Consider the following 57,238-nt stretch of genomic DNA (forward strand, 5'->3'; position numbering starts at 1 on the left):
CTACGGGGTGAAGGATCTCGAGGACGACCGTCGGTTCGGGTTCGGGATTGTCACCTCCTCCGACGTGTTCCGACAGGGTGTCGACGAGGTGATTGCCAAGCTGAGGGACCGGATCGGCAACCGCCCGCTGTACATCTCCATCGACATCGACGTGCTGGACCCGGCGCACGCCCCCGGGACGGGGACACCCGAGGCGGGTGGCATCACCAGCCGTGAGCTGCTGGAAATCCTCCGCGGGATGCGCGGCATGAACCTGATCGGGGCCGACGTCGTCGAGGTCGCCCCCGCATACGACCATGCGGAGATCACCGGCGTCGCGGCATCGCACGTCGCCTACGACCTGGTGTCCCTGATGGCGGACCAGGCCACTACCAACACCACGGCGGAGGAACGCTAAATGGTCACCAGTGACAGTGTTGCAACAGCACCGCCGGCACCCCTGACAGGTGAGCGCAACGGTGGGGACCTCGTCGTCGAGACCCTCAGCGCCCTCGGAGCGACCACCGTTTTCGGCATTCCCGGCCAGCACGCGTTGGGTTTGTTTGACGCGCTGTCCCGGTCGGAGCTGCGTTTCGTCTCCTCGCGGGTGGAGAACAACTCGGCATTCGCCGCCGACGGGTTCTCCCGCGCCACCGGGCAAGTGGGAGTGCTGTTCCTGTCGACCGGGCCGGGCGCGCTGACCGCGCTTGCAGGCCTGCAGGAGGCCTACGCCACCGGCGTACCAATGGTGGTCATCGCCAGCCAGATCCCGCTGGAGGGTCTGGGCGCCCGGCGGAAGGGCATGCTGCACCAGCTCGACGACCAGAAGGCCTCGGCGGCGAACGTCACCAAGAGCCAGCGGCTGATCCAGCACGCCTCGGGCATCCCCTCAGCCATTCAGGACGCCTGGACCGAAGCCGTTTCCTCACCGCAGGGGCCGGTCTGGATCGAGGTGCCGCAAAATGTGCTGCTCGACCCGGTGATGGTGCCGCAGGTCGAGGACGCGCTCGCGGAGCCCTTCGACAACCCGCCCCGGGTGGAGCTGGTCCGCGAGGCAGTGAAGTGGCTGACGGAATCCAAGCGTCCGGCCATCGTGGCTGGCGGCGGAACCCGTCGTGGCAACGCCGAACCGTGGCTGCTGTCCATCGCCGAGAAGCTCGGCGCCCCCGTGCTGTGCTCGCCCGGCGGGAACGGCGCGTTCCCGTGGGAGCATGAGCTGTCACTGCAGGCGTGGGTGGAGGACCGCTACGTTACCGAGGTTCTTGAGGATGCCGATGTGGTGCTGGTGGTCGGATCCTCGCTCGGTGAGGTGACCAGCAACTACTTCACGCTCGAACCGCGGGGGCGCATCATCCAGATCGACGCCGAACCCCGGGTACTCGAATCCAACCGGCCAGCCCTGGGCATCCGTGCCGATGCCGGCCAGGCGCTCGCTGCCCTCGATGAGGCGCTGCCCGCGCTGGACCGTGACCGCACCGCCGGGTACGACGCCGTCACGCTGGTCGCCGAAACCCTCGCCAAGGTGCAGGGACGGCTGGATGCGCAGGACCTCGCACTGGAACGCAAGTTCATGGCGGACATCCGCGCCGCCGCGCCGGCCGGACTGCAGACCTACTGGGATATGACCATCGCCGCCTACTGGGCGTGGAGTTGCTGGGACGCCAAGGATGGGCAGTTCCATTCGGCTCAGGGCGCTGGCGGGCTGGGGTACGGTTTCCCCGGCGCGATCGGTGGCGCCGTCGGGCTCGGGGAACGTGTCCTGGCGGTCTCCGGTGACGGATCGTCGATGTATTCGATTGCCGAACTGGCCACCGCCAAGCAGCACAACCTGCCGGTCACGTGGCTGATTGTCGACGACGGCGGTTACGGCATTCTGCGCGAGTACATGGAGGGCGCGTTCGGGAAGGCCACCGCCACCGAGCTGACCCGGCCGGACTTCGTGAAGCTCGCCGAAGCCTTCGGTGTGCCGGCGGTCAAGGTGGCCCCGGGCGACGTGCGGCAGGCGCTGGAGGACAGTTTCGCCGCGGAGGGGCCCAACGTCGTCGTGGTCGAAACCCTGCTCCGCCTGTTCGCCCCCACCCACCTGTAGTCCGGTAACGGGGGAACCCGGGGAGGTGTCACTGCATGGTGAAGGTGCGGGCAATAGTGTCGTGGACGGCCGGCACCGCGTTGCACCGGCCCAGGAGGGTATTCCGGGCCGCCAGCACCGGCCGCGGCAGGGGGCGCCCGAGCGCCATGTTCAGGTGAGCCTGGCGTGCAGCCGTCACAGCAGCCCGACGGCGTCGCTGGTCAAACGCCGACAGGTCGCGGCCGACGTCGCGACCGTCAACCAGTGACGCCGTGATGATCGGGACCAGCTCGGTGGCATCGAGCCACCCGAGGTTCATCCCCTGCCCGCCGATCGGGCTCACCTGGTGGGCCGCGTCCCCAATCAGCACGGTCCGCCCGGACACGAGCCGCTGGGCCAGCCGCCGGTGCACGTCGAACGCGCTCAGCATCGAGATGCTGTCCACGTCCACCCGCACGCCGGTGCGGGCAAGAATCAGCCCCGCCAGAACGTCGGGGGTCGGCGAGGCGACCAGCGAGGACGTCCGCACCACCCAGCGCCGCACCCCGTCCGGTAGCGGGAAGGACTCGACAATCCCGCCCGGCTCCAGATACAGCACCGCCGTCGACCGGTCCGCCGACGAGTCAGCAAAGTCGCCCATCAGGTAGGTGTCGGGGTACCGCTGCAGCGACGCGGGGATCCCGGCGCTGGACCGCACGGTGCTCTTGCCGCCGTCGGCCCCAATGACGAGCCGCGCCTGCAGCACCTCACCGGTTGACGTGGTCACCAGCATTGACGCCCCAATGTCATGGACCGCGGTGACCGTCACGCCCCGGCAGAACACACCGGGTGCGACGGCGGCAAAGCGGGTTTCCAGCACCTGCTCGGTCCGGATCTGCGGTACCGCAAGCACAAACGGGTAGTCGCATTCCAGGCCCGCGAAGGACAGGCGGGTCACGTCGCTGCCAGCGCTGCGGGCAACCCCCGCACCGATCCTGACGCCGCGGCTGATCAGCTCATCGGCCACCCCGGCCTGGGCGAGTGACGCCAGGGCCGGCGGGTGGATGCCAATGGCTCGCGAGTGGCCGCTCCGGGTGGTCCGCTGCTCCAGGACCAGCACCTCCAGCCCGGCCTGGCGGAGCAGGATTGCCGCGAAGAGGCCCACCGGACCGCCGCCCACGACGATGACGTCATGCATGGGGCGCCCGGTGAACCAGCAGGTTGTGGGAGGGGAACCTCGCTGTGACCTCCCAGCCGGGCGGGGCGACGGACGCCAATTCGGCGGCGGTATAGCTGCGGCGGATCGAGGTCAGCCCGTCTTGCCGGATCAGGGAGCGGCGGAGCGGAAGAGTGCCGAGGGAAAACAAGAGGTAGCCCAACCGGCTACGTTCAATGTCGTTGTGCAGGGTGATCCCGCTACTCAGCTGCTCCGAGTCGGCCAGCAACGACTGCAGTTGTTCCGGCGCCAGATGGTGCAGCAGGTGGTTGGACGTCACGACGTCGAACTTCAGCCCCTCGGCCACCAGATCGGTGCTGAACGCGCGCCGGAACTTCAGCCCCAGCACGGGCGGCTGCGAGGTCGCGAACGCGTGCGCCCGGTCGTCGGGGTCGATGCCCAGTATCGAGAGTTGCAGGCCATCCCGGGCCGCCCAGCGGGCGAACGCCCGCGGCATGTCCCCGCCACCAGACCCGATATCGAGCAGGGTGCTGGGCCGCGACGGTGACAGTCGGGGGCGGATCTGTGCCGACCAGGTGCGTCGCCAGCCAGCGACCGTCGCGTTGATCAACCCGAACTGTGAGTAGGTCCGGTCCAGCAGGACCGGGTCGCAATCCGGCTTGTCCATCTCCTCCACCGCATCAGCGTCGCGGTGCGCGAGGAAACCGTTCTCGCGGAGAGCGGGGAACTGCACTCAGGGACCCACCTTGGTGAACAGTGCGGTTTCCACCGTCAGGCCGGGGCCGAACGCCATTGAGCAGATCCGCTCGTCGGCGCCGTCAAAGGGCTGCTCCAGAATGTGCTTCAACACGAACATCACGGTGGCGCTGCTCATGTTGCCGTAATCGCGGAGGGTTTCCCGCGCCGGCACCAACTGGTCCTCCTTCAGGTCCAGTTTGGCCTCCACCTTGTCCAGGATGCTCCGCCCGCCCGGGTGGATCGCCCAGTGCTCAATGTCCTTGTACTGCTTGTCGGCGAGGGTTTCGTCGCGGGCCAGCAACGGCTCCAGCGCCCCCACAATATGCTCATCGATGATGTGGGGCACGTAGGTGCCGAGCACCATCTCGAACCCTTCGTCCCCGATGTTCCACGCCATTGACTCCTCGCCGACGGGTGTCAGGACCGTCTCGAAGAAATCCAGGCTCAGGGCGGGCGCGGTGGCCTCGTATTCCCGTGCACTGATCACTGCCGCTGCCGCGCCGTCGGCGAACAGCGACGACCCAACAATGGTGTCAGGGTTGTTGGAAGACCTGACGTGCAGGGAGCACAGTTCGGCTGCGACCACCAGGACGACTGCGTCCGGCTCGGCCTCACAAAAGGACTTGGCGGCCCGCAGGGCGGGGAAGGCGGCGTAGCAGCCCATGAAGCCGAGGTGGTAGCGCTGCACGGCCGGGCTCAGCCCGAGCGCGCGAACCACCTTGTAATCCGGTCCGGGGTTGAAAAAGCCGGTGCAGGAGACGGTGATGACGTGCGTGACATCAGCCGGTTCAATGCCCTCGGCGGCTGTCAGGGCCTTGTCGGCTGCCTCGACGAACAGCTTGGTGCCCTCTTCCGCGTACACCTCATTGCGCACCTTGGTGCTGGGGGACAGGATGCGCCGTTCAGCGGAATCGAAGAAGACCGGGTTCTCGGACGGGGCGTCCAGGGTCATTTCCTTCACCGCGGTGTACCGGGTGTTGATTCCCGAGGAGTCGAAGGCCGCGCCGACCAGACGCGTCCCGAGCCGGTTCAGTCCCGGCTGCGCAGCGAAGACGTCCCTCACATCCGACTGCACCATAACGGTCTCAGGAACTGCGGTTTCTAGGGACCTCATGATTACTGTCATAGTTCATTCTTAGGGACGGGTGCCGGTAAATACAATGAGCGCCCGCCGTGGCTCGACCGGACGAGCCCGAAATCCCTACTGGTTGCCCGGGGCCGGATACTGGGCGTTGTCATTCTCCAGGAGCGCCTGGAGGTTCGTCAGAATGGGAGCCCAGCTTTTGCCCACGGCTGCCAGCTCCGCCGCCTCCGCAAGCCGGTCCTGCACGAGGCGGAACCGCACCCCGCCGCCGGCCACCTGTTCAACGTCAATCGTGATGCGGGACGCAGCATCGTCCTGAGGGTCGGTGTGCCCATCCTCGCCGGCTGGTACTTCGCGGAGCGTGTATGACAACCGCTTCGGCTCGTCTACCTCCAGCACCACCCCGTGGTGGGTGATTGTCTCCGAACTGCTCTCATAGAAGCGGATGGGGGAGCCCGGCACCCAGGTGGACTCCACCCGGCGTCCGGACCAGTAACGACGCGTCACGGCACCCTCGGTCAGAGCTTCCCACAGCCGGAGCGGGGAGGTGGAAATCTCGGTGTCGTGCACGAACGCTGGCTCAGTCATGGGTTCAGCGTAGCCCAGCGCCTGTACCGTTTAGGGCGCAAAGACTGACCAACACTCTCGCCTAGGAATGACATGCACCACACCAATCCCTTCGACCACCCGATCAGGGATGCCGGGGTGCCAATTCTGCTGTCCCTGTGTCTTCTGCTCACCGGCTGCGCGGTCGGTGGTGCGTCCGGTGGTGCGGCCGGAAATGCAGCGACGCCAACGACGACGACGGCTCCAGCTGCGGGCGAGTCGATCGCCGTCGACCCCAGCATGGCGCCAAGCGTCGAGCCAACCGCCGTCGTCGAACCCGAACCGCTCGAACTGCCCCGCGGCGGCACCGACCTGTTCCCTGACTACCGGCTGGTCGGGTTCAGCGGCCATCCGACGTCCGAGGGGATGGGCCGGCTGGGGATCGGTGATATTGACGAGCGGGTCGAGGAGATGGAACTTCTTGGTGAGCAGTACGCCGACGGACGCAGCATCCTGCCGGTGCTGGAACTGATCACCGTCGTCGTGCAGGCTTCTCCCGGGGCGGACGGGCTCTACCGCGCCCCAGCCTCGGACGAGTTCATCGAGTCCTACCTGGCGGCGGCCCGGCGGCACGACGCGCTGCTGCTGCTCAATGTCCAGCCGGGACGCTCCACCATGACTGCAGAAGTTGAACGACTCAAAAAGTGGCTCCTGGAACCCGATGTGGGACTTGCGCTGGACCCGGAATGGGATATCTCCGGGGAACAGCTTCCGGGTCAGTCCTATGGGCAGACGTCAGGGGAGGAAATTGATCGGATCGCCGGGTACCTCGATGACCTGGTGGCCGAGCACCAGTTGCCCCAGAAGGCGCTGGTGTTCCACCAGGTTGCCCCGTCGGTGGTGACCAACGAGGGTGCGGTGGGTGAATACGACGGCGTCGAGGTGATCAAGAGTGTCGACGGGATCGGTGCGCCCGGCGCGAAAATTGAGACCTACAACCAGTTGATGCTGGAACTCCCGCCGACAGTGAATCCCGGCTTCAAACTCTTCTTCGAAGAAGACACCGTTCACGGCCCGCTGATGCTGCCACCGGAGGTCCTCGGATTGCAGCCCAAACCGGATTACGTGCTGTACGAGTAGGGGCTTGGCGGGAGATGTTGCGTGGCTCACCAAACCGCACCGCCACCGGATACGAAGAACAGATAAGCGCAGGCCGGAGTCTCGGCCGCGTCCGGTGGCACTAAAACCCGAGAGCATGAGGACCCATGGCAAGCAGAACCGCAACGATCCTGGGCAGCTCAGTGCTCGCCGTCGGCCTGATCTCCGGGTGCGGCGGCATGGAAGAGAACCCGTTGAACGTCAATGGTGCGCCGCCGGAACAGGCGGTCGCGGACGCTTCCGAGACCGAAGTCATTGCGGCATCGCTCGGCGAGGATCCGCTCCAACTCGGCGTCAACGGTGCCAAGCTCTGCTCGGTCCAGCCTGCACTCGGCTACCAGGAATACACGGTCCTGATCCACAACGAGACGCTCGAATCGTTCACGATCGACGACGTCAGCCTCGGTTCGCCCTCCGGCGTCACCCTGAACTCCGCGGAAGTCACGCCAGCCAATCGGGGCGGTCACGGGACCCATGGCATGGAGGACGGGACGGTCATGGGCGGCGGCGATGAGCACACCGAGGCGCACGGCTCAGGCGACATGGCCGACATGGGGGATATGCCCCAGAATGTGTTCTTCACTGAACCCGTCCCCGCTGTCGGCTACGAGATCTCCACCCTGGAGTATCTCAACGTGGTGGTCTCGGTTTCCCTCGACGACGACGCCGACAGGGGGACCTCCGAGTACGTCGAGATTGACTACTCCACGGCAGACGGATCGTTTACCGGCAAGCATCCGCTGGTCATCACCATGGACCAGGATTCCTGCGCCTAGCCGATAGCTGGGAAGAGTTCGCGGCGCAGATGCCGCGAGTCCTCGGAGGGTAGCACCACTGTTTCAGGGCGGGAACTCCGCGCCGGTTGGAACGCAGCCCCCACCGTAGGCGACAATGGCTCACGTGCCACATCTGACTTCTGACGCCACCATCTTTGACCTCCTCGCCGACGAACTCGGAGTCCGTGCCTGGCAGGTGAAGGCCGCGGTGGACCTCCTCGACGCCGGTTCGACTGTCCCTTTCGTGGCCCGATACCGCAAGGAGGCCACCGGTTCACTCGACGACACCCAACTCCGGACCCTCGACGAGCGGCTGAGGTACCTGCGCGAACTGCAGGACCGCCGTCGGGCCATCCTCGACTCGATCGAGGCGCAGGGGAAGCTCACCGATCAGTTGCGTGCCGCTATTGCGGGCGCCGATACCAAATCCCGCCTCGAGGACATCTACCTGCCCTTCAAGACCAAACGACGGACCAAGGCACAGATTGCCCGGGAGGCGGGGCTGGAACCGCTTGCTGACGCGCTGGTGAGGAACCCGTCCCTGGACCCCGCGGCCGAGGCGGCCAGGTACGTCACCGGCGATGTTCCCGATGCTGAGGAAGCGCTGGCCGGCGCCCGGTCGATCCTGGTGGAACGCGCCGGCCAGGACGCTGACCTGCTGACCTCGGCCAGGGAGAGACTCTGGAAACAAGGCCTCATGCGGTCGAAGGTCCGGGCCGGTAAGGAAGCCGAGGGCCAGAAATTTGCCGACTATTTCCAGTTCGCCCAGGCCCCGTCCACCATGCCCTCGCATCGCGTCCTCGCCCTGTTCCGCGGCGAGAAAGAGGGCGTGCTGGAGTTGGCCATCGCCGAGGGAGACCCGGCAGACGCTGAAGAGTTCGCCAAGGCGCGCACCCGGTACGAAAACTCGGTGGCGGCGGTGCTGGGAATTGCCCCTGCCGGCCGCCCGGCAGATGCCTGGCTCGCCCAGACGGTCCAGCAATCGTGGCGCCGGATTCTGGCCAAACTATCGCTGGACCTCCGAGTGCGCCTGTTCGCTGCCGCTGAGACCGAGGCGGTGCGGGTCTTCGCCGCCAATCTCAGGGACGTCCTCCTCGCGGCGCCAGCCGGCGGTAGGACCACGCTGGGGCTTGACCCGGGGCTCCGCACCGGCGTCAAGGTGGCGGTGGTCGACGGCACCGGCAAGGCTGTTGCCACCGATACCGTGTACCCGCACGCTCCCCTGAAGAAGTGGGATGCTGCGCTCGCGTCACTCGCGAAACTGGTCACTGACCACGACGTCGAACTCATCGCGATCGGCAACGGAACCGCTTCACGGGAAACTGACAAGCTCTCCACCGAGTTGATCAAGCGAATGCCCGAGCGGAAGCTGCAGAAACTGGTGGTGTCCGAGGCCGGTGCGTCGGTGTACTCGGCGTCGGCCTTGGCCTCGGCCGAGCTGCCGGACCTTGATGTGTCCCTGCGGGGTGCGGTGTCAATTGCGCGCCGCCTGCAGGACCCCCTCGCCGAACTGGTGAAAATCGACCCCAAATCCATTGGTGTGGGCCAGTACCAGCACGACGTGACAGCAGCCAACCTGGAGCGGTCCCTGAACGCGGTCATCGAAGACTGCGTCAACGCGGTGGGAGTGGACGTGAACACTGCCTCACCGTCGCTCCTCAGCCGAGTGGCTGGCGTTGGACCGCTGCTCAGCGAAAACATTGTGGCCCACCGCGACGCCAACGGCCGCTTCACCCGGCGCGCGGATCTCCTGAAGGTGCCACGGCTCGGGGCCAAGGCCTACGAGCAATGCGCAGGCTTCCTGCGGGTCTCGGGCGGCTCGGAGCCCCTCGACGCCTCAAGCGTCCACCCGGAAGCCTACGGTGTGGCGCGGAAGATTCTCAGCCAGGGCGGCACCGCGCTGCGGGAACTGGACCTGACGGCTTTCGTGGACGACACCTTCGGGCTTCCCACTATCAAGGACATCGTTGCGGAGCTGGAGAAACCCGGACGGGATCCGCGGCCCGAATTTGTGACTGCCTCCTTCTCCGAGGGAGTCGAGAAGATATCCGACCTCAAACCCGGCATGACCCTCGACGGAGTGGTGACCAATGTTGCAGCCTTCGGTGCATTCGTCGACGTCGGAGTGCATCAGGACGGGTTGGTCCACATCTCGGCCATGGCGAACCGTTTCATCAGCGACCCGCACGAGGTGGTGAAGTCGGGGCAGGTCGTCAAGGTTAAGGTGCTGGAGGCCGACCCGGAGCGCAAACGGATTGCCTTGACACTGCGCCTTGACGACGAGCCGGGCGGGGGACCCCAAAGCAGCCGACCGGAAAAACCTCGGCCGGATAGGGGAGCGGTCAAGCCGCGTGCGGCAAAGCCACCCGCAGCGCGTACCCCTGCGCCGCCCGCCAACTCCGCGATGGCCGATGCGCTGAAGAAGGCGGGCCTGGCCTAGCGCCCCGGACCCTCAACGCACAACGACGACCCCCAACGCACAACGACGACCCTCAACGTACAACGACGACGGCGGCCGGCCAGGAAAACCCGGGCGGCCGCCGTCGTCGTTGTGCAGTTGTTTACAGCGTGAGGCTATGAGGCCGGGAGCTGCAGCACATCACCGGTGAAGATGAGGTCAGCGTGAATGATGGTGTCGGCGTTGGCTTCGTACAGTGCCTGCCAGCCACCAACAACGCCCAGCTTGGCGGCGATGGTGCTGAGGGTGTCGCCTGACTCGATGGTGTAGGTGTCGCCGCTGAGTGCGGGAGCTGCAACGGGAGCCGCCGCCACAGGAGCCTGAGCAACTGGTGCCTGAGTTACGGGTGCCTGAGTTACGGGAGCCTGGACTACGGGAGCCTGAGCAACCGGTGCTGGGGCAACCTGAGGCTGGATCTGCTCAGCCTGCGCCTGGACTGGTGCCTGTGCAACAGGTGCCTGCTGCATTGGCTGTGCCGATGGGTTCGCTCCACCGCTCAAGCCGAGCTTGGCCGAGCACGCTGGCCACGCACCCCAGCCCTGACCCTGCAGAACGTTCTCTGCTACGGCAATCTGCTGCTCGCGGCTGGCGTCCTGAGGGGCGCCCTGTCCGCCGAATCCTGCCCAGGTGGAGGGGGTGAACTGGAGGCCGCCGGAGAAGCCGTTTCCGGTGTTGATGCCCCAGTCTCCGCCACTCTCGCACTGTGCGAGGGCGTCCCAGGTGCTGCCGGGGGCTGCGTTCGCCACTCCAGCTGATGCTCCCAGGCCGAGGCCGGCAAGAGCGATGACTGCTACGCCGCGGCGCGCGTTAGTGCTGAATTTTTGGTTCTTCATGGGTCTGATGCTCCGAAAGGCCACCAACGCTAGTTCCGTCCCCGGACATTTTTGCGCCGCTGCTCGCCTCGACTGTTTTAGTGGTCAGGTCTTTGGTGGCTGCCGGACGAGCAACGTCGGGTGGATTGGCAGCACCGGGCATATCAAGCTGCTGTTCGAAGAACTGGGCAGCCGGTTGTTTCCCTGAACGGGTTATCGTCTACGGTAGAACAGATTCCAATCGTTGCCAAATCGAGACATGGCGATGCTTGACGAGAGGGTGGGAAAAGGGATGGTTTTGGGTGGTCAAACACTGACCTGTTTGGTGCCGATGCGGTGGTCCGATATGGACGCCTACGGGCACATCAACAATGTACAGGTACTACGGCTTCTGGAGGAAGCGAGAATCCACGCTTTCGGGGCTCCCGGCGGGACGGGAGCCGAGGGTGACCAGCCTCCGGTTGCACTGTTTTCCTCGGTCAATCCGGGCATCCAGGCGCTCGTGGTCGAGCACCGGGTCAGGTTTGTGGACACCCTCGATTACCGCAACGTTCCGGCGCGGATCGATGTCTGGGTGAGTGCCCTCAAACCGGCCAGTTTCACCCTCTCCTACCTGGTCCTGGACCCCCTCACCGGGGTGGCCTGTGTAAAGGCGGAAACGATCCTCGCCTTTGTCGACACGAACTCAGGGAGCGTCCTACGGCTCAGCGAGGAGCAGAAGGACGCCCTGACGCCGTACAGAGGCGCTTCGCTGTTCCCCTGACTCCCCTGACAAACCCGGCCGCTGGCACCTGACACGCAAGGCTGCGGGCACCAGAAGTGGCGCCCGCAGCCCAGATGCGTCTTACGAAGCCACGTACCCGTGAGGATCGAGCACGTACTTGGTGGCGGCACCGGCGTCGAACTCCTGATAGCCGCGAGGTGCGTCAGTCAGACCGATCGCCTTGGCGTTCACCGCCTTGGCAATCTGCACCTTGTCATGCAGGATCGCCATCATGAGGCCCCGGTTGTACTTCATCACCGGACACTGGCCGGTGGTGAAGGACAGGGACTTGGCCCAGCCAGTTCCGAGGCTGATGGACAGGGACCCGACCTTCGCGGCGTCGTCCACGGCTCCCGGGTCACCCGTCACATACAGGCCAGGGATGCCCAGTGCGCCGCCAGCAGCGGTGAGGCTCATCAGCGAGTTGAGCACCGTGGCAGGCGCCTCGTGGGATGCATCAGACCCGTGGCCGCGCGCCTCGAAGCCCACCGCATCCACACCACAGTCCACCTCGGGCACACCGATCAGTTGCTCGATTTGATCCTTCGGATCGCCCTTGGATACGTCCACGGTCTCGCAGCCGAAACTGCGAGCCTGCGCCAGGCGTTCCTCGTTGAGGTCGCCGACGATCACCACAGCGGCTCCGAGCAGCTGCGCCGATACAGCTGCTGCAAGGCCAACAGGGCCCGCACCAGCAACATAGACCGTGGAGCCAACGCCCACCCCCGCGGAGACCGCGCCGTGGAATCCCGTGGGGAAAATGTCCGAGAGCATGGTCAGGTCCAGGATTTTCTCCAAGGCCTGATCCCGGTCCGGGAATTTGAGTAGATTCCAGTCGGCGTAGGGCACCAGGACGTACTCCGCCTGGCCTCCCACCCAGCCGCCCATGTCCACGTACCCGTAGGCACTTCCCGGGCGGTCGGGGTTCACATTCAGGCAGATACCCGTCTTGCGTTCCTTGCAGTTTCGGCAGCGTCCGCAGGCAATGTTGAAGGGCACCGAACAGATGTCGCCCACCTTGATGAATTCGACGTCGCGGCCTACCTCAACGACTTCGCCGGTGATCTCATGGCCCAGCACCAGATCGGAGGGGGCAGTAGTACGGCCCCGGACCATGTGCTGGTCGGAGCCGCAAATATTCGTAGTGACAGTCTTGAGGATGACACCGTGGTGCACCTGACGGCCCACATTGGCCGGGTTCACTCCTGGTCCATCTTTTAGCTCGAAGGTGGGATAGTCAATATCGATGACCTCCACTTTCCCGGGTCCTTTGTAAGCAACGGCTTTGTTTCCAGGCATGAGCTTCCCTTCCGTTTCCGAACAGCCCTGTCGTCGGTGACCGGGCTCATAGTGAACGTATCGTGATCTGGGTTGCACCAAGGTTGCAAGTAGGTTGCAATCGCCTTAAACCAGATTGCCTTGCACCAACAGGGTCGGTGCAAGGCAACATTTATGATCTGGGCCGTAGGCCGCTGATTAGGTATTGGTTGATTGGCCACCTCCACGGGTCCGGGCGATATGCACAATAGCTACGGCGCCCGCGACCAACGCGAGAACCAGGTGCATCCAGTTACCCGCCGCATTGAAGGACAGGAAGTTGGCCGTCGAGTTGAGATCGATGACCACCCCGTAGATCCACATGATCAAAAACAGGGCACCGCTGCCCAGCAGGAAATTGCGGGCACCGAAGCTGTCCCTGCTCATGATGATCCCGGCTGCTCCGACAACCAGATAGACGAGGTTGAGCAGGATGGACACCTGGAAGACGCCGAAGAGCAGCGCCTCCGAGCCGCTAGCCAAGGCCAGCGAACCATACTGTGTCGTCAGTCCTGGCACAAAGGCCAGAACGCCCAAAAGCAGAAAGACTACTCCCATTCCCATTGAGCCAGCGCGAACAAGCTCATGGGTCACGTGAAAGTCACGTGCATGGTGTGATGCTGTAGTCATTTCCCCTCCCTTGGATCGAGAAAAGAACCTGATGAAATTGGAACCTATTCGCCGGGCTTTTACAGGGCCGCTGGCAGTGGTGTGACTACCGTGCCAGCACTTCTATTTTACCGCTGGTAGAGGAAGCCGGATAGGACGAAAGACCTGAAAATACCGCGAAAATATCCTCCCGGACCGTACCCATTGGACCTAAGGATGCTTAGTATGTAGGTACCGTTCAGACATTCCTTACAAGGAGGTAAGAAAGTGTCAGGCTACTTCAAAATAGTGGATGCGCACGACGGCGGGTACCGGATCAAACTCATGGCAGGAGACGGCGCGCTGGTGGCTGTTTCCACCTACTACCAGACGAAACCCGAAGCGGTCGCAGGCATCGAAGAAATGCGTGAAATTGCCGGCACCGGCCCGGTCGCCGATCAGAGCCACAGTTACCACCCCAGCGCGAATGCGGCGGGAAAACAGGCCATCAGCGGGCAGCGCCGCTGACCAGGTTAGGTGGTTGAACGTCCTCAGTCGGCGGTGTTGAGTCTCCGCGTCAGGTAGGGCGCGGTTCGGCTGACAGTGCTGTCAGCGACCGACGACGGCGTCCCTTCGGCCACGATCCGGCCGCCGTCGTCGCCGCCGGAAGGACCCAGGTCCAGCACCCAGTCCGCCGCGGCGATCACCGACATGTCGTGTTCGACGACGACGACGGTGTTGCCGGCGTCGACCAGGTTGTTCAGCTGCGCGAGCAGCAGTTGCACGTCCGACGGGTGTAACCCGGTGGTGGGCTCATCCAGGAGATACAGGGTGTGGCCGCGGCGGGCGCGTTGCAGCTCGGTGGCGAGCTTGATACGTTGCGCCTCACCGCCGGAGAGCTCGGTGGCTGGCTGGCCGAGCCGCAGATAGCCCAACCCCACCTGGCGGAGCGTGGTGAGGCTGCGTGCAGCGGCCGGAACGTCGGCGAGGAATTCCGCGGCGGCGTCGACGGTAAGTCCGAGGACATCGGCGATGGTCCGGCCCTGATAGGTGATCTCAAGGGTCTCCGGATTGTAGCGCGCTCCGTCGCAGGTGGGGCACGGCCCGTAACTGCCTGGCAGGAACAAAAGCTCGACCGAGACGAATCCCTCGCCGAGACACGTCTCGCAACGGCCGCCGGTCACATTGAAGGAGAATCGGCCGGCTCCGTACCCGCGGGCTTTGGCTTCGTCGGTGGCGGCGTACAGCTTGCGCACGGTGTCAAACAGGCCCGTGTAGGTGGCGAGGTTGGACCGGGGGGTCCTGCCGATCGGGCGCTGATCCACCCGGACCAGCCGGTCGATCAGGTCGAGGCCTTCCACATGGCCCACGGTCATGTGGTCCCCGGGTGCGCAGTCGCGGCCGCTGCCGTCGTCGTCGGAATCCTCCGCCGGGGCGCCCGCCCGCAGGTAATCGTTGACGACGTCGGCAAGCACCTGGGAGACCAGCGTGGACTTGCCGGAGCCGGAGACACCGGTAACGGCGGTCAGCACGTTGAGGGGTATGGCCGCGTCAAGGCCGCGGAGGTTGTGCCGGGTGATGTCGCTGAGCGTGAGCCAGCGGCTGGGTTCCCGCAGTGATGCAGGGGCGGCGGGTGGCGCTTGTTCCGGGAAGAGGAACGGGCGGGTGACTGAGGCTTCGACGTCGGCCAGTCCCGCCACAGCACCGCTGTAGAGGACTGCGCCGCCAGCTTCGCCGGCTTTGGGTCCCACATCGACCACCCAGTCCGCGCTGCGGACCACGTCCATGTCGTGTTCCACCACGAACACCGAGTTACCCGAGGACTTGAGCTGCTGCAGCACCTCCAGCAGCGGTTCCGCGTCGGCGGGATGCAGACCGGCCGAGGGCTCGTCGAGGACGTAGATCACACCGAACAGGCCGGAACGGAGCTGGGTTGCGATCCGCAACCGCTGCATCTCACCGGGGGACAGGGTGGGGGTGGGTCGGCGGAGACTGAGGTAGCCCAGCCCCAGGTCCAGCAGCACGCTGACGCGCTGGTGCAGGTCCTTGGTCAGGGTGACGGCAACCTCCGTGGTTTCACCGGAGCTCAGGGCGCGTGAGCTGGATCCCGCGTGCTGCAGGGTGGCGGTGGGTTCAACGATCGCCGCGAGCTCGGCCAGGGGGACAGCGGTGAGCTCGGCGATCGAGTACCCGGCGAAGGTCACGGCGAGCGCGGCCTGTTGCAGGCCGCTGCCCTCGCACAGCGGGCAGGGGCCGCTGTGCATGAATTGGAGGACACGTTCCCTCATCGACTGGCTGGAGGAGTCGGCGAGCGTGTGGAGCACATAGCTCTTCGCGCTCCAGAAGCGGCCCTTATAGGGCTTGGCGACCCGGTCCCGCTGGGGGGTGACCTGGACAACCGGCTGCTCTTCGGTGAAAAGGATCCAGTCACGAGATTCCTTCGGGAGCTGGTGCCACGGGGTGTCGATGTCGTGACCAAGTTCGCCCAGGACGTCGCGAAGGTTTTTGCCCTGCCAGGCTCCCGGCCAGGCGGCGATGGCGCCGTCGCGAATGGTCAGGGACGTGTCCGGAACCAGGGATTCCTCGCTGACGGTGTGGGCGATGCCCAGTCCGTGGCACTGTGGGCAGGCGCCGGCGGCGGTGTTGGGGGAGAAGGAATCGGAGTCCAGCGACTCGGCGCCCTCAGGGTAGGTGCCCGCCCGGGAGAAAAGCATCCGCACCGAGTTGGACAGGGTGGTGACGGTGCCCACCGTCGAGCGGGAGCTGGGTGTGCCGCGGCGTTGCTGGAGGGCGACGGCGGGCGGCAGACCGGTGATTTCGTCGACCCGCGGGTTGGAACCCTGCTGGATCAGACGACGCGCGTAGGGGGCGACGGATTCGAAGAACCGGCGCTGCGCTTCGGCGTAGATGGTGCCGAAGGCGAGTGAGGATTTTCCCGAGCCGGAGACACCGGTGAAGGCGACAATTGCATCCCGTGGCACGTCGACACTCACGTTGCGGAGATTGTTTTCCCGAGCTCCGCGCACCTGGACAAATCCGGTGGTGGGGGTGGCTGCGGGCAGGTCGGCTGATAGTTGTTGACTCACCCCTTCGACTTTAGCCCTCCAACAGGCCCCGGATGTCGTCGGCGGTCAGGGCTGAGCTGAAGACGGCGTCATCATCGAGCACCGAACTGAACAGTTTGGCCTTCTGTTCCTTGAGCTTCATCACCTTTTCCTCGATGGTCCCGGTGGCCACCATCCGGTAGACCATGACGTTGCGGGTCTGGCCGATGCGGTGGGTGCGGTCGACGGCCTGCGCTTCGGTGGCGGGATTCCACCACGGGTCGAGGAGGAACACATAGTCGGCTTCGGTGAGGTTCAGGCCGAACCCGCCGGCCTTGAGGCTGATCAGGAACACCGGCGCCCGGCCGTCCTTGAACTTGTTGATCACGTCCCCGCGGCGCAGGGTGGACCCGTCGAGGTAGCTGTACTCGATCCCCTGGGCAGTTAGCCGCTCGGCGGCTTTTTTCAGGAACGAGGTGAACTGGCTGAACACCAGGGCCCGGTGCCCCTCGGCCACCACATCCTCGAGCTGTTCGAACAGGACGTCGAGCTTCGCCGACGGGACGCCGTCGTACGCCTGATCCACCAGCGAGGCGTCCAGGCTCAGCATCCGCAGCAGGGTGAGGGACCTGAAGACGATCATCCGGTTGCGGTCCAGGTCCTCGATCAGGCCGAGCAGTTTTTGGCGTTCGCGCTGCAGGTGGGTCTGGTAGATCTTCCGGTGCCGGGGATGCAGCTCAACCTCCAGGACCTGCTCCTGTTTAGGGGGCAGGTCAGAGGCGACAGCCTCCTTGGTGCGCCGCATCAGCAGCGGCCTGATCCTTCGGCGCAGGCGGGCGAGGCGTTCGGTGTTGCCGGACTTCTCGATCGGGTTGCGGTAGTCCTCGGTGAACCGGCGGGCCGACGGGAACAGGCCCGGCGCGGTGATGGAGAACAGCGACCACAGCTCCATCAGGTTGTTCTCCATCGGCGTGCCGGTAATGGCGAGCTTGAACGGCGCCGAGAATTCCTTGGCGCACAGGTGCACCTTGGCGGTACGGTTCTTCACGAATTGCGCCTCGTCGAGGATCAGGCCCGCCCATTCCGGTGCCTGGTAGCCCTCGAAGTCGAGCCTGAACAGGGTGTAGGAGGTGACGACGACGTCGGCCCCCGCCGTCAGGGCCGCCAGATCGCTGCCGCTTTTCGCCTGGGTGTCGGTGACCCCGACGACGGCGAGGCCAGGGGCGAAGCGCTGGGCCTCGGAAACCCAATTGGGGACCACGGAGGTGGGTGCGACGACGAGGAAGGGTTTGGTTTCGCCGGTTTCTTTGGCATGGGTGAGCAGTGCGAGGGTTTGCAGGGTCTTGCCGAGGCCCATGTCGTCGCCCAGGACCCCGCCGAGCCCGTGGCGGTAGAGGAACGCCAGCCAGTTGAAGCCGTCCTGCTGGTACGGGCGGAGCGTGGCGACCAGGGTGGCCGGCAGGGAAGTGGGGGTGATTTCCTGCAGGTCGTTCAGCCCTGCGACAGCGCTCCGCCAGCCCTGAGCCTCCTCGGTTTCCTCGGCCAGGTCCTCGAACTCGGCCCATAGCCCCGCCTGATACCGGCTGATCTTCAGGCCGGGCTCCCACTCGTTGAGCGCGCGGGCCTCTTCGATCAGCTCGCGGAGCTGCTCGAAGACGGGCTGGTCCATGGACAGGTAACTGTTGTCCACCAGCTTGATCTTCTTTTTCCCCTGCGCGAGGGCCCGGAAAATGTGGTCGAAGGGGATCTTGCGCCCCTGCACTGTCACGAGTACGCCGAGGTCAAACCAGTCGCGGTTGTCGGTTTCGACTGTGGTGATGGTCAGCTGGGCCGGCTCGGTCAGTTCCTCGTAGGTGGGTTGCTCGCCGATCACGTCAACCCTGACGCCAGCCAGTTCCTGGAGCCTGGGCAGGGTGTCTTCGGTGAACTCGACGGCAGCCATGTCCTCGAGGGTGAGCGCCTGGAGCGGGGTGGTTCCGAGGTGGGCACGCGCGGTGCGGCTGATCTCCGCTTCGGCGGACGCGTCCCGATAGTCCTGCGCGCCGGGTTCCGGTCGCAGCGGCTTGCGCGTGGCGTCATCGCCGAGCCGATACTCCCAGTCCCAGGTCAGCTCCAGCCGGTCGCCGGACGTGTAACGGGCGGTCAGGATCAGCAGGGGAGGGGCGATGTCAGGGAACGTCACCGACCCGTCACTGCTGATCACCTCAATGGCCTGGCGCAGCCGCGGATAGAAACTGTCGAGGAACAGTGGCTTTTCCCCGGCTGGGACGACCACCGGGGCCGTCTGCAACAGCAACCCGATGTCGTGATCGGTGAGCCGTTTGGAGGTTGGGGCCAGCGTAATGACAGTGCTCTGGGTGGGGCTGCCTGGCTGCACCGTGTAGATGCCGTGGGTGCTGATCGGTCGGGCAGTGTCCGCTGGGTGCTGATGGCCGTCGATTTCCAGCACCGGGCACAGCTGCAACTGGTCCTCCGGGGTGGAGGTCGCATCGAGTTTCAGGCTGGCGGTGCCCGCCAGGACCACTGAGACGCCCTTGGTGGAGCCGACAAACTCGACGCCGAGGCGCTGTGCTTCGCGCAACAACTGCCACAGCAGCGGGTTGCTGAAGTCCTCAAGGTAGAGCCAGGAATCGTTGTTGCCGAAGTAGCTGACCCCGGTTCCGCGGTGGAGGGAGGGGAACTGGGAAAACCAGCGGTGCTGGTCGGGGTCGAGGAGGACGCCGTAGGTCTGGTAGCTGATGCTGCCCCAGGAGAGGTTGTTTTTGACCCAGTTGCCCTTGCTGTTGCGGACCACCGGGCGTACCCCGAGCCGTGGTGTGGCTGCCTTCCGCGATGATCGGGGTGACCCCCAGCCGTGCTGCGGGCTTGCGGCGGCGCGGAGCTCAAACTGCAGTGCGAGTGGGGTGGGCGGCGTCGGGGTGGTGACGCCGTCGTCGGGCGTTGGAGTGATCAGCCCGGATAACGAATTTTGCCAGCCGACCTGCTCCGCCTTTCGGATGGGGGTAGTGAGTTCCTGCCGGGAGAGCAGGTGCTCGGTGTTGCTTTGCAGCGCCGTGGCGGCCACGTGTTTGCAGTCGAGGCTGATGGGGCAGCTGCAGAAGCTGTCCCTCAGGTGGTACCGCCCGTCGCCCTTTTCGGACAGGAAGAGGCGGGTGCGGTAGGCGGCGGGGGAGTTTCCCTGCACCCGTGCGTCGAGGGTGTTGCCCGAGGGGTCCCAGGCGAGCTGGCTGACCGCACCCTGTTTCGCATAGGTTTGCCCGCGCTGGAACGAGGCGCCGCCCACCATGCGAATGATGTCGGTGACATCGATCATGGGGGAGCTAGTCCGTGGCATGGATTAATGCTCTCACGCGCCACCGACGGATCGAGTGAGCTAGGGAGGGGCAGCTCGAGAGCACTCGCGGCGATGAGATGGCGGTCAGAAAACCGGTGACTTGTGCCCGCCCCGGGCGTAAAATTTGGGGGAGGGCAGGGAGCAGGCCATGAAGCCAGGCACGGGTGTACGGCGCAAATTGGTAGGTTGCGTGGTGGCGTTGCTGCTCATCGCTCCGACCCTCTCCACTGCCGCAGCAGCGGCACCGCCCGGCGGTACGCAGCTAAGTGAGCTGCGGTATTACCAGGCCGCGGTCAATCTTTTCCCGGAGACGGACGGAGCCTATGCGGGTGCCGTCTCCTTCCGGCAGGACGTCAAAGGCGAGGCAACCGTCGATGTGTTCTTGTCCCGGGCTGCCACGATTAGCTGTCCGGACCTGAGTGAGGACATCGCTACCACCACGATCCAGACCGAAGGCAGGGGATCGCGGGAGCCCGGTCCGGTGGAGCTCGACATTGGGCACAGCCTCGAGGAGGCTTTGGGGCACGCAGTCGTGGACCTGACAGTGACCGATAGCCCGGGATGCGGCGAACCTGAGTCGGTGTCGGTGCTGCCCGCACAGGACGTCCAGATCACAGTTACCGGGACGACGCCAAGGTTCTTCACGGGCATTGGCGGCACTACCTCGTCGGGCTCCGACCGGTCGAGCGGACGATTCTACGACTTCTCGCGCGATGGCACCGGCACCCTCAGCGTTGGTTCGCTCATCGTCGGCGTCGAGAGCCCCGCCGCGTTCCTGAAATTCGCCGTCGAACGGCAGCGTACCCACGGCGAAGCTCCGGTTGCGCCGGATCCGGTCGCCCCGCCAGGTGGCACCGGCGCGCGGGGAGATTACAGCGCCGAGTTTGAGCCCACCGGTGGCCTCGGGGTTCTCTTCGAGGACGCGATAGTGCAGGCCAGCACCAGCAGCCCACCGGAGCGAGCAACGACGGTCAGCGCGTCGAGCCTCACCGTCGAACTGGTTGACTGCGGTGACGGCACCACCGCCATCCGCGAGCAATTCGTTGTCGGGTCCGGGCCGGGTGTGCTGACCATCGGCCGCAAGCTGGGAACAGCCACCGCATCGGGGTCCATCCAGTTCGACCGATTCGTTAGCGACGGATGCCAGGGTGGCGAGCCGGTAACCGACACCGTCGTTCTTCCGGTGGATCTCAACCTCGCGGCGTCAGCACCGCTCGTGCGGGTCAGCGATACCCGCTGGCAGATCCGGCCAGGCGAAGGCGCTGAACGCACGAAAGGGTGGTACCTGGGGCGAGAGGCAACCGGCACCGTAGCGGTCGGGGCGGTGGCCGGGACGACGAATCTGGCCGCGATCGGCTCCTCCGGACCCTGACCCGCGATGTGGGTCAGGATGTTAGCCGGGGCTTCCACCGAGCACATCCACGTGCACGTGGTCGAGGTGGCGCAGGATCTCATTACCCGGGGCTGGCGCTTCGTAGTGGTGCCAGCGCCCCGGGATAGATGAGCGCTCCAGAACTCGTCGTCGAAAATGACGTACTGGATGTCCAGATCCTCCGCGTGCGCAACGAGCCAATGGGACAGGATCCAGCCCTGGCGCCGGTTGTCATCGGTGACCGGGCGGAAGAAGATGTCGATGGCACGGCCGTCGTAGTGAGTGGACTCTCCGCCGTGTCCCTGGCCGATCCCACCCGGAGCGAACCCACCCAGGCTCTGGTCGCCGAAGACCTCGGTCATTGCCGCCCGCACCTGTTCGGCGCGGGACGTGAGCCCGGAGCCGGTCAGTTCCTGTTCCTCGAGGTCGCTGGCTGCCGACCCCCGGCAGCTCAGGCTGGGGCCCGCGTCACTGGCCGGCCCGTCGGTCAGTTGTTGGAGCACCGCAGCGTCAATGTCAGTGGTGTCGGGGGCTTCCAGTCCCCTGAGGCGGAGCGCAACAGCTGTGGTGGCCAGCTTCGCCTCGTCGCGGTCAAGCCCGACGTCGCCCTCAGCCGTTTCGACAGTGCAATCCGGACCGGCCAGGAGCGAACTGCCCTCCACTCGCAAGCCACCGGCCAGGCCGGGTCCCAGGAACACCAGTACCGATCCGGCCACCCCGAGCAGGAGAATCCACAGGACCACCCACTGCGGCCGACGTCGTCGCCCGCCCACCTCGCCCCTTGCGATCACACACCCCTTCCGTCAACAAAAACGCGTCAACGGGTTTAACTGGGTGGCCTGCCCGAATGGTTCCCTCCACCTATAGGGGTGTTGACCGGGCAACTGAGAGCGCCTGGCGCAGTGCCCGGTTTTACCTTCGGCGAATTCCATGTAGACTCGTACGCAGTTGTAGTGTTGCGCATTTTGTATTTCAAGCGGCGAAACCCAGACGGGCCAGCCGCTTTTTCTGTAGAAGCGGGAAACGAACGCCGCGACTGAAACTACCCGACAGTCGGGATCAGTTTCATATTTCCAGAAGGATGATTAAAAATGGCAACAGGTACCGTGAAATGGTTCAACGCTGACAAGGGCTTCGGCTTCATCGAGCCAGAAGATGGCAGCGCCGATGTGTTCGCTCACTTCTCAGCTATCAACTCGAGCGGCTTCAAGTCCCTCGACGAGAACCAGAAGGTTAGCTTTGAGACCGAGCAGGGCCCCAAGGGTCCTCAGGCCGTAAACATCCAGGTCGTCTAGTTCGACTTAGTGGTCAATGACCACTGAAATAGGGCGGGAAGCAATTCCCGCCCTATTTTGCGTTAAAGGACAAAACCCCGATCCAGAGGTGGGTGGGGTGCACCCGATCCGGGGGTCGGGCTATGGGCGCGGCTGATCGATTGACCGGCGCTCCAGCACCCAGCGGACCAGCAGGCCGGCGATCAGGGCCCAGAAGGCGCCGCCAACCCCTGCCAGGGTCAGCCCCGACGCGGCGACGAGAAAAGTCACGACGGCGCTCATCCGCTGCCCAACCTCTGCCAGTGCAGCAGCCAGCGCCGTCGCCATGGTCCCCATCAACGCCAGCCCGGCCACCGTCTCGATCAGGCCGGGAGGTGCTGCGGCGACCACAGTTACCAGCGCCGCTGACACGCTGGCCAGCACCAGATAGCAACAGCCCGCGCTAACGGCCGCGATCCACCGGCGGCTGCGATCGTGCCCGGCCGTCTCGCCAGCGGACAGTGCCGCCGACAGTGCCGCGAGATTCATGGCATGACCGCCGAAGGGCGCTGCCGCCGCGGTGCCGAGACCGGTGACGAACATCGACGCCCGCCACGGTGTCCGGTACCCAAAGGAAGCAAGAACCGCCACCCCGGGCACATTCTGTGAAGCCATCGTCACGATGTACAGCGGCAAAGCGATGCTGGCCATCGCCTGCACGCTGAATTCGGGGGTGGTGAGCTCAACCGTCGGTGCTGCGGCAGCCCAGTCGAGGGTGATCCGGTTGATCACCAGATAACCGGCGATCACCAGCAGGGCGCCCAGCAGGGTCAGGGGTACCGCCCACCGTGGGGCGAACCGTGTTCCCGCCAGCCAGATCAGGATCAAGGGCAGCACCAGGAGGGGAATACTCCCCAAAGCCTGGAACGGCGCGAGGCACAGCGGGAGTAGCACCCCAGCGAGCATTGCCTGCGCCAGAGCGGTCGGAATGCGGCCGATCAACCGGCCCAGGGCAGGGATCGTGCCGGTGGCAACGATCAGCGCGCCCGTGACAATAAACGCGCCGACGGCGGCGGGCCACCCGCCGTCGTATGAGGCCGCACCCGCCAGCAGCGCTGCGCCGGGGGTGGACCAGGCCAGGGTGATCGGAAGCCGGTAGACGGTGGAGAGCAGGATCATTCCGGCGCCGAAGATGACAGTCAACGCAAGGAGCCCCGACGCAGCCTGCTGCTCGGTGGCGCCAGCCGCTCGCAAGCCGGCTAGCACCACCGCGAATGACGAGGTGAAACCAGCCAGTGCGGTCACCACTCCGGCGAGCACTGGTTCCCGGAGGGTCGGGTGTGTTGCGGTGGGCGGCACGGGTGTGGTCTCGCAATCTGTGCGGCTGTTCAAAGACGTCCCGAAAACACCAGTTCTGTATACGGAACGCTGTTATCCTAGCCGGAGGAGGCCTTCAATGACCACTAGATCCACCCCCGATCGGCTGACCGCAGTGGGACGGACCATCCGGACGCTACGTTCAGAGCAGGGCCTCTCCCTGACGGGTTTGGCGGCGCAGGCCGGGATCGGTAAGGGAACGCTATCCGAGCTGGAGACCGGCCAACGCAACCCCACGCTCGAAACGCTGTATGCACTGGCCGCGCCATTGCACGTGCCGCTCGCGGTGCTCCTCGGCGAGGAACCAGGTGCGGAGGCCAGCGACGAAGCGGTCAGCGCTCGGCTGATGGGGATCCGCCATCACGACGACGGCGGCATCACCGAGGTGTACTGGCTCACCATTGCGCCGGACGGTTCGCGGGTGTCACCCCCGCACGGCCCGGGCGTCGTCGAACACCTGCTGGTGGTCCGCGGCAGTGCGAGGGTGGGTCGCGCCGCCGAGGAGCTCACGATCACGGCCGGTGAGTCTCATTCGTGGCGCAGCGACGATCACCACTCCTACACCGCAGCAGGGGAGGGCGCCGTTGCGGTCCTGACCATCAGCTCACCGCCGCCCGGCTAAGGCAGGGCCCGGCTAAGGGCCACTACAGCAGGACACCCGTCCGCGCGGTGCACAAACCAATAAACGCACCCAACTCCTCAAGCTGTTCTGGCCGGGACGGTAAATGGTGGGTGAGTTCGGGGGAGCGGATCACGACTGCCCGCCATTGCCCCCGCGATACTGCAACGTTGATCCGGTTGCGGTTCAGCAAGAAGCCGATCCCTCGCGGCGCCTCGGCTGCGGCGGAGCAGGCCATCGACACGAGGACCACCGGGGCTTCCTGACCCTGGAACCTGTCGACGGTTCCCACCCTGACACCGCTCAGGCCAGCTGCCGCAAGGTGGTCCTGGATCAGCTGGACCTGCGCGTTATACGCAGCCACCACCAGAATGTCTTCCGGCTCCAGGGGGCGCGGCAGCTCAGCCGCCCCGCCGGTCCACGACAGGCCCAGGTGGCGGTGGACCTGAAGGACTACCTCGCCGGCCTCCTCGGGTGATGAAGTAGTTCTCCCGGTGTGCGCCACCGCGATGCATTCCACCCCTGCTGGAGGTCCGTCGAGGAATCGTTGGGTAGCGGCCGGCGCCGACTCGAGTTTCCCGTCGTACGACAGCCGGGATACCGCTGCACAGACGTCGGGGTGCAGCCGCCAACTGTCGGCCAGGAAGTAGCCCAGCTCGGGCGAGAGCGTGGCGTGGCCTGCCGAAAGCCAGCCCAGCGCCGACGTGTCCACAGGTTCGGGGTGGGTTCCCTGGGTGACTTGCGGGAGCTGCTGCGGATCGCCGAGCAACAACAGCCGCGAGGCGGCACGGGAAACGGCCAGCGTATTGGCCAGCGAGTATTGCCCGGCTTCGTCGATGACCAGCAGATCCAGTGAGCCAGGCGGAACCTTGCTTCCCGTCATGGTCCAGGCGGTGCCGCCGACCAGCGCTCCGCCCGGAGAACCCAGGAGCGTTGCAACGCCGTCGTCGGTGGCATGCGACCAGGGTGCGTGGGGATCCTTGGTCTTCTTCGCGGTGCGCTCGGCCGGGACGCCCGCGGCCAGGGCCCGCCGGATCAGGTGCTCCACCACCTTGTGGGACTGCCCCACCACACCCACCTTCCAGCCGCGCGCCACGAGGGCCGCGATGACGTGGGAGCCGACATAGGTCTTTCCGGTGCCCGGGGGGCCCTGCACCGCCAGGTAGGAGTTGTCCAGGGCGGTCACGGCTTCGGTGATGGCGGTGACGTAGTCGCCGTCGACCACCACCGGCAGGGCCCGCAGACCAGACAGCGTGGGGTTGGCCCGACGCAGCACTTCCAGCCCGGGGCTGGGGGGAAGGCCGGGCAGGGCAGAGCCCACCTGGTGGGCCAGTTCGGACAGGGCAGCGCGGATGGTTTTTGTGGCGATGGGCTGATCGGGGGTCAACGCGACGGGAACCTGACTGTATTCGGCGCCGTTTTTCCTGAGCTTTTCCCGGACCTCCAGCACATCCCTGACCCCGTCGTGGTCCCGGCGGATCACTTCGGTGCCGAACCAGCCAGCCCTGAGCGAGGTCCCAGCATCCTCGGCTGCCAGGTCGTCAGGCAACGGCTGGTCATACATGCGGAACAGGGACTTGCCCGGCTCGAAGTCCGACCCCTCGGCGGCTACTCCGGACAACCGGAGGGTGCGGACCGGGTTGCTGCGGGGGGTGGGCTTTTCCCAGTCGGTGAGCACCTCGGCCCGCTGCACCACGAAAACGTTCCGGGTGTCCGCCCAGTCCTCGACAGCCCTGTCCAGCCGGTCAAAGTGCTCCCACCAGAACTGCTTGTCTTCGCGGCGGTGATAGCCCACCGCGGCGGCGACCATCGCCACCGCCTGCTCGTCGTCGGTGAGTGGGCGGGTGGCCGGTATGCCCTCCAGATAGTCCAGGAGCCGGGTTTCCTCCGGGCTGGGCTCCGCCAACTCGCCCGGGAGGTCAGCCCGCGGAGCGGGGGGAGCGGCGATGCCCCGCTCCGCGGCACGGTCCAGTAGCCAGTTACGCAGGCGCAGGGTCGACAGGCAGTCGTACTCGTTGTAGTCGCGGATCCCGGCCAGGATCTCGGCGGCCAGGGCGTCGTTCCCGGAATCCCGTGCCGTGCAATAGTCGGCATAGGCAACCACTGATGCTCCGGCGTCGGTCACGTCCCCGCTGCGCAGGTGCTCGCCCATGTAGAGGGGCTCAAGCTTCTTGATGCTGTAGGAGTGCTCCGAAATGCGCAGGCTGTGGCGCACGGTCTCGTAGAGGTCCACCAGAACGCCCTCCCGGAGCAGGGTGTCCACTGCGTCCTCGCCCACCACATGGGCGAGCGACAGGTTGCGCAGCGCCGTCTTCTCATAGGAGGCGTAATGGTAGATGTGCAGGTCGGGGTACAGGGCGCGGCGCCGCGCAACGTATTCCAGGAAGTCGGTGAAGGCATGACGTTCCTCGACGCGCGAGTGGGCCCACAGCGGCAGGAACGGCGGAGGGTCGCCGGCACGGTCCGGGTTCTCGACGACGCCGAACAGGTACTCCAGCCCCCACCGTCCGGCGCTGTCCTGCCACAGGGGGTCGCCCTCGAAATCAAAGAAGATGTCGCCCTGGCTCGGCGCCGGGAGCGTGGCCAGCGTGTGATCGGGAAGTACCCGGTAGCTCAGTGTGGTGGGCACGCCGTCCTTGCCGGTGTACTCGACGCTGCCATCAGGGTGGGCGGTATTGGTCTGCATGCGGGCCTGGTCACGGAGCCGGAGCAGGCTCTTGTCCGTCGCGGGAACCTCCATGGCAGCGAGCTGGTCAATGGTCCTGATGTTGATCTCGTGCAGCTTCGCCCGACGGGTGGTGCTCATCCCGCCCACCAGCAGCAGGTCCCGGGTCTCGGCGACTTTCAGCTGGCAGTAGTTGCAGCGGCCGCAGGAAGAATGCGTGGGGCTGCCCCACAACACCGGCTCGGGCTGGCTGCGGTGGGTGTCGATCAGGCGCAGGAACCGGTCGCGGCGCTCGCGAAACACGGGCAGGATGTCCAACAGGCTGTGGACGCTATGGGCGCCGTTGCCCAGGACCAGGGTGACCTCGGGTGCCGTGGGGATGCCCGCCGCGAGTAGCTGGTCGCCGTAGGCCGCCAACTGCAGGAGAGCGCTCACCTTCGCGTGGCGGGCCAGTTTGGTGTCCCACACCGCATAGGAGCTTTCGGCGGTTTTCACCAGGAAATCGGATCTGCCATGGAACTGGCCGTCGAAAAACGCGGCCTGAAAGACGACGTCGGCGCCCGACCGGAGTGCGGCTATCGACTCCCGGTGCTTGGTTTCCAGCAGGGCACGTTCCATGCCCGCAGCGGGTACGACGTCGTACACGCCAGTCCCGGCAGCCGGATTCCACGGTCCGTGCTCGGCCACCAGGGCATCAAGGACCTTGCGTTCATGAACGTCACCCAGGACGGCGGTGCGCTCCAGCATGGCGTCGACGTCGAACTCCGGTTTGGTGGAGCGGCCCAGCTTCTCGTCGAGGACGGAGAGCAGCCGGTACTCACATTCGGCGGCAGTCACCAGATCGGTGGCCGAAAAAACCAGGTCCGGCAATGCACCGGGGACCGTCGGGTCGAGAAGAAACACTGTGCCTCCCAGCGGCTGCAACCTTGGAGCTGTTCACGGTATCAGGACGCTCTCAGCTAACCATTTCCCCCTGACAGTTTGGCGGGCGGCCCGGTCGGGTGTGACATGTCCAACGCCAGCCCGGTGGGGTCCGGCGGGCCGGGCTGCGGTAATTTGGAAGGACCGACCCCTTTGGAGAAACCGATGAGCCCCCGCATCCTGTTCCGCACCGTCGCCGTTGCCGAGGCGCTGACCTGGGCCTTCCTGCTCCTGGCGATGTTCCTCAAATACGTCACCCAGACAACCGAGGCGCTCATCTCGCCGGCGGGCGGGATCCACGGCTTCGTGTTCCTCATGTTCGTGGTGGTCACCATCTTCGTCTGGGTGAACCAGCGCTGGTCACCCAAGGTGGGTTTGCTCGGACTGCTCTCCGCAGTGGTGCCGCTCGCGTCGGTCGTGTTCGACCAGACCATGGAACGCCGCGGGAAGCTCGACGGCGGCTGGCGGCTCGCTCCCGGAGCTGACACCCCGCGCGGCCCAATCGAACAGCTGCAGGCCTGGGTGCTGCGCAAGCCGCTGATCGCCGCCGTGGTGTCAGTGGCAGGCATCGCCGTGGTCTTCGCCGCCCTGCTCGTCATCGGCCCGCCGGTCCCCAGCAGCTAGTAAGTTGATACCACACCACTTCACTGATAGGCGGGCATGACCAGCACACCCCAGACGCCCGACGACGACCGGTTCTTCCTGCACGAAGGCAGGAAATGGCGCCGCGCCGATCCGACGCTGCCCGACGATGTCGAGAAGCAGCTGCTGTCCCAACTGGGCCGAGGCCGCTCGGCAGTCAACAAATACCGCAAGGCCAAACAGGAACCCAAGGTGAAGGACGCGCGACGCCGCGTGCAGCTCGCCAAGGAGGGCCTCGGTGAGCGCGGCACCCCCTGGTGGGAGCAGTCACCCGCCGAACGGCAGAAACGCTGGGAAAAAGCCCTGAAGGCCCTCGACGACCTGAGGACTCCCGACGAACCCGCAGCGGACGCCGCACCAGCCAAGGAACCAGCCCAGGCCGCACCCCAGGATGGGCCGGCCAAGGACAGCTAGCGGGTCCGGGTTTTCGCCGGGGCGTTGTGGCCGGCGCAGATCCACCGCACCGAGCCGCCAGCGATCCTGGCCCTGAGGACTTCCTCGGTCTGCCGGGCCTGTGCCGCGTCGCTGATCGTGAGCCGGTAGAACTGCCTGAGCTCACCGTGTGTGGAGACGGACACCGCGTCGCCCGAGAAGAGCACCTCACCGAACTGGAACGCCATGTGCCCGGGGGTGTGGCCCGGCGTCGGGAAGGCCACGAGGCCGTCGAAGATGCTCTGCTCGCCGGTCAGTTCGGTCACCCGCGCCGGATAGTCGGTGGGGAACACCCTGGCCAGGAAGCGCCTGAAACGGGTTGGTGGCGGAACGTCGCCGCGCAGGATCGCCGCGTCCTCGGCGCCGAGCCAGACCGGCACTCCCAGGGTCTGCTGCAGGCGTTTCGCCACCCGGGTGTGATCGGCGTCGTAGTGAGTCAGCAGAATGTCAGTGACCGGGCCAATGACCGGCTCCGCGTCCCGCAGCTCGTCGAGCAACCGGGCATACCCGCCCGGCATGCCCGGGTCGATGATCGCTGTGGACCCGTTGGCGCTGACCAGATACCCGTTTGCACCCTTCGAATTTTCGAGCTGGTAGCAATTCGGGGCGATCAGTCGCATGGGGGGATCCTCGTTCTTTCCTCTAGTAGTTCAAGGATATGGCGATAGTCCTCCCCGGTGGCCCGGGTCATCCCCAGTTCGCAGGTGCGGTTGCACGAGGCGTGGGCCGAGGCGTTGAAGCCGGCAACATCGACGGCTTGCCGGCTCGTGGCGGACGCGGTGAGCTCGGGGTGAAGCATCCCGCGGTCACCGGCGAAGGCGCAGCACCCCCACGTTTCAGGGACCAGCACTTCACTCGCGACGACGCCGGCCACCGCCTCCAGGGCCGGGTTCAGGCCCAGCCGCGTCGAGGAACAGGTGGGATGCAGCGCCAGCGACTCGAGCGGTTCGACGGCGCCCAGCAGGGGCAGCACCCGGTCGGCCACAAACTGCACTGCATCCAGCACCACCAGGGGTGGCCTGCCGGACGACTCCAGTTCACGAGAGGCCTGTTCAAGCGCGCCGTTGAGCCCCTCCGTGCAGGAGGAGGCGTCGCAGACGATCGGGAGCTCGCCGTCGTGCGTGGCTTCCCGCAACGCTGCGACAGTCTTCGCCCGCATCGTCGCCTCACCGGCGGCCATGCCCTTCGACGACCACGGCGTCCCGCAGCACAGCCCGTCAATCCCAGCCGGTACCAGCAGTGAAAGCCCCGCGCGCTCGCAGAGCAACGCGAAACTCGTCTGTACTCCCGAACCGGTCCCGGCCGGGCCAAACATCGTCCCCACGCAGGCCGGAAAGTACACGGCGTCGGGTGCTGCGGTGGGGGTGGGCCGCGCCCGCCGGGCCCCACCTGACGGCAGCTCGGCAGAATACAGGGGCACCGAGTCGTGCCCCAGCACCGTCCGGGCCAGCCGGTTCGCCGGGACGACGACGGCGTCGGGAACCTTCGCTGCGGCGTCGAGTACCAGCCCACCGCCGCGCGTGACCAGGTTCCACCGGTGCGCTGCCCCGCCCCACGCCAGGTTCGCGGCTCGTCCGGCACCGTCGCGGCGCAGCCGTTTGACCAGTGACCCCGTGTTGATTTCCACCGGGCACGCGGTCTGGCACATGCCGTCGACGGCGCAGGTCTGGACCGATTCGTAGTCGTAATCGTCCTCGAGCCGCGCCGCCAAGCCGGGGTCGCCGTCGAGCCGTGCCTGCTCGATGGCGCGCAGGGTCACGATGCGCTGGCGCGGGGTAAGGGTGATGTCCTTGCTGGGGCAGACCGGTTCGCAGAAGCCGCAGGAGACGCAGCGGTCCACCTCGGGGGCCACCGGTGGCGCGGTCTTGATGTGGCGGAGGTGGGCCTCCGGGTCGTCGTCGAGGATGATTCCCGGGTTGAGCATGCCGGCCGGGTCGAACAACTGCTTGAGTTCACGCATGATCGAGTACAGCTCAGCGCCGTACTGCCGGCGGACGTACGGCGACATCATGCGGCCGGTGCCATGCTCGGCCTTCAGCGACCCGTTCTCGCCCAGCACCAGATCCACCATGTCCTCGGTAAATGCCCGGTACCGCTCCAGCTCGTCGGGGGCAGCGAACCGGTCGGTGAGCATGAAATGGATGTTGCCGTCCTTGGCATGCCCGAAAATCACGCTGTCGCTGTAACGGTGCTCGCCGAACAGCCTGGTCAGTTCGGTGCAGGTGCGCGCCAGCGCCGGGACGGGGACCACCACATCCTCCAGCAGGGCAGTGGTGCCCGGCGGTCTGGCCCCCGACACCGACGCGTAGAGGCCCTTGCGGAGTTGCCACAGGCTCGCCCGGGCCGCCGGGTCGGAGCTGAAACGGGCAGGTTCGCTCAACCCGAGACCTGCGAGCAGCGGCGGCTGGTCGCGTTGCAGGTCGTCGAGTTCAGCCGCCGACGACGCCGAATACTCCACCAGCAGCGCGCAGTGCTGCAGAATGTTGAGGCCGCGGACGACGTCGGGAGCCCCCGTCAGGGTCTGGCCCACCTTCAGGGAGACGGCGTCCATCAGCTCGGCGGTCGCCGCTCCCGAATCGACCAGGGTGGGCAGGGCTGCAGTCGCGGTTTCCAGGTCCGGGAACACCAGCAGGCCCGTCGCCGCGAACGCCGGGCGGGGAATGGTGCGGAACACCGCCTCGGCGATGAAGCCCAGGGTGCCCTCGCTGCCCACAATCAGGTGGGCCAGCATGTCGGCGGGGGTGTTGAAGTCGAGCAGGGAGTTCAGCCCGTACCCCATGGTGTTCTTCATGGAGAACTGGTGGCGCACCGTCCGCACGGACGCCGGGTTGTCCCGCAGCCGTGCGGATAAGCGCAGCAACCCGTCAAAAAGGTCAGGTTCCAGGGCCCGTAACCTGGGGTTCGCGTCGGCGGCCGCGGTGTCGACGACGGTGCCGCTGGGCAACACCACCGTCACCGACTCAAGGGTCCGATAGGCGTTGTCAGTGGTGCCGCAGTTCATTCCTGACGAGTTGTTAGCCACCACCCCGCCGATGGTGCACGCCGCTTCGCTGGCGGGGTCCGGGCCGAACTTCCGCCCGTACCGGGCCAGCCGGGCGTTGAGTGCCCTCACAGTGACGCCCGGCTGAACCCGCACCCGGGCGCCGTCGTCGAGCACCTCGATCTCCCGGAAGTTCCTGCGTACGTCGACCAACACGCTGTCGGTGACAGCCTGCCCGCTGAGGCTGGTGCCTCCCGAGCGGAGGGTCAACGGAAGGCCCTGCGCGGCGCTGGCCCGCAGCAAGGCCCCCACCTCGGCAGCGTCGGAGGGCACCACCACCGCCTGGGGGATGAGCAGGAAGTGCGAGGCGTCGTGGGCGTTGGCGTGCAGGTCGATGGCGCGGGTCTTGACCTGCCCCGGGTCGGCGACTGCCGCGCGCAGGGCGTCGAGTATCTGCGGCGCCGGCCGGGTGCTCAGTGTTTCGCCTTGTACTGCACTGGTTCGGGCAGTCCCGCCTGGCGACGGATGCCAGCCGACAGCCGTTCGATCGATTTCAGGGCGCTGGTGAGGTCGTCGACCCCCACGGGGAAGGGCATGTTGTGGATGGTCTCGCCGGGCACGGTTGCCGCTTCGGCTACCCGCCGCAGGTCCTCGTCATCGTCGGTGGACAGGCCTATCTCGGTCAGCGTGTTCGGCAGCCCCACCCGGGTGGTGAATTCGACGAAGTCCCGGATGTCGGCGCTGGGTGCGCCCTCGAGGACCAGTTGGGTGAGGGACCCAATGTTGACTTTCTGCCCGTGCGCCAGGCCGTGGGTCTGGTTGGCGGCGGTCAGCCCGTTGTGGATGGCGTGGGCGGCGGCCAGCCCGCCGGACTCGAACCCGAGCCCGGACAGCAGCGTGTTGGCCTCCACCACCTTTTCCAGGGCGGGGGTGACCACGTTGTCGCGGACGGCGTCGAGCGCCGGGAGCGCGTTTTCCCACAGCACGTCCCAGGACAGCCGGGCCAGGGCTGTGCCGGTCACGGTGGGCAGGCCACCGGCCATGGTGTTGGCGAAGGACTGGCTGGTGGCCCGGGCCTCCAGCCAGGTGGCGAGGGCGTCGCCCACTCCTGCGGCGAGGAACGACGCCGGCGCGTTGGCGACCAGCTGCGTGTCCACCAGCACCAGGTCCGGGTTGCGGGGGAAGAAGCGGTACTCCTCGAAGACGCCGTCGTCCGTGTAGATCACCGACAGGGCAGAGGTCGGTGCGTCGGTGGAGGCGACGGTGGGGACGGTGACCCAGCGGATCCCCGCCGCGAAGCCCGACGCTTTGACCGCGTCGATGGTGCTGCCGCCGCCCACTGCCACGATCACGTCGGCCTGGTGCTCGGAGATCAGGGCGGTCAACCGGTTGACCTCGTTGGCGCTGGGGACCCCGCCGAACCCCACCCGGGTGGTCGGTAGGTTGGCTGCAGTCATGGAGGCTTCGACGTCGTGCGCTACGAAACCCCAGACCAGATCGTCCGCCACGATCAACGGCTTGCTGCCCAGCGGCGTGAGGAATTCGCCCACCCGGTGGATGGCGCCTTTGCCCTGGACGTACCGGGCCGGGCTGATCATGGTGCGGACCTGCATCGGACTACTCATCTCAATCTCCTTCGATAGAGGGTTGTTCCACTGCCAGCGTAGGCGTGCAACGCCTGACGGGCACCACGCATTCTCACAAGGCGAGAACCGAAGTTGGAGGCTGCGGTGATTAACGGCAGACTGCTGGAAACACGAGCCCCATCCCACGACCCAAAGGCAGGCCCGCAATGATCTTCATCGTCGTCAAATTCAACGTCAAACCGGACTGGACCGACCGGTGGCTCGACCTCACCCGCCAATTCACCGAATCCACCCGCAACGAGCCGGGGAACCTGTGGTTCGACTGGTCGCGCAGCGTCGAGAACCCCAACGAGTTCGTCCTGGTCGAAGCGTTCCAGGACGACGCCGCCGGGGACCACGTCAACAGCGCCCACTTCCAGCAGGCGATGAAGGACATGCCGCAGGCACTCGTGGAGACCCCGCAGATCATCAGCGAGAAGATCGCCGCCGACGGTTGGGGTCGCATGGGTGAGCTGACCGTCGAGTAGGTTGCCCCTGACTTGACGGACCGGCGAAGATGGGGGCATGGGACGCAACGATGCTCTTACCGGTATGGCTTCGGTGCAGAAGGCTTTTGCGCTGCTCGACGTCGTTGCCGCCGACGAGCGTGGACTGTCCGCCAAGGAAATTGCGGCAGCTTTGGACATGCCGCTCCCCAGTGTGTACCGGCTCCTGAAAACCCTGGTGGAATCACGGCATCTGGTTCATTTGAAGGATGAGAGCCGCTACGCCCTCGGCTACAAACTGCATGCCCTGGATGCGTCGCTGCACCGCCAGATCGGAACACCGTCGGCCGTTGCCAGGCTGGTACTCGAACTGCATTCGAGGGGCGACGCCGCCGCCTACTATGCGGTGCACCGCGGCGATCACATTGTGGTGGCCCACGTGGTGGATTCCCCGACCCGGCGACGCATCACCCCCATGGGCTTCGGCTTCAACGACGCCGCGCACGCCACCGCCTTCGGAAAGATCCTCCTCGCCGGGATGGACCCCACGCGGCGGCGGGCGTTCCTGACCAGGCAGGGGCTGCCCGCCATGACGTCCAATACCATCAGGACCCGCGACGACCTGGAGCGGGAACTGGAGAAGGTCAGCGCGGGTGGCATCGCCGTCGAGCGCGAAGAGTTCATGATCGGGTCATCCTGCCTGGGTGCGCCGGTGCGGAACGCGGCCGGGCAGATCGTGGGATCCGTTGCGGTTTCCCTCGACGCCGCGGACTTTGATCGGCGGTCCGGGCAGATCGCCGTGCTGCTGCGTGACACGGCCGACAAGGTGGGCCGCGCGCTCCGGGCCACCTCGGTGTTACCGCAGCGTCAATAGATTCTCGATAGCATCAAGCTATGGAGAACCAGTCCCAGTTGTGGGGTGTCATCACTGAGGTGCTGACGTGGGTGGGGCTGGTACCGGGGATTCTGTTGATCCTGGTCGCCTGGATTATCCGTACCTCCCAACTCGGCTGGACCGCCACTGACGCAGTGGTTTTCGTCTCCGGGGAGGGCATCGGCTATCGCTGGCATGACCAGGAATACGAGATCCGGGAGACCCTGTTCTCTTTCAGGGAGGGCAAGGACCTGGTGCCGGGCACCGAATTTATCCTCTACTACAACCGGCGGGACCCTGACGAGTACTCCCTGAGCGAACCGGTACCGCCAGCGCACTCGCTCAGGATCCTGGGCTGGGTCCTGACCGGGATTGGCGCGGCGGCCGCGGTGGTGGGGTTTGTGCTGATCTTCGTGTGATGTGCCGAGGGTGGGTCCCGTGCCGGGGCCCGGGACCCCACCCGCCAGGTTTACAGGGCCGGCAGCTTTACAGGGCCGACGTCGCCAGCTGCTCCGCGATGTACTCCGCCTGCCGGATCGCCAGCGCCACGATGGTGAGGGTCGGGTTGGCTGCCGCGCCGGTGGTGAATTGCGAACCGTCCGACACGAACAGGTTCTTCACGTCGTGGGTCTGACCCCACTGATTGACGACGCCGTCTTCCGGACGCTCGCTCATCCGCGCCGTTCCCATGTTGTGGGTCGCCGGGTACGGCGGGGTGTGGTGCGAGGACAACGCGCCCACCGCCTCGTAGAGCAGCGACGCCTGCTGGTAGCCGTGATTGCGCATCGCTGTGTCGTTGGGGTGGTCATCGAAATGCACATTCGGCACGGGCAGTCCCAGCCGGTCCGTCACACTGGTGTTCAACGTGACCCGGTTGGTTTCCTGCGGCATGTCCTCGCCGACAATCCACAACCCGGCTGTGTTTTCGTAGTCGTCGAGCAGTGACGCGAAGTTCGGTCCCCAGGCTCCGGGGTCCGCGAAGCTGGCCAGGAACGCCGGGCCCAACGCGATGGTTTCCAGATAGTAGCCACCCGAGAAGCCGCGGTCCACGTCGTGCCGGGACTCGTCAGCCACTAGACCGGCCATCGTTTCCCCGCGGTACATGTGAACCGGTTTGTCGAACTTGGCGTACACCGAGCCGGTGGTGTGGCGCATGTAGTTGCGGCCCAGCTGGCCGGATGAATTGGCCAGCCCATCAGGGAACAGGGGAGACCCAGAGAGCAGCAGCAGGCGCGGCGTCTCGATCGAGTTTCCAGCCACCGCCACGAGGCGGGCCTGCTGGCGTTGGAGGTTCCCGGCGTCGTCGATGTACATGACGCTGTCCACGGTGCCTTCGGGGGTGTGGGTGATTTGCACGGCGTGGCAGTTGGGGCGGAGGTCCAGTTTCCCCGTGCGCAGCGCCTTGGGGATTTCGGACACCAGAGTGGACCATTTGGACTTGTTCTTGTCGCCCTGGAAGTTGAAGCCGTCCTGGATAGAGGCGGGCCGGCCGTCATAGGGTTCGGCGTTGGTGCCGTACGGGCCGGTGGCGTAATGCCGGTAACCGATCCGCTCGGCGCCGGCCGCGAGCACCTTGTAGTTGTTGTTGGCGGGCAACGCCGGCCGGCCGTGGCGGTGGGTGCTGCCGATCTTCTGCTCGGCCTTGTCGTAATACGGTGCCAGGTCGTCGAGGGTGATGGGCCAGTCCAGCAGGTTGGCGCCGTCGATCCGCCCGTAGGTGCTGCGGGTCTTGAACTCGTGGGCCTTGAACCGCGGGGTGGCGCCGGACCAGTGGGTGGTGGTGCCGCCCACCGCCTTCACCAGCCAGGCGGGCAGGTTGGGGAAGTCGCGCGCAATCCGCCAGGTGCCCGACGTCGTCCGCGGGTCCAGCCAGGCCATCTGGTTGAACGATTCCCACTCGTGGTTGATGTACTCGTCGTGTTTGATGTGGCCGCCCGCTTCGAGGACCACCACCTTGATGCCCTTCGCGGTAAGTTCGTGGGCGAGGGTGCCGCCGCCCGCGCCGGAGCCGATAATGACGACCACCGAGTCGTCGTCCAGGTCGAAGTGTGCGCTGTCAGAGTGCTCAGCTGTCTCGTTGCTCATATGGTCCGTCCTTCTTCAACTTTGTCCTGGCCCTTGAAGAGGTCCTCGACGGGCTCCTCGCCGGTGCTGTCTGCGGCGTCCCTGACCCGCTGCGGTGCCTGCTGCGCGATGTCGTAGCCGAGCGGCCCGATCTCGGTGAGCGGTTCGTCCGCCTCCTCGACCCGGGGGCTGGGAAGCCAGTCCAGATCATCGAATCCGCGGTGCAGGTAGCCGCCCTTGGAGAATGACTCGCCCTCGTAGCCGAAGACGTCCCAGACCTCGGGGTCGTCATAGAAGTTCAGGACGGTGGTCCGCCGGATGAAGCCGAAGAAGTCGAGGTCAGCGATGCGCTGCAGCACGGCGAGGGCGCGGTCATCGGAGAGGTCGAGGAAGTTCTCGCCGCCCTGCTGATTTAGCGTCAGCAGCCCCTGGGTCAGGGCCACCCTGAACCAGGTGGATTCGTTGGACTCGGCGATGATCTTGTCGGCCATCCGCTCGTACGGCCCGTCCGGGATCTTCGGGTGCGGGAACGCCACCCGGATAATCCGGACCAGGATCCGCCGGGCCTCCTGCGTGAGTTGAAGCTCATTGAGCGTCGAATACTTAGCGGGATACGCCATTGTTATCTCCCTTGGGTGGTGAGGTTGGGGACGAGGATGCCACGGCCGACCAGCTTGCCGCTGTCCAGGTCATGCATCGCCTGGACAGCGTCTTCGAGGTCGTACGTCTGGGTGTGCAGGGTGACCTGGCCCTGTGCGGTGAGGGTCATGAGTTCCACGAGGTCGAGGTAGGTGCCCACGAGGTTTCCCACGATGTTGATCTCCCGGGAAATGATCTCGATGGTGTCGATATTCACTGCCCCGCCGTAACCGATCGTGTAGTAGCTGCCCCGATTGCGCAGCACGTTCAGGCCGAGCGCTTCGGTGCCGTGCTCGCCGACGAAGTCGAAAACCACGTGCGCGCCGCCGCCGGTGATCTCGAGGAGCTTCCCGCCGTCGCCCGCCTGGGACAGGGTGTGGTCGGCGCCGAGCGCCGTCGCCAGCTCGAGCGCCTCCTCGGACGTGTCGACGACGGTGATCTGCGCCGAGGTAAGCGCCTTCAGGGACTGGATGCCGATGTGGCCCAGCCCGCCGCTTCCGATCACGACGGCGTGGGTTCCGGGGTGCAGCAGCGGTGCGGCTTTGCGGACCGCGTGATAGGCGGTGAGGCCGGCGTCGGCGAGGGCGGCGATGTCGGCGGGCCTGAGCGACGGGTCGAGTTTCACGACCGAGCGGGCGTTGGTCTTCATCATCTCGGCCATCCCGCCGTCGACGTTCAGGCCGGGGAAGGTGGAGTTTTCGCAGTGGGAGTCCTGGCCCTCGCGGCAGGCCAGGCACAGGCCGCAGGTGACGATGGGGTGCATGATCACGGTGTCGCCGGGCTGGACGTTGGTGACGGCGGAGCCCACCTCGCGGACCCACCCCGCGTTCTCGTGCCCGAGAATGTAGGGGAGTTTGGGGTGCTGGATGGCGTCCCATTGCCCCTCGATGACGTGCAGGTCGGTGCGGCACAGGCCCGCGGCGCCGATCTCGACGACGACGTCCCACGGACCGGTTGCCGTGGGTTCCGCCACGTCGTCGATCAGCGGGTCTTCCTGGTAGCGGTGTACCCGAACGGCTCTCATGGTCCTCCTCGGCGATGACGTCCGCAGGCAGGTTCCGACGGACTTCCGTCGCTCTCCCAGCGGTGAACGAGTGCTCATGCCAGTGTGCCCGGCGTCACATCGATACGGAAGGGGGCTTATCGCGGGGTGAGAATCCCGCTGCCGCGCTGCGAAGGTTCCGGTTGGGGTGGGCTGACGGCCCAGAAAAGTGGCCGACCCGCATTGCAGCGGTGGGGCCACCACTAGCCTGCGGGGCCGCCACTTTTCCGGGGCGCCACGCTAGTGTGTACGACTGTATACAGTATTCTTGCGTTTCGGGATATGATGGGTTCAAAGGCGTAACCAATCCTGGAAGGGATACTAGCAATGACTGCTGTCGACACATTCGGTTCCAAAGACGTACTCGAGGTAGCGGGAGCTGAGTATCAGATCTTCCGCCTCGACGCTGTAGAGGGATCAGAGAAGCTTCCCTACAGTCTCAAGGTGCTCCTGGAGAACCTGCTCCGCACCGAGGACGGAATGAACATCACCGCCGGGCAGGTGCGTGCCCTGGCCAACTGGGACCCCGAAGCTGAGCCCGACACCGAAATCCAGTTCACCCCGGCCCGCGTGATCATGCAGGACTTCACCGGTGTGCCCTGCGTCGTCGACCTCGCCACCATGCGCGAGGCAGTCGTCGAACTCGGTGGAGACCCCAAGCGCGTCAACCCGCTGGCGCCCGCCGAACTGGTCATTGACCACTCGGTGCAGATCGACTTCGCCGGCAACGCCAACGCACTCGAGCGCAACATCGAGATCGAGTACCAGCGCAACGGCGAGCGGTACCAGTTCCTGCGCTGGGGTCAGACCGCGTTCGACGACTTCCTGGTGGTGCCGCCCGGCATGGGCATTGTCCACCAGGTCAACCTCGAGTACCTGGCCCGCACGGTGATGACCCGTGAGGTCACCACCGACGGCACCACCGCCCTGCAGGCCTACCCCGACACCTGCGTCGGCACCGACTCGCACACCACCATGGTCAACGGGCTCGGCGTCCTCGGCTGGGGGGTCGGCGGCATCGAAGCCGAGGCTGCCATGCTGGGCCAGCCCGTCTCCATGCTGATCCCTCGGGTGGTGGGCTTCAAGCTCACCGGTGAGATCCCCGCCGGCGCCACCGCGACCGACGTCGTGCTCACCATCACCGAGAAGCTGCGCAAGCACGGCGTCGTCGGCAAGTTCGTCGAGTTCTACGGCGAAGGCGTCAGCGCTGTGCCCCTGGCCAACCGCGCCACCATCGGCAACATGAGCCCGGAGTTCGGCTCCACCGCTGCCATGTTCCCAATCGACGAAGTCACCATGGACTACCTGCGGCTGACCGGCCGCTCGGAGGAGAACCTGGCACTGGTCGAGGCCTACGCCAAGGCTCAGGGCATGTGGCATGACCCCAGCAAGGAGATCGCCTTCTCCGAGTACCTGGAACTGGACCTTTCGACGGTGGTCTCCTCGATCGCCGGCCCGAAGCGTCCCCAGGACCGCGTCGAGCTGACCAACGCCAAGCCGCAGTTCCGCAGCGACCTGGAAAACTACGTGCACCGCTCGGTCGAGGAAGAGGGCGCGACCGTCGACGAGGCACTCGAGGAATCCTTCCCCGCCTCCGACCCACCCTCATCCACCGGTGCGGCCACCAAGATCGACGATCACCCGCACGAGACGGTCACCAAGACCGAACCAGACCGCGACTCCAGCCCGATCGACGTCGTTACCGCCGACGGCCGCAGCTTCACCCTGGACCACGGGGCGGTCACCATCGCGTCGATCACCTCGTGCACCAACACGTCCAACCCGTCAGTGATGATGGCAGCAGCAGTGCTGGCCCGCAACGCCGTCGAGAAGGGCCTGACCTCCAAGGCCTGGGTCAAGACCTCGGTCGCCCCCGGCTCGAAGGTGGTCACCGACTACTACGAGAAGTCAGGACTGATCCCGTACCTGGAGAAGCTCGGCTTCTACGTGGTCGGCTACGGTTGCGCCACCTGCATCGGCAACTCGGGTCCCCTCGATGAGGAGATCACCCAGGCCATCCACGACGCCGATCTCGCGGTCACCGCGGTCCTCTCCGGTAACCGCAACTTCGAGGGCCGGATCAACCCGGACGTGAAGATGAACTACCTGGCCTCCCCGCCGCTGGTGGTCGCTTACGCCCTCGCCGGCACCATGGACTTCGATTTCGCTGCCGATCCACTGGGCCAGGACGACGACGGCAACGACGTCTTCCTGAAGGACATCTGGCCGAACCCGGTTGAGGTGCAGCAGATCATCGACGAGTCGATCGACAAGGAAATGTTCAAGGCCAGCTACTCGACCATCTTCGATGGCGACGAGCGCTGGCAGTCCCTGCCCACCCCGGCAGGGGACACCTTCGAGTGGGATCCGGAATCCACCTACGTCCGGAAGCCTCCATACTTCGAGGGCATGAAGGCCGAACCGGAACCCGTCACCGACATCGAGGGTGCACGCGTTCTGCTGAAGCTGGGGGATTCGGTCACCACCGACCACATCTCACCGGCCGGCTCCTTCAAGTCCGATACTCCAGCGGGTCGCTACCTGCTCGAGCACGGTGTGGAGCGCAAGGACTTCAACTCCTTCGGCTCACGCCGTGGCAACCACGAAGTGATGATCCGTGGCACGTTCGCGAACATCCGGATCCGCAACCAGCTCCTCGAGGACGTCGAGGGCGGCTTCACCCGCGACTTCAGCCAGGCCGACGCGCCACAGGCTGCCGTCTACGATGCGGCGATGAACTACCAGGCCGCTGGCACGCCGCTAGTGATCCTGGCCGGCAAGGAATATGGTTCGGGTTCATCCCGTGACTGGGCTGCCAAGGGCACCGCACTCCTGGGCGTCCGTGCGGTCATCACCGAGAGCTACGAGCGGATCCACCGCTCCAACCTCATCGGCATGGGTGTGCTTCCCCTGCAGTTCCCTCAGGGCCAGAACGCCGAGACGCTGGGTCTCACCGGCACCGAGACCTTCGCGGTGTCCGGCGTGACCGAGCTGAACAACGGCACCACCCCGAAGACCGTCACCGTCACGGCGACCCCCGAGGGTGGCGGCGAGCCCATCACCTTCGAGGCTGTCCTGCGGATCGACACTCCGGGTGAAGCCGAGTACTACCGCAACGGTGGCATCCTGCAGTACGTGCTGCGCCAGATCGCCGTCTAGCAGTTCCACCCGAGTCGCTCGTCGACGCGTCCGAATGGCTGTTCCATGAGTAATGTCCTAGCCCACACCCGTGGATAGGGTGCCTAAAATTCAGGTCCTACTTAGAGGAGCACCAAGTGTCTGAACCGGTTGAAAGTGTCTGATCCGGCAGATTCGACGGGACGCGTCGACGGCTCAGTGGTCTTCCGCGTGCTGCGCAGCGAGATTCTGGCAGGGGTCCATCCTCCCGGGACCCCGCTGCGCGAGGTGGGCCTTTCGGAGCGCTTTGGCGTCTCGCGGACTCCCATCCGCGAGGCGCTCAGCCGGCTCCAGCACGAGCGTCTGCTGGAGCGGGCCGCGCGGGGCCTTCAGGTGCCGCAGATTGACCCCCAGGAAGTCATCCAGATCTATGACCTGCGGGTGATGCTCGAACAGGAAGCTGCCGGACAGGCGTCCAGCAGCAGGACGGCCTCGGACATCATGCGCCTTGAGGCACTGGTTGAGCGGGACCGGGAACTCGATTCCCCGGATGACCAGACCCGGATCCGCTGCAACGTCGAGTTCCATGCGGCTGTCAGTACGGCCGCGCACAACCGGGTGTTGCAGGACCTGCTGGAGCGGCTCTCCACCCACCTCATCAACACGCCTCGGTCGACCCTGTCCGTTGGCAACCGATGGGAAGATGCGCTGGACGAGCATGAGGCGCTGGTGCGGGCCATCATCGATCAGCGCGCCGACGACGCCCGGCAGATCGCCCGGCAGCACATGGAAACCGCCCGCGCACTGCGGCTGGATTTGTTGAAGTCGGCCGCGAAGACCGAATAGCGGCTCCCCACCTCGCCGTCGATGCCGGTTTCGGAGCCTGCGGGGCGGCCCCTCCCGGCAGAAAAGTGGTCCAGCCCCAGAGCAGTGGTGGGGCAACCACTTGCGTGCGGCCAGGCCACTTTTCTGCGGCCAGACGTGCAGTTACGCCACTTTTTTGCGCTGCCGGGTGGAGCCTCGACCGGGAACCGCGTCGAACGCCATCTGCTTGCTGACTTTGCCCAGCAGCACCAGCGGCAGATCCAGGAGATAGTTGGCGCCCAGCGTCCAGGGGGTGCCCGAACCCTGACGCGGAAACACCTTCACGGCCCGCAGCATGAAGTTCGACGACAGGGCCAGCAGTGGCCGCCGCGCCATACCTGAGGCCGGCACCGGGACTGCCGCCGTGTGCCCGTTGCGGTCCATGTGCTTGAGCAGCCGGCACACGTACCGGGCGCTGAGGTCCGAGCGTAATGTCCAGGACGCATTCGTGTACCCCAGGGAGTAGCCAAAGTTCGGTACCCCGCTGACCAGGACGCCACGGTAGATCAACGACTCACCGAGTTCCACGGGGACGCCGTCAACACTCAGGTTCGAGCCGCCGAGGGATTGCAGGGCCAGCCCGGTAGCGGTGACGACGACGTCGGCCGCCAGCTCCCGCCCCGACGCAAGCCGGACCCCGCCGGCAGTGAACCGGTCGATCCGATCCGTCACCACCGACGCCTTCCCCGACGCCAGCGACCGATAGAAGTCACCGTCCGGCGCAGCACACACCCGTTGCTCCCACGGGTTGTAGGCAGGGGTGAAATGGTCACGGATCTGCTGTTCGTCCTTGAGGATGCCGCGCGCCTTGTACCTCAGGTACGCCTTCGCCACCCGGGGCAGCCTCATGCACAGCTGGTAGAACCCCAGCGGGTAGAGAACATTGCGGGCCCGGGCCACCCGGTGGGCCGGACCCGCCGGCAGGATCTTCCGTGCGGCGTCGGAGAACCGGTCCCGGCGCGGCACCGTCACCACGTAGGACGGCGATCGCTGCAGCATGGTGACGTGGGCGGCGTCGTCGGTCATTGCCGGGACCAGCGTGATAGTGGTGGCGCCGCTCCCAACCACGACCACCCGCTTGCCCGTGTAATCGAAGCCAGCCGGCCAGAACTGGGGGTGGATCACATCGCCGGTGAAGTCCTCAAGGCCCGGGAGGTCAGGCTGGTACGGCTGGGTGTAGTTGTAGTACCCGGTGCAGGCGTACAGGAACGAGCAGGTGACGGTGCGGCGGTGGGTGGCGCCGTCGTCGTCGGTGTCCAGGTGCAGCGTCCAGCGGGAGGTTTCCGAGGAAAAGTCTGCACTCACCATGCGGGTGGCGAAGCGGATGTGTGGCGTCACGCCCGATTCCTCGGCTGCGTCCTGCAGGTAGTTCAGGATGGCTGGCTGGTCGCCGATGGATTCCGGTACGGTCCAGGGCCGCCAGGGGTAGGAGAGGGTGAACATGTCGGAATCGGACCTGGCGCCCGGGTAGCGGAAGAGGTCCCAGGTGCCGCCGACCGCGTCGCGCGCCTCAAAGATGGCGAACGACTTGCCGGGACATTCGGTGCGCAGCCGGTGGGCGGCGCCGATGCCCGAGAGCCCCGCCCCGATGATCGCGACGTCGAGGTGCTCTATGGGGGAGGCCATGAGTCCATTATTGGGTACCGTCCGCTCGACTGGCCAACGTTGTGGAAAGTGCCCGCAGGTGCTAATTCTTGAGGGCACCAAACTTCCCACAATTTACGGAGTCCCATATGACAGGCATCGACGACGAACTGCGCACTCTCAGCGAATGGAGCCGCCAGCTCACCCAGGCACTGCAGATCCTCGACCTGGAGGTGGACCACGAGCGGATCGTTGAGGTCGCCGCCCAGACGTCCGAGACGGTGTCCCCCAACGCCGGGGCAATCAGCGCGTTCCTGATCGGCTATGCGGCGGGCACGGCTGACACCAGCGGCCGTAAAGGTGCCGACGACGCCGTGCAGTCCGCGGCCGACGTCGTCATGCAGGTCCGTGCGAAAGGCCTCGAAGACGGCCCGGACGCCAACGGCTGGACGAAGACCGCCCAGTAACAGGGGTTTTTGCCCGGTCAGTCGCGGTAGCTGCCCGGTCAGTCGCGGTAGCTGCCCGGACGGTCACCAAAAAAGTGGCTCACCCGCAGGAAAGTGGTTGCTAGACCACGATCCTGCGGGTGAGCCACTTTTTTGCGTCCTGTGGTGGACGCTGGACGCTACGAGATGGGCTACGAGATGGAAGCCTTCGCGGCTGCGGCGGATGACGTCGCGTCGCCCTTGGTCGGTTCCAGCCGCACGATCACTGCTTTCGACATGGGCGTGTTGCTGCCCTCGGCCAGCTCCTCCAGGGGGACCAGCACGTTGGCCTCCGGGTAATACGCGGCGGCACAGCCACGGGCACTCGGGTAGGACACCACGCGCCAGTTCCGCAGCACGCGTTCCCGGCCGTCCTGATATTCGCCGCGGATGTCCACGTACTGGCCGTCAGAGAAGCCCAGCTCGGCCAGGTCCTCCGGGTTCACGAACACCACGTGGCGGCCCTTCTTGATGCCACGGTAGCGGTCGTTGTGACCGTAGATGGTGGTGTTGAACTGGTCGTGAGAGCGGAGGGTCTGCAGGATCAGGGTGCCTGCGGGACGCTCGACCGGCTGCAGGTCGTTCACCGTGATGATCGCCTTGCCGGTGGGGGTACTGAAGGTCCGTGAATCGCGTGGTCCGTTCGGCAGTACAAACCCGCCTTCCCGGCGAACCTTCTCGTTGTAGTTCTCGCACCCGTCCACCACGTGCGAGATGTGCTCGCGGATCACGTCGTAGTTGGCCTCGAAACCGGCCCAGTCCACGTTCACCTTGTCGCCGAGCACGGCCCGCGCAAGACGGCTGACAATGGCCACCTCGGAGAGCAGATTCGGCGCTACCGGGTCAACGGTGCCGTGCGATGGGTGCACGGCGCAAACCGTGTCCTCCACCGTGACGAACTGCGGACCGTTGGCCTGCATGTCGATCTCGGACCGGCCGATGGTCGGGAAGATCAGCGCTTCCTTGCCGATTACCGCATGCGACCGGTTCAGTTTGGTGGAGATCTGTACGGTCATCTCGGTGGCCTGCATGGCTTCTTCGGCGACCAGGGTGTCAGAGATCGCTGCCACGAAGTTTCCGCCCAGTGCAACGAAAACCTTGACCTCGCCGTCGCGCATCTGGCGTACGGTTTCCACAGCGTCAATGCCATGATCCCGAGGCGGGTCGAAACCAAACTCCTCCTCGAGGGCGTCAAGGAATGCCGGCGGCATCTGCTCCCAGATGCCCATGGTCCGGTCGCCCTGGACGTTGCTGTGCCCGCGAATCGGGGAGGCACCGGCGCCTGGCTTGCCGATGTTGCCGCGCAGCAGGAGCAGGTTGATGATCTCCTTGATGGTGGCCACGCCCTTTTTCTGCTGCGTGATGCCCATCGCCCAGGTGATGATGACCTTGTCGGCCTTGATGTAGCGGGCCGCCAACTCGTCGATTTCCTCGACAGTCAGTCCTGTTGCCTGAAGGACCGCGCCCTCGTCCAGCTGGGTCAGACTGACTTTGAGCTCGTCAAGACCCTGGGTGTGCTTTTCCAGGAAGTCGTGGTCCAGGACCGTTCCCGGGTTCTCCGCTTCGGCGTCGAGGACCCGCCGGCAGATCGCCTGCATGAGGGCCATGTCGCCGCCGATGCGGATCTGCATGAACTGGTCGGCGATCTCGGTGCCGCGGCCAAGGACTCCCTTGACCTCCTGCGGGTTCTTGTACCGTTTCAGGCCAGCTTCGGGCAGGGGATTGATGGCGACGATTTCGGCGCCGTTCTCCTTGGCGTGCTCCAGCGCTGTGAGCATCCGGGGGTGGTTGGTGCCCGGGTTCTGCCCCATGATGATGATCAGGTCGGCTTTGGCGAAGTCATCGTAGGCGACTGTGGCTTTGCCGATTCCGATGGTCTGTCCCATGGCCCAGCCCGAGGACTCGTGGCACATGTTGGAGCAGTCGGGAAGGTTGTTGGTGCCGAAGGCCCTGACGAACAGCTGGTACGCGAACGCAGCCTCGTTCGAAGCGCGGCCACTGGTGTAGAACGCCGACTGATGCGGGCTCTCCAGACCGTTGAGCTTATCGGCGACCAGCGAGAACGCCTTGTCCCAGCTGACCGGCTGGTAATGATCGCTGTCGGCAGGCTTGTAGACGGGCTCGGTGAGACGCCCCTGCATGCCCAGCCAGTATTCGCTTCTGGTGAGCAGGTCAGTGATCGAATGCTCAGCCCAGAACTCGGAGGCCACCAGCACTGGAGTTGCTTCCCAGGTGACAGCTTTGGCACCGTTCTCGCAAAACTCGAAGTTGCTACGCTTCCCGGGATCGGGCCAGGCGCAACTCATACAGTCGAAACCATCTTTCTGGTTCAGTGCGAGCAGGGTCTTCCGTGTCCGGTTAGGGCCCATATGCTTGATCGCCGGCTGCATCGAGTGAATGACACCCGGGACACCAGCGGCCCATTCCTTGGGTTTGCCAACCTCGATGTCACTCTCGTCGGCTTCTTCTACGTGCGGATTTGTGCGGACCATTTTCCACTTCTCTTTCTTACTTCGATACCCCAGACTTAGCAGGCAGCGCCGCGTACCGCAAGGCCCGGTCGATGTCGCGGGCCGAGTCTCGTGCATATCTGACCCATCAGGGCAGTAGTCTCGACAGGTGAAACCGTTTCTGCTGATTGCCACCCGTGCCGAGGACGCCGCCGCCGACGGCGAGTACCAGGCGTTCCAGCGTTTCGGCGGGCTTGAGCCGCACCAGCTACGCCGTGTGCGCGCCGAATCCGGCCCTCTGCCGCATGTCGACCTGGAGCACTACTCGGGCATAATGGTGGGTGGCAGCCCGTTCAACTCATCCGACCCGGAACACCAGAAGTCCGAGGTCCAGCGGCGGGTGGAACGCGATATCGGCGGGTTGCTGGATCGGGTTGTCGCCGCCGACTTCCCCTTCCTCGGCGCCTGCTACGGGGTGGGCACCCTGGGGCGTCATCAGGGTGCGGTGATTGACCGCACCTTTTCCGAACCAATCGGGGCGGTGCCCATCACGCTGGCCGCCGAGGGCGCTGTGGATCCGCTGCTGGCCGGGCTGCCGTCGTCGTTCGATGCCTTCGTGGGGCACAAGGAAGCCTGCACCACCCTGCCCGACGGCGCGGTGCTGCTTGCGTCATCGGCAACCTGTCCGGTCCAGATGTTCCGGATCCGCACCAACCTTTATGCCACCCAGTTCCATCCAGAGCTCGACGTCGACGGACTGATCCAGCGCATCGACATCTACCGCGACGCCGGGTACTTCCCTCCGGCTGAAGCTGAAGACTATATGGGTCGCGCCCGCTCGGCGCGGGTCGAGTGGCCGGCGACGATCCTGCGGAACTTTGTCAGCCGGTACGCGACCGCGTAGCTAAGCGGGCTCTGACGCTCCGTGCCTTCGGTTCGTTGGTGAACAATCGCGGCGAATCGTTGGGCCTGCGGACCCCGTGGGGCAAGGCGCTAGGGTTTTTCGCTACCTGTTTCGCCATTAGTCTGGCCCTTTAGAAGGCCTTGAGCCGGGGTGTCGTCCAGAAACGTGCATGCAATGCATGCGTTGCATGCATCTACCGAAACCGGAAGTGCATGCAGTGCAGGCGTTGCATGCATCATTTGAAACGGATACTTATCCGCACCTAGCGAACGCCAGCCGCTTCAGTCCAAGGACGAGCCTCGGACGGGATCTATTCGGTAGCTGCGTCCGCCGTGGGGGTTCGTTCGGCGGCAGCGTTCGAAGGGTGGCCTCGTTCGGCAGCAGCGATGTCGTCGGCCAGGTGCTGGAGCTTTAGGCTGAGCTCGCGCGCACGGGTGCTCAACTGTGCGGGGGAGCCCAACGGCGCGAGGGAGCCCATCGACGCCGGATCGGCCGGTAAAGCCGGGGTGCTCGCCGTTGGCCCAGCCGGCCGCACGGGCAGGTGGGGCACCGCGGGCCGCGACGTGTCCGCCGCGAGATCGCTGGTTCCAGCACCTCGGGAGGGTGGCTGCGAGGCGGAGTCGTGGACTACCTCGATGTCGAAGACCATCTGGTCCGCATGGTGCCAGGTGGTGAAGACCTCCACGGGTCGTCCTGCTGCGTCGAGGCTGGTTCCCTCAAGGACCAGCACCGGGGCGTGTGGCGCCATGTGCAGCAGGGCAAGCAGTTCGGCGTCGGCCGGTGCTGCCCTGATCTGGCGCTTGCCAGCGACGATCTCGATACCGTACTTCTGGCGCAGCACTGAATGCAGTGAGGTGTCCTGCAGCTCTTCGGCGGTCAGCGTGGAACACAGGGGGAGCGCAAGCCATGTGTGGATCAGGGCGAGGGGAGCCCCCTCGACCGAACGCAGCCGCTCGATGGCCAGCACCTCGGGGGTGCCAAGCGCCGTCGCGATGCCCTGCGCCGGTTCCACGCTGAAGGACAGCACCTCGGTGGTCACGGACACGCCGGTTTCGGCGATCTGCGTGGACAGGCCGGGCATCCGGTGCACCAGCCGGTGATGTTCCCGGCGGGGCGCGACAATACTGCCGCGCCCACGCCCGCGATCGATGAGCCCCTCCGAGGTGAGAGCCCCCAACGCCTGGCGGACCACCGAACGCGAGACACCGTACCGTTCCTGCAGCTGGGCCTCGCTGGGAAGCAGCGTGCCCGGCGGCAGCGAGTGGTTAACAATCTGGGCTCGCAGATGTGCGCTCAGCTGGTGGTGCAGGGGCAGGCTCTTGCTGGGATCGACCGGTCGTTCCTCAAACTGATAAGTCTTCATTTGCACTCATCATCCCAAATTCTGGGCGTCTCTCAATCCGGCTGTTGTCCGTTGGCTGTTTGTTGTCCGCCGGGTGCTTGCCGCCGGGTGCTTGCCGCTAGGTGTACTCAGTACAGCTAGGTGCTAGCCCTGCTGGGCGGTCTGCCACACATGGTCCCACCCGGGAGCGAGCTGGGCTGCCCGACGGAGGGACAGCACCAGGCTCGCCTCGCGGGCAATGCCCTGGCCGGCAATGTCGAACGCCGTGCCATGATCAACCGACACGCGGACGACTGGAAGGCCGACGGTGATGTTGACGCCGTCGTCGCCGTACACGGCCTTGAACGGAGCGTGACCCTGATCGTGATAACAGACGATCACCATGTTCCACTTGCCCTTGACAGCAGCCGGGATGAGCGCGTCGGCGGGCAGCGGGCCGGTCACGTTGATGCCCGCCGCGCGGGCGGCTTCGACAGTGGGTGCCAGGATGTCGGCGTCTTCGTTGCCGAACAAACGGTTCTCGCCGGCATGGGGGTTCAGGCCGGCCAGCCCGATGGGCTCGTCCGGGTTTCCGAGCGCCTTGGTGAACGCGCTGACCAGGTCGATGACGCTACGGGTGCGCTTCGGGGTGATGTCCTCGATGGCCTGGCGCAGCGACACGTGGGTGGTCAGGTGGAAGAAGTACAGTTCCCCCGCGGAGAGCACCAGCGAGAAGTTCTCAACGCCGAATTCGTGGGCGAGCAGCTCGGTGTGCCCGGGCCACTTGTGCCCGCCGGCGTGCATGGCTGCTTTATTCAGCGGGGCGGTGACGATGCCGTCCACCTGACCCTCGCGGGCCAGCCGGCAGGCCTCGACGACGAAACGGTAGGAACCGTCGCCGGCGTCGGGGTGGATCTCGCCCAGGGGCACGTGCGCAAGGGACTGCCCGGTCTGGAGTAGCTCGATCGTGCCGGGCTCGTTGGTGGCTTCGGCGACGGAACCGATGACGCGGACCTTGTCCGGGTCCCCGCCCACGTTGACGACGCCGGCGCGCATCGCAGCCTCGTCGCCTATCACGATCGGGCGGCATTCGGTGCGGAGGTCGTCGTGGCCGAGCAGCGACTTAGCGGTGATCTCTGGGCCGATACCTGCCACATCACCGATGGTTAGGGCAAGAGTAGGGATGGTCATGGAAGTGCCTCCGGGGACAGTGGGGATGATGTGCAAAGTTGGTGAACAATATCGGTCAGCGAATCGGGGTTTCCGAATCCGCCTGCTTTGGTGACGACGCGCAGCCCGTGGGCGGTGCCGCCGTCGACGACGCCGACCGGGACGCCTTCCTGCAGGGCACCTGAGACGACCACGGATTGCGCCGCGGTCTCCCGCAGGACCGCCCGTGCGCCGTCCCCGCCCATCAGGACGAGCGCCGCCGCATCGGGCTGGGGCAGGATTGCGTCGGTCAGGACGACGCTGGCAATCGCCGAGAGCCCCTCCGCGATTTCGGCGCCGGTCAGGGCGTCAGGGGTGCTTCCCCGATCGGTGGGTGAGAGCAGGAGGGTGGCCCGCTGCGCAACGGACAGCTTCTGGGCGGCAGCCCACGCCAGGGCCGAGGCCCGGCTGCGGACGTCGGCGAGGGTGGGACGCAGCACCAGCAGATCGTCGTCGGCCGATTCGTTGATCAGCCGTTCGGCCTGTCCGCGGGACACGTCATGCAACGAGCTGACCACAATCAGGACCTGTCCAGCGGGGGAGGTGGTCGATCCCGTCCGGCCGGGCAATCCGGCGTCGGATCCCCAGCGTGACGCCAAAGCTGCCGCTAGGCCGGCCGAGCCGACCGGCACCGCCCGGGGACCCAGTTCGCTGAGCGCTGCGGCCAGTTGGCCGAGGTCGGCGTCGGTGACCGCGTCGACGACGACGGTGGCCCCCTCCATTCCGGCCGTTTCGCCCAGGCGGTGCGCGTGCTCCGTCGCTGTGCCCGCGCCGAGGCGGATGCTGCGGCTGCCCGGGATCAGGGTGGGCAGATCGCTGGTGCTGACCGGGGTCACCGGATCACGTCCAACGGACGTGGATTCGACCGGTTCGCCGTTGACGCGCAGCTGGCCCTGGTCGACCGTGCGGCCCATAGCCGGGTAGGCGGGGCAGACGACGGCGAACGCGCCCACGTGATTCCGCCGCCAGGCACGCAGCGCGCCGTCGATCTGAGCGGGAATGCTGCCGCGCATGGTTGAGTCGATTTTGACGTACAACCGGTCGGCGCAGGCAACTAGGAGCTGCGCGACGGCGTCAGCGGTGACAGTGCCAGCGGCGTCGTGTGGCAGCGCCCGGGAGTCCGTCACCGTGGCGAGCGTGCTGCCCGTGCGCTGGCTGTCGAGCCCCCCGAGGGCGAGGCGGGAGGTCCACCCCGCCCCGGCGAACTGGACCAGCGAATCGTTGGCTCCAGTCAGGTCATCGGCTGCGATACCGATGACCTGCGGTGGGTCTGAGGGGGCAGAGGTCACGGATCGGCCTGTGGTGAGTTGTGGGTTCCGGCGGGACGGCCGTCGTCGTGCGGAGCCGCGGCGGCGTGCTCGTCGCCGTCTGGGGCGTCATCCTCACCGTAGAGGCCTCCCTGACGCTTGAGAACCCAGGTGGCCAGCAGTGGCGCGAAAATCGCCGTGACGAGGACCGCCGAGGCGACCTGTGCCGTGGCAACTTCAACGAAGGGAGCGAAGGTGGGGTCGGCTGCAGCGACGACGGCAGGAGTGGCGATCGAGTTGCCGGCGGTGGTGGCGGAGGCGATGCCAATGCCGGCCTTGTTGCCGCGGCGCAGGATGAAGCGGTAACCGAAATAGACCAGGCGCCGGTGATCAGAGTCGCCGCGATGCCGACAAAGATGCCCGAAAGACCGCCGGTGAGGACGTTGCCGAGGTTGATGCCGGTGCCGAGGGCGAAGGCGAAGAACGGGATCACAATGTTCGGAACCGGGCGCATGACCTCGGTCCATTTGCGGTCCAGGTTGCCTACGATGAAGCCGAGGACCAGGGGGATGATGGCGGCCAGCAGCACGAGGAACGGGATGTTGCCGAGACCTGAGATGCCGAGGAACAGCAACGTGAAGAACGGGCCGTCGTTGACCGCGGAGGCCATGTAGGCACCGCGGTCGCGGCTGTCGCCGTAGCGCCCGGTGAACGCGAGCCAGAGACCGCCGTTGCTGTTATCGAAGGAGGCCAGCAGGGCAAGGATGGAGATGCCGAGGATCCCGTCGATGCCGACCATCAGGCCCAACGCTGCAACCAGCGCGGCCGGGATGATGGTTTTGAAGAGGAGGATGACTCCGGTGGTTGCGAGGACGGGGCCGGAGGTCTTGGCAGTGATCTGCATGCCGGTGGCGAAGATCAGAATTGCAATCAGGGGGAGTGCCGAGTCCTTGAAGAGGGCGGTGGTGAAGCTGCCCATTTCCAGGAAAGCGGGGAAGAAGGTTCCGACGATCGACCCCAGGATCAGGGGAATCAGCATCAACCCCCCGGGGATGCGGTTCATGCTGTCGAACAGGGGGACGCGGGACTGGGAAGGGATTCGGCTACCATGGCGAATCTTCTCTCTGGTCGGGGCTGTCGCAAAGGAACAGCAACTCAAAGTTGTACGGACAAGGTGTACCTACACTAGGTCTGGTTCCCGGAAGTGGCAAGTGCTGGATGTGAGTACGGTCACGGGAGGAGTGCATCGTAGGCTGAACCCATGACTGACCCCAGGGCTGCCACCGAGACTGCCAGCGAGGCCCACCTGCTTGAGCCGACGCTGACCACCGCCACGCAGATCTTCTCCCGCGATACCCCACCGGTGCTCACGGTGCACCCGGGCGACTCGGTGCGGGTCAGGTCTCTCGACGCCTGGGGGCATCTGGAGCGGCAGACCGTTCCTGGGGAGGGTAAACCGCAGCTCTTCGCCGAACGGAAGGGTCACTGCCTCACCGGGCCCATTGCCGTCGCGGGCGCCAAGCCCGGGGATATGCTGGCCGTCACCTTCGTCTCGCTCACGCCCGACCCGTGGGGCTTCACGAACGCCGGGCGGAAAGACGACAGCTTCACCCGGCTGCTCGACGTCGACGGCGGGGTCCCACAGTGGCTCCTGTGGGATGTCGATGTGCAGCAGGGGACAGCCTCCAACCAGCTGGGCCAGACGGTGACGCTGAACCCGTTCCTCGGCGTCGTGGGCGTGCCGCCAAACAGCCCCGGCGACTTCACCACTACTCCGCCGCGCGCCGATGGCGGTGGCAACATCGACTGTAAGGAACTGACCGCCGGGTCCACCCTGTTCCTCCCGGTGACCGTGCCAGGTGCGCTGCTCAGTGTCGGCGACGGGCATGCCGCGCAGGGCGACGGCGAGGTCGGCGGCACTGCGATCGAGTGCGGAATGACCACGGACCTGGTGCTCGACGTCGTCGTCGATGCACCCCTGCAGACCATCCATGCGATCACGCCGACGGCGCGGATCACCTTTGGCTTCAACGCCGACCTCAATCTCGCGACCGCTGAAGCACTCAAGGCCATGTTGACCTGGATGCAGGACCTGTACACCATGGAACGCACGCATGCGCTGGCCCTGGCGAGTACGGTCGTGGACCTGCGGATTACGCAGATCGCCAATGAAACCTGGGGCGTGCATGCAGTGCTCGGCCGCGACGCGGTGCGGGAGTCGCCGGCGGTGTGATGGGCCTATCGGCGCCCACCCCGCTGGATAGCAAGTATGCTTAGGACTTGGTATACCTAATATTTGACTGCCCAACGATAGGGGTCCCGTCGTGAAACAACCTCAGCCACGCGGTCCGGTGAGCTCCCTGCTCCTGGACATCCTGACCGGTCCGGAGCAGAGCAGCTCCGACGTCCCGGCGCCGGCCGCCGCGCTCGCCGGCGCGGTGCGGGATGCGCTTGCAGCAACCAGCGACTTCGCCTTCGACGAAGACCTCCAGCTCACCCTGTTTTGCCTGTTCGAACTGCACTACAGCGGCATCGACGGTGCCAGCGGCCACTGGGAATGGAATCCTGACCTGATCGCTGCCCGCCGCCTCCTGGAGCACGCCTATGAGGCGCAACTGCACTCCGCGGTGACCTTGCCGGAGTTGCCAGCACCCACCAGCGCCGGTGTCGCTGCTGGCCTCTTTGAGCTGACCGGCGCCGACGGCGGCCCGAGCATGTCGAAGTATGTGGCGAAGCAAGCCACCGAGGAGCAAATCCGTGAGTTCCTGATCCAGAAGTCGATTTACACGCTGAAGGAAGCCGACCCGCACACCTGGGCGATTCCCCGCCTCACCGGCCGGGCCAAGGCCGCCATGGTGGAGATCCAGGCGGACGAATACGGCGGCGGAGCCCCCGACCGGATGCACTCGGCCCTTTTCGCCCAGTCGATGCGCGGCGTTGGGCTCGACGACGGCTACGGCCACTACGTCGACGACGTCCCCGCGATCACCCTCGCGTCGTCGAACCTGATGTCGATGTTTGGGCTCAACCGGCGGCTGCGCGGCGCAATCGTGGGGCACCTGGCGTCCTACGAAATGACTTCATCGTTGGCGAACCGGATGTATGCGAGGGGTTTCCGGCGGTTGGGGTACAACGACGCGGTCGCCGCCTACTTCGACGAGCATGTGGAGGCCGACGCCGTGCACGAGCAGATCGCCGGCAGGGATCTCGCCGGCGGGTTGGTTGAGGCCGAACCCGAACTGCTGGCGGACGTGTTCTTCGGTGCTGCGGCGGCTGTCGTCGTCGACACCTGGATGACCGCTCACATCCTCGACGCGTGGAACGCCGACGCGTCGTCGCTGTACTCGGCCGCCGCGGTCTCCGCATGAGTGGGTGTGCGCAGGAGGGGTGCGACGACGACGCTTCGGTTGACGGACCTGCTGGGGGCACTCGCGATTCGGCCGGTCCGCGGCAGACGATCGTCGCATTCCCGAACGGCCCGCTGCTGGTTCGCGGGGACTTCGACATCGTCGATCCGGACGGCAATCAGCTGCGTCGCAGCCGCAAGACCGTTGCCCTGTGCCGGTGTGGCGCGTCGACGCTCAAACCGTATTGCGATGGCAGCCACAAGATGATCAACTTCAGGACTGAACCCGAAAACTAGGCTGGCGGTGTCGGCAGGACCAGTTCGAGGATGTAGTCGTTTTCGACGCCGGCGCCGAGCCGGAACGTCTTCACTCCCACCTTGGTGAAGCCGTGCTTCTCGTAGAACCGCACCGCCCGGTGGTTTTCGTCATTGGTGCCCAACCAGACCGCACGGGCGCCAGTCTGTGCTGCGGTCTCAAGGGTTGCCTGCATCAGGGCGGAGGCTTGTCCGCGGCCGTGGTGGTCGGGGTGGACGTAGAACTTGCTCAGCTCAATGGTGGGGAACGTCGACAGGGACGACCGAACGCCGGCATCGGTGGGGTCGCCGGCGATGAGCATGCTGTAGGCGTCGAGGCGGTCCTTTTCGCGTAGGCACAGCAGGGTTTTGCCCGGGTCCGCTAAATGTTCGAGGAACCGGGCCGATGAGAGTTCGGTAGCAATGTGGTGCTCAATGTCTTCGGGTCGCGACGACGCGGGGCACGCGAGTGGGAAGGTGACGGCGGCGAGCTCGGTGAGCTGGTCGGCGTCGTCGGCGGTGGCCCGGTCGATGAGTAGCTTCACGGGATTCATATTCTGATGCCACAGACCCAGCCTCGCTGGATGGCGCCGCGGCATCAGCCTTGCCGGATGATGCCGCAGCATCAGGTAGCGGCGTAGTGGTTTTAAAAGGTGCATGCACTGCATGCAATGCATGCAGTTCGAGGAACTCAGAGTGCATGCATTGCCTGCAGTGCATGCACTCTTTAAAAAGCGTACCCACCCGAGGCCAACTATTCAGGGCGGGTTGTGCGCACCCAGCCCCGCCAGTCCGGCGCCGTTGGAATGTTGCGACAGGCGGGCGGAACGGTGCAGGGCTATTGGGCTAAGAGGAGGTGACGAGGGTGGGGTAGTCGGTGTAGCCTACCTCGGTGCCACCGTAGAAGGTGCTGCCGTCAGCTTCGTTAAGCGGGGCGTCGACCGCAAGCCTCTCGACGAAGTCGGGGTTGGCGATGAACATGCGGCCGAACGCAATGAGGTCTGCGCCCCGAGCAAGCCACACGTCGGCACGCTCCTTATCTGCAGCTTCCTGGTTTTGCACCAGCGGCGACGGGTTGACAATGAGCACGCCCTCCCAGAGGTCCAGGATGCGCTGGTTGACCTCGTCCTCGCGCGCTTCGACGATGTGGAGATACGCGGGGCCCAGCGGAATTAGCTGTTCTAGGACCGACGTGTACGTTTCCAGGACGTCATCTTCGGAAATGTCATTGAAGTCATTGCCGGGGGAGAGCCGTAAACCAACCCGCTCCGCGCCGATGGCTTCCACGACTGCCTGCATGACTTCGACGAGGAAGCGGGTGCGGGCAACGGGGGATCCGCCGTATTCGTCAGTGCGCTGGTTGGTGCCGCTCGCGAGGAACTGGTGAGGAAGGTAGCCATTGGCGCCGTGAATTTCGACGCCGTCAAACCCGGCTTCGACGGCGAGGCGAGCAGCCGTGGCGTAGTCGGCGACAGTGTCGGTGATGTCCTGCACGGTCATGGCCTGTGGGACCACAAAGTCTTGCATCCCGTCGGCGGTGAAGACCTGGCCAGCCGGGCGGACAGCTGAGGGTGCGAGCGGGACCTGACCGGCGGGCAGCAGGCTGGGGTGGCCGATGCGGCCGGTGTGCATGATCTGGGCGAAG

The 57,238-nt window shown here is 65.7% G+C and carries 48 protein-coding genes and 1 pseudogene (2 of these 49 only partly in view); 23 read left to right on the forward strand and 26 right to left on the reverse strand.

The genetic code is table 11. The annotated features are described in order from the left end of the window. Window positions 1–397, forward strand: partial view of an agmatinase gene (gene speB / locus DDA93_RS04770; protein WP_019483865.1) — the 3' portion only. 596 nt of this gene lie to the left of the window's left edge; only the last 397 of its 993 coding nucleotides appear in the window; its start codon lies off the left edge, out of view; it ends in the stop codon at window positions 395–397. Beyond that, complete coding sequence (locus DDA93_RS04775; RefSeq protein ID WP_019483866.1) at window positions 398–2,068, forward strand: thiamine pyrophosphate-binding protein; 1,671 nt, start codon at window positions 398–400, stop codon at window positions 2,066–2,068. It begins immediately after the preceding gene. A gap of 28 nt (window positions 2,069–2,096) precedes the next feature. Here the strand turns inward: DDA93_RS04775 and DDA93_RS04780 are convergent, their stop codons facing one another. The 4 genes from DDA93_RS04780 to DDA93_RS04795 all read right to left on the reverse strand — a co-directional run bounded on the left by DDA93_RS04780 (window position 2,097) and on the right by DDA93_RS04795 (window position 5,613). Next, the gene (locus tag DDA93_RS04780) at window positions 2,097–3,224 is read right to left on the reverse strand and encodes an NAD(P)/FAD-dependent oxidoreductase (protein ID WP_116778157.1); all 1,128 of its coding nucleotides are present in this window, start codon (window positions 3,222–3,224) and stop codon (window positions 2,097–2,099) included. After that, window positions 3,217–3,936, reverse strand: a complete 720-nt coding sequence (locus DDA93_RS04785) for a class I SAM-dependent methyltransferase (RefSeq protein WP_019483867.1) — start codon at window positions 3,934–3,936, stop codon at window positions 3,217–3,219. Before DDA93_RS04785 ends, DDA93_RS04780 begins: the two co-directional genes overlap by 8 nt. Next, window positions 3,937–5,067, reverse strand: a complete 1,131-nt coding sequence (locus DDA93_RS04790; protein WP_024476268.1) for a type III polyketide synthase — start codon at window positions 5,065–5,067, stop codon at window positions 3,937–3,939. 75 nt (window positions 5,068–5,142) lie between these two features. Beyond that, window positions 5,143–5,613, reverse strand: coding sequence for an SRPBCC domain-containing protein (locus DDA93_RS04795; RefSeq protein ID WP_024476267.1), 471 nt, complete (start codon window positions 5,611–5,613; stop codon window positions 5,143–5,145). A 72-nt stretch (window positions 5,614–5,685) separates the two neighbouring features. On the opposite strand from DDA93_RS04795, the gene DDA93_RS04800 reads away from it, so the two are divergent. The 3 genes from DDA93_RS04800 (at window position 5,686) to DDA93_RS04810 (ending at window position 9,945) form a co-directional block, all read left to right on the forward strand. After that, window positions 5,686–6,711 (forward strand): hypothetical protein, encoded by a 1,026-nt coding sequence (locus tag DDA93_RS04800; protein ID WP_024476266.1) that lies wholly within the window; start codon window positions 5,686–5,688, stop codon window positions 6,709–6,711. A 125-nt stretch (window positions 6,712–6,836) separates the two neighbouring features. Then, window positions 6,837–7,505, forward strand: coding sequence for a hypothetical protein (locus DDA93_RS04805; protein ID WP_024476265.1), 669 nt, complete (start codon window positions 6,837–6,839; stop codon window positions 7,503–7,505). Between the two features lie 115 nt (window positions 7,506–7,620). Further along, on the forward strand, window positions 7,621–9,945 hold the full coding sequence (locus DDA93_RS04810; RefSeq protein ID WP_024476264.1) for a Tex family protein: 2,325 nt from the start codon (window positions 7,621–7,623) through the stop codon (window positions 9,943–9,945). Window positions 9,946–10,079: 134 nt separating this feature from the next. Here the strand turns inward: DDA93_RS04810 and DDA93_RS04815 are convergent, their stop codons facing one another. After that, complete coding sequence (locus DDA93_RS04815) at window positions 10,080–10,796, reverse strand: transglycosylase family protein (protein ID WP_024476497.1); 717 nt, start codon at window positions 10,794–10,796, stop codon at window positions 10,080–10,082. Window positions 10,797–11,067: 271 nt separating this feature from the next. Between DDA93_RS04815 and DDA93_RS04825 the strand changes: the two genes are divergently transcribed. After that, window positions 11,068–11,538, forward strand: coding sequence for a thioesterase family protein (locus DDA93_RS04825; RefSeq protein ID WP_116778159.1), 471 nt, complete (start codon window positions 11,068–11,070; stop codon window positions 11,536–11,538). 81 nt (window positions 11,539–11,619) lie between these two features. Here the strand turns inward: DDA93_RS04825 and fdhA are convergent, their stop codons facing one another. Both fdhA and DDA93_RS04835 read right to left on the reverse strand, forming a co-directional pair. Next, window positions 11,620–12,837: a formaldehyde dehydrogenase, glutathione-independent gene (fdhA, locus tag DDA93_RS04830; protein ID WP_024476496.1), complete on the reverse strand. Its 1,218-nt coding sequence runs from the start codon at window positions 12,835–12,837 to the stop codon at window positions 11,620–11,622. A gap of 177 nt (window positions 12,838–13,014) precedes the next feature. Further along, window positions 13,015–13,485 (reverse strand): DUF4383 domain-containing protein, encoded by a 471-nt coding sequence (locus tag DDA93_RS04835; RefSeq protein ID WP_024476495.1) that lies wholly within the window; start codon window positions 13,483–13,485, stop codon window positions 13,015–13,017. Between the two features lie 246 nt (window positions 13,486–13,731). Here DDA93_RS04835 and DDA93_RS04840 point away from each other — a divergent pair, with 246 nt between their 5' ends. Next, window positions 13,732–13,971 (forward strand): DUF1508 domain-containing protein, encoded by a 240-nt coding sequence (locus DDA93_RS04840; protein WP_024476494.1) that lies wholly within the window; start codon window positions 13,732–13,734, stop codon window positions 13,969–13,971. A gap of 23 nt (window positions 13,972–13,994) precedes the next feature. On the opposite strand, the gene uvrA is transcribed toward DDA93_RS04840, so the two are convergent. Continuing rightward, window positions 13,995–16,529, reverse strand: a complete 2,535-nt coding sequence (uvrA, locus tag DDA93_RS04845; protein WP_116778160.1) for an excinuclease ABC subunit UvrA — start codon at window positions 16,527–16,529, stop codon at window positions 13,995–13,997. A 10-nt stretch (window positions 16,530–16,539) separates the two neighbouring features. Beyond that, complete coding sequence (locus tag DDA93_RS04850) at window positions 16,540–19,821, reverse strand: DEAD/DEAH box helicase (RefSeq protein WP_116778161.1); 3,282 nt, start codon at window positions 19,819–19,821, stop codon at window positions 16,540–16,542. A gap of 148 nt (window positions 19,822–19,969) precedes the next feature. Here DDA93_RS04850 and DDA93_RS04855 point away from each other — a divergent pair, with 148 nt between their 5' ends. From DDA93_RS04855 to DDA93_RS04865, 3 genes are all read left to right on the forward strand, one after another. After that, window positions 19,970–21,193, forward strand: a complete 1,224-nt coding sequence (locus DDA93_RS04855; RefSeq protein WP_133185429.1) for a hypothetical protein — start codon at window positions 19,970–19,972, stop codon at window positions 21,191–21,193. 128 nt (window positions 21,194–21,321) lie between these two features. After that, window positions 21,322–22,023, forward strand: coding sequence for a hypothetical protein (locus DDA93_RS16280; protein WP_165802568.1), 702 nt, complete (start codon window positions 21,322–21,324; stop codon window positions 22,021–22,023). A gap of 261 nt (window positions 22,024–22,284) precedes the next feature. Continuing rightward, window positions 22,285–22,488: a cold-shock protein gene (locus DDA93_RS04865; protein WP_019483883.1), complete on the forward strand. Its 204-nt coding sequence runs from the start codon at window positions 22,285–22,287 to the stop codon at window positions 22,486–22,488. A gap of 120 nt (window positions 22,489–22,608) precedes the next feature. On the opposite strand, the gene DDA93_RS04870 is transcribed toward DDA93_RS04865, so the two are convergent. Then, window positions 22,609–23,805, reverse strand: a complete 1,197-nt coding sequence (locus DDA93_RS04870) for a benzoate/H(+) symporter BenE family transporter (RefSeq protein ID WP_243400511.1) — start codon at window positions 23,803–23,805, stop codon at window positions 22,609–22,611. A 97-nt stretch (window positions 23,806–23,902) separates the two neighbouring features. On the opposite strand from DDA93_RS04870, the gene DDA93_RS04875 reads away from it, so the two are divergent. After that, entirely contained in the window at window positions 23,903–24,445 is a 543-nt protein-coding gene (locus DDA93_RS04875; RefSeq protein ID WP_019483886.1) for an XRE family transcriptional regulator, read from the forward strand. Window positions 24,446–24,467: 22 nt separating this feature from the next. On the opposite strand, the gene DDA93_RS04880 is transcribed toward DDA93_RS04875, so the two are convergent. Beyond that, complete coding sequence (locus tag DDA93_RS04880; protein ID WP_116778163.1) at window positions 24,468–28,010, reverse strand: bifunctional RecB family nuclease/DEAD/DEAH box helicase; 3,543 nt, start codon at window positions 28,008–28,010, stop codon at window positions 24,468–24,470. Between the two features lie 183 nt (window positions 28,011–28,193). Here DDA93_RS04880 and DDA93_RS04885 point away from each other — a divergent pair, with 183 nt between their 5' ends. After that, complete coding sequence (locus DDA93_RS04885) at window positions 28,194–28,652, forward strand: DUF3817 domain-containing protein (protein ID WP_116778164.1); 459 nt, start codon at window positions 28,194–28,196, stop codon at window positions 28,650–28,652. Window positions 28,653–28,688: 36 nt separating this feature from the next. Beyond that, window positions 28,689–29,084: a 2-polyprenylphenol hydroxylase gene (locus DDA93_RS04890; protein WP_116778165.1), complete on the forward strand. Its 396-nt coding sequence runs from the start codon at window positions 28,689–28,691 to the stop codon at window positions 29,082–29,084. On the opposite strand, the gene DDA93_RS04895 is transcribed toward DDA93_RS04890, so the two are convergent. The 3 genes from DDA93_RS04895 to DDA93_RS04905 are packed head-to-tail and all read right to left on the reverse strand — an operon-like array spanning window position 29,081 to window position 33,707. Continuing rightward, on the reverse strand, window positions 29,081–29,722 hold the full coding sequence (locus DDA93_RS04895) for an MBL fold metallo-hydrolase (protein WP_116778166.1): 642 nt from the start codon (window positions 29,720–29,722) through the stop codon (window positions 29,081–29,083). The two genes, DDA93_RS04890 and DDA93_RS04895, sit on opposite strands and share 4 nt — an antisense overlap. After that, a complete protein-coding gene (locus DDA93_RS04900; protein ID WP_116778167.1) occupies window positions 29,713–32,535 on the reverse strand; it encodes an FAD-binding and (Fe-S)-binding domain-containing protein in 2,823 nt (940 codons plus the stop codon). Before DDA93_RS04900 ends, DDA93_RS04895 begins: the two co-directional genes overlap by 10 nt. A 20-nt stretch (window positions 32,536–32,555) precedes the next feature. Next, complete coding sequence (locus DDA93_RS04905) at window positions 32,556–33,707, reverse strand: glycerol dehydrogenase (protein WP_026041211.1); 1,152 nt, start codon at window positions 33,705–33,707, stop codon at window positions 32,556–32,558. 167 nt (window positions 33,708–33,874) lie between these two features. On the opposite strand from DDA93_RS04905, the gene DDA93_RS04910 reads away from it, so the two are divergent. Genes DDA93_RS04910 through DDA93_RS04920 form a run of 3 tightly spaced genes read left to right on the forward strand, consistent with a single transcriptional unit; the run spans window position 33,875 to window position 35,446 of the window. Then, window positions 33,875–34,195 carry a putative quinol monooxygenase gene (locus DDA93_RS04910; protein ID WP_019483893.1) on the forward strand — a complete coding sequence of 107 codons (321 nt, stop codon included), beginning with the start codon at window positions 33,875–33,877 and terminating at the stop codon, window positions 34,193–34,195. A 37-nt stretch (window positions 34,196–34,232) separates the two neighbouring features. After that, complete coding sequence (locus tag DDA93_RS04915) at window positions 34,233–35,027, forward strand: IclR family transcriptional regulator (protein WP_019483894.1); 795 nt, start codon at window positions 34,233–34,235, stop codon at window positions 35,025–35,027. Window positions 35,028–35,047: 20 nt separating this feature from the next. Beyond that, the gene (locus DDA93_RS04920; RefSeq protein WP_019483895.1) at window positions 35,048–35,446 is read left to right on the forward strand and encodes a hypothetical protein; all 399 of its coding nucleotides are present in this window, start codon (window positions 35,048–35,050) and stop codon (window positions 35,444–35,446) included. Window positions 35,447–35,513: 67 nt separating this feature from the next. On the opposite strand, the gene DDA93_RS04925 is transcribed toward DDA93_RS04920, so the two are convergent. The 3 genes from DDA93_RS04925 to DDA93_RS04935 are packed head-to-tail and all read right to left on the reverse strand — an operon-like array spanning window position 35,514 to window position 38,754. Further along, the gene (locus DDA93_RS04925; RefSeq protein WP_019483896.1) at window positions 35,514–37,112 is read right to left on the reverse strand and encodes a GMC family oxidoreductase; all 1,599 of its coding nucleotides are present in this window, start codon (window positions 37,110–37,112) and stop codon (window positions 35,514–35,516) included. Then, window positions 37,109–37,711 carry a hypothetical protein gene (locus tag DDA93_RS04930; protein ID WP_019483897.1) on the reverse strand — a complete coding sequence of 201 codons (603 nt, stop codon included), beginning with the start codon at window positions 37,709–37,711 and terminating at the stop codon, window positions 37,109–37,111. Before DDA93_RS04930 ends, DDA93_RS04925 begins: the two co-directional genes overlap by 4 nt. Before the next feature lie 2 nt (window positions 37,712–37,713). Further along, on the reverse strand, window positions 37,714–38,754 hold the full coding sequence (locus DDA93_RS04935) for an NAD(P)-dependent alcohol dehydrogenase (RefSeq protein ID WP_019483898.1): 1,041 nt from the start codon (window positions 38,752–38,754) through the stop codon (window positions 37,714–37,716). 345 nt (window positions 38,755–39,099) lie between these two features. Here DDA93_RS04935 and DDA93_RS04940 point away from each other — a divergent pair, with 345 nt between their 5' ends. Together DDA93_RS04940 and DDA93_RS04945 are read left to right on the forward strand one after the other, a co-directional pair. Then, window positions 39,100–41,931: an aconitate hydratase gene (locus tag DDA93_RS04940; RefSeq protein WP_116778168.1), complete on the forward strand. Its 2,832-nt coding sequence runs from the start codon at window positions 39,100–39,102 to the stop codon at window positions 41,929–41,931. Window positions 41,932–42,066: 135 nt separating this feature from the next. Continuing rightward, window positions 42,067–42,735, forward strand: a complete 669-nt coding sequence (locus tag DDA93_RS04945; RefSeq protein ID WP_019482010.1) for a GntR family transcriptional regulator — start codon at window positions 42,067–42,069, stop codon at window positions 42,733–42,735. A gap of 141 nt (window positions 42,736–42,876) precedes the next feature. Here DDA93_RS04945 and DDA93_RS04950 read toward each other — a convergent pair whose 3' ends face one another. Beyond that, window positions 42,877–44,379 (reverse strand): NAD(P)/FAD-dependent oxidoreductase, encoded by a 1,503-nt coding sequence (locus DDA93_RS04950; protein ID WP_116778169.1) that lies wholly within the window; start codon window positions 44,377–44,379, stop codon window positions 42,877–42,879. 107 nt (window positions 44,380–44,486) lie between these two features. On the opposite strand from DDA93_RS04950, the gene DDA93_RS04955 reads away from it, so the two are divergent. Then, on the forward strand, window positions 44,487–44,804 hold the full coding sequence (locus DDA93_RS04955; protein ID WP_019482008.1) for a DUF6457 domain-containing protein: 318 nt from the start codon (window positions 44,487–44,489) through the stop codon (window positions 44,802–44,804). Window positions 44,805–44,974: 170 nt separating this feature from the next. On the opposite strand, the gene DDA93_RS04960 is transcribed toward DDA93_RS04955, so the two are convergent. Next, on the reverse strand, window positions 44,975–47,314 hold the full coding sequence (locus DDA93_RS04960; RefSeq protein ID WP_116778170.1) for an FdhF/YdeP family oxidoreductase: 2,340 nt from the start codon (window positions 47,312–47,314) through the stop codon (window positions 44,975–44,977). Window positions 47,315–47,441: 127 nt separating this feature from the next. Here DDA93_RS04960 and DDA93_RS04965 point away from each other — a divergent pair, with 127 nt between their 5' ends. Continuing rightward, on the forward strand, window positions 47,442–48,176 hold the full coding sequence (locus DDA93_RS04965; RefSeq protein ID WP_024476075.1) for a glutamine amidotransferase: 735 nt from the start codon (window positions 47,442–47,444) through the stop codon (window positions 48,174–48,176). 310 nt (window positions 48,177–48,486) lie between these two features. Here DDA93_RS04965 and DDA93_RS04970 read toward each other — a convergent pair whose 3' ends face one another. The 5 genes and pseudogenes from DDA93_RS04970 to DDA93_RS16670 form a co-directional block, all read right to left on the reverse strand. Continuing rightward, on the reverse strand, window positions 48,487–49,539 hold the full coding sequence (locus tag DDA93_RS04970; RefSeq protein ID WP_116778171.1) for a GntR family transcriptional regulator: 1,053 nt from the start codon (window positions 49,537–49,539) through the stop codon (window positions 48,487–48,489). A gap of 123 nt (window positions 49,540–49,662) precedes the next feature. Then, window positions 49,663–50,688 carry a 4-hydroxythreonine-4-phosphate dehydrogenase PdxA gene (pdxA, locus tag DDA93_RS04975; RefSeq protein ID WP_024476074.1) on the reverse strand — a complete coding sequence of 342 codons (1,026 nt, stop codon included), beginning with the start codon at window positions 50,686–50,688 and terminating at the stop codon, window positions 49,663–49,665. Continuing rightward, window positions 50,685–51,995, reverse strand: a complete 1,311-nt coding sequence (locus tag DDA93_RS04980) for a four-carbon acid sugar kinase family protein (protein WP_116778172.1) — start codon at window positions 51,993–51,995, stop codon at window positions 50,685–50,687. Before DDA93_RS04980 ends, pdxA begins: the two co-directional genes overlap by 4 nt. Further along, on the reverse strand, window positions 51,992–52,480 hold the full coding sequence (locus DDA93_RS16665; RefSeq protein ID WP_243400524.1) for a 2-keto-3-deoxygluconate permease: 489 nt from the start codon (window positions 52,478–52,480) through the stop codon (window positions 51,992–51,994). Before DDA93_RS16665 ends, DDA93_RS04980 begins: the two co-directional genes overlap by 4 nt. Further along, window positions 52,375–53,016, reverse strand: a pseudogene (locus tag DDA93_RS16670) (2-keto-3-deoxygluconate permease); the annotation flags it as partial. The pseudogene DDA93_RS16670 and the gene DDA93_RS16665, both read right to left, overlap by 106 nt. 198 nt (window positions 53,017–53,214) lie before the next feature. Here DDA93_RS16670 and DDA93_RS04990 point away from each other — a divergent pair. The 3 genes from DDA93_RS04990 to DDA93_RS05000 all read left to right on the forward strand — a co-directional run bounded on the left by DDA93_RS04990 (window position 53,215) and on the right by DDA93_RS05000 (window position 55,596). Next, window positions 53,215–54,186 carry an acetamidase/formamidase family protein gene (locus DDA93_RS04990; protein ID WP_116778173.1) on the forward strand — a complete coding sequence of 324 codons (972 nt, stop codon included), beginning with the start codon at window positions 53,215–53,217 and terminating at the stop codon, window positions 54,184–54,186. Between the two features lie 91 nt (window positions 54,187–54,277). Then, the gene (locus DDA93_RS04995) at window positions 54,278–55,321 is read left to right on the forward strand and encodes an iron-containing redox enzyme family protein (RefSeq protein ID WP_165802569.1); all 1,044 of its coding nucleotides are present in this window, start codon (window positions 54,278–54,280) and stop codon (window positions 55,319–55,321) included. After that, a complete protein-coding gene (locus tag DDA93_RS05000; protein WP_347693141.1) occupies window positions 55,270–55,596 on the forward strand; it encodes a CDGSH iron-sulfur domain-containing protein in 327 nt (108 codons plus the stop codon). The genes DDA93_RS04995 and DDA93_RS05000 overlap by 52 nt, the downstream gene beginning before the upstream one ends. Here the strand turns inward: DDA93_RS05000 and DDA93_RS05005 are convergent. After that, window positions 55,593–56,147 carry a GNAT family N-acetyltransferase gene (locus DDA93_RS05005; RefSeq protein WP_024476068.1) on the reverse strand — a complete coding sequence of 185 codons (555 nt, stop codon included), beginning with the start codon at window positions 56,145–56,147 and terminating at the stop codon, window positions 55,593–55,595. The genes DDA93_RS05000 and DDA93_RS05005 overlap by 4 nt on opposite strands. A gap of 292 nt (window positions 56,148–56,439) precedes the next feature. Beyond that, window positions 56,440–57,238: the 3' portion of an alkene reductase gene (locus tag DDA93_RS05010; protein ID WP_024476067.1), read on the reverse strand. It continues 290 nt past the right edge of the window; the window shows 799 of its 1,089 coding nt (coding positions 291–1,089); its start codon lies off the right edge, out of view; its stop codon occupies window positions 56,440–56,442.

This window comes from Arthrobacter sp. Bz4, from assembly GCF_003075455.1.
Lineage (GTDB): Bacteria > Actinomycetota > Actinomycetes > Actinomycetales > Micrococcaceae > Arthrobacter_D.

What these genes read in the sequence shown, in the direction of transcription:
- DDA93_RS04775 (WP_019483866.1), top strand. Translation starts at nt 398, where the DNA reads ATGGTCACCAGTGACAGTGTTGCAACAGCACCGCCGGCACCCCTGACA.
- DDA93_RS04780 (WP_116778157.1), bottom strand. Translation starts at nt 3,224, where the DNA reads ATGCATGACGTCATCGTCGTGGGCGGCGGTCCGGTGGGCCTCTTCGCG.
- DDA93_RS04790 (WP_024476268.1), bottom strand. Translation starts at nt 5,067, where the DNA reads ATGACAGTAATCATGAGGTCCCTAGAAACCGCAGTTCCTGAGACCGTT.
- DDA93_RS04795 (WP_024476267.1), bottom strand. Translation starts at nt 5,613, where the DNA reads ATGACTGAGCCAGCGTTCGTGCACGACACCGAGATTTCCACCTCCCCG.
- DDA93_RS04800 (WP_024476266.1), top strand. Translation starts at nt 5,686, where the DNA reads ATGCACCACACCAATCCCTTCGACCACCCGATCAGGGATGCCGGGGTG.
- DDA93_RS04805 (WP_024476265.1), top strand. Translation starts at nt 6,837, where the DNA reads ATGGCAAGCAGAACCGCAACGATCCTGGGCAGCTCAGTGCTCGCCGTC.
- DDA93_RS04810 (WP_024476264.1), top strand. Translation starts at nt 7,621, where the DNA reads ATGGCTCACGTGCCACATCTGACTTCTGACGCCACCATCTTTGACCTC.
- DDA93_RS04815 (WP_024476497.1), bottom strand. Translation starts at nt 10,796, where the DNA reads ATGAAGAACCAAAAATTCAGCACTAACGCGCGCCGCGGCGTAGCAGTC.
- DDA93_RS04825 (WP_116778159.1), top strand. Translation starts at nt 11,068, where the DNA reads ATGGTTTTGGGTGGTCAAACACTGACCTGTTTGGTGCCGATGCGGTGG.
- fdhA (WP_024476496.1), bottom strand. Translation starts at nt 12,837, where the DNA reads ATGCCTGGAAACAAAGCCGTTGCTTACAAAGGACCCGGGAAAGTGGAG.
- DDA93_RS04835 (WP_024476495.1), bottom strand. Translation starts at nt 13,485, where the DNA reads ATGACTACAGCATCACACCATGCACGTGACTTTCACGTGACCCATGAG.
- DDA93_RS04850 (WP_116778161.1), bottom strand. Translation starts at nt 19,821, where the DNA reads ATGCCACGGACTAGCTCCCCCATGATCGATGTCACCGACATCATTCGC.
- DDA93_RS04855 (WP_133185429.1), top strand. Translation starts at nt 19,970, where the DNA reads ATGAAGCCAGGCACGGGTGTACGGCGCAAATTGGTAGGTTGCGTGGTG.
- DDA93_RS16280 (WP_165802568.1), top strand. Translation starts at nt 21,322, where the DNA reads ATGAGCGCTCCAGAACTCGTCGTCGAAAATGACGTACTGGATGTCCAG.
- DDA93_RS04865 (WP_019483883.1), top strand. Translation starts at nt 22,285, where the DNA reads ATGGCAACAGGTACCGTGAAATGGTTCAACGCTGACAAGGGCTTCGGC.
- DDA93_RS04875 (WP_019483886.1), top strand. Translation starts at nt 23,903, where the DNA reads ATGACCACTAGATCCACCCCCGATCGGCTGACCGCAGTGGGACGGACC.
- DDA93_RS04885 (WP_116778164.1), top strand. Translation starts at nt 28,194, where the DNA reads ATGAGCCCCCGCATCCTGTTCCGCACCGTCGCCGTTGCCGAGGCGCTG.
- DDA93_RS04890 (WP_116778165.1), top strand. Translation starts at nt 28,689, where the DNA reads ATGACCAGCACACCCCAGACGCCCGACGACGACCGGTTCTTCCTGCAC.
- DDA93_RS04895 (WP_116778166.1), bottom strand. Translation starts at nt 29,722, where the DNA reads ATGCGACTGATCGCCCCGAATTGCTACCAGCTCGAAAATTCGAAGGGT.
- DDA93_RS04905 (WP_026041211.1), bottom strand. Translation starts at nt 33,707, where the DNA reads ATGAGTAGTCCGATGCAGGTCCGCACCATGATCAGCCCGGCCCGGTAC.
- DDA93_RS04910 (WP_019483893.1), top strand. Translation starts at nt 33,875, where the DNA reads ATGATCTTCATCGTCGTCAAATTCAACGTCAAACCGGACTGGACCGAC.
- DDA93_RS04915 (WP_019483894.1), top strand. Translation starts at nt 34,233, where the DNA reads ATGGGACGCAACGATGCTCTTACCGGTATGGCTTCGGTGCAGAAGGCT.
- DDA93_RS04920 (WP_019483895.1), top strand. Translation starts at nt 35,048, where the DNA reads ATGGAGAACCAGTCCCAGTTGTGGGGTGTCATCACTGAGGTGCTGACG.
- DDA93_RS04925 (WP_019483896.1), bottom strand. Translation starts at nt 37,112, where the DNA reads ATGAGCAACGAGACAGCTGAGCACTCTGACAGCGCACACTTCGACCTG.
- DDA93_RS04930 (WP_019483897.1), bottom strand. Translation starts at nt 37,711, where the DNA reads ATGGCGTATCCCGCTAAGTATTCGACGCTCAATGAGCTTCAACTCACG.
- DDA93_RS04935 (WP_019483898.1), bottom strand. Translation starts at nt 38,754, where the DNA reads ATGAGAGCCGTTCGGGTACACCGCTACCAGGAAGACCCGCTGATCGAC.
- DDA93_RS04940 (WP_116778168.1), top strand. Translation starts at nt 39,100, where the DNA reads ATGACTGCTGTCGACACATTCGGTTCCAAAGACGTACTCGAGGTAGCG.
- DDA93_RS04950 (WP_116778169.1), bottom strand. Translation starts at nt 44,379, where the DNA reads ATGGCCTCCCCCATAGAGCACCTCGACGTCGCGATCATCGGGGCGGGG.
- DDA93_RS04955 (WP_019482008.1), top strand. Translation starts at nt 44,487, where the DNA reads ATGACAGGCATCGACGACGAACTGCGCACTCTCAGCGAATGGAGCCGC.
- DDA93_RS04960 (WP_116778170.1), bottom strand. Translation starts at nt 47,314, where the DNA reads ATGGTCCGCACAAATCCGCACGTAGAAGAAGCCGACGAGAGTGACATC.
- DDA93_RS04970 (WP_116778171.1), bottom strand. Translation starts at nt 49,539, where the DNA reads ATGAAGACTTATCAGTTTGAGGAACGACCGGTCGATCCCAGCAAGAGC.
- pdxA (WP_024476074.1), bottom strand. Translation starts at nt 50,688, where the DNA reads ATGACCATCCCTACTCTTGCCCTAACCATCGGTGATGTGGCAGGTATC.
- DDA93_RS16665 (WP_243400524.1), bottom strand. Translation starts at nt 52,480, where the DNA reads ATGGACCGAGGTCATGCGCCCGGTTCCGAACATTGTGATCCCGTTCTT.
- DDA93_RS04990 (WP_116778173.1), top strand. Translation starts at nt 53,215, where the DNA reads ATGACTGACCCCAGGGCTGCCACCGAGACTGCCAGCGAGGCCCACCTG.
- DDA93_RS05005 (WP_024476068.1), bottom strand. Translation starts at nt 56,147, where the DNA reads ATGAATCCCGTGAAGCTACTCATCGACCGGGCCACCGCCGACGACGCC.